The following is a 42993-nucleotide window of genomic DNA, read 5'->3' on the forward strand; positions in this document are numbered from 1 at the left end:
TAGCAAGCTACTTTCCCGCTGCCGCTCGACTTGCATGTGTTAGGCCTGCCGCCAGCGTTCAATCTGAGCCATGATCAAACTCTTCAATTTAAGTTTGGTTGCTTCGAAAAGCGGCTCAATGAATTGCTGAATTAACTGCTGCAACTAAAAGTTGCTTTGGTCACTTCATCAGACATTGAAAATCAAAAATTGTTTTTTGATGCTCGATGCTGTGAGTGCCCACACAGATTGCTTGATTCAAATTGTTAAAGAGCAGGGTCTGAAACTATAACCCTCACCAGCTTGCTTTGCAAGGTGGACCATACACGCACTGCGCCGTGCTGATGGAGGCGCATTATAGGGATATGATTCTCGCTGACAAGCGAAAACTACGTGTTTATTTGAAAAAGACGTTCAGGTGTTTAATCAACAACCAATCAGACTAAAAAGCCGTCAACGATTCATCTAAATGAGCCCGCACACCTTCTCTATCACTACCAATCGGTACCCGTTTTCGCCACATCAAGATCTACATGCCAGCCACGCCAGGCATACAAAAATGAAAAGGGCCCCTCGGGGCCCTTCATATCACGCTGCTATAGATCAGATGGAGAAACTTGAACCGCAACCGCAGGTCGTCGTGGCGTTGGGGTTGGTCACGGTGAAACGGGAACCTTCCAGGCCTTCGGTGTAATCCACGCTGCCGCCGACCAGGTATTGCAGGCTCATGGGATCGATCACCATGGTGACGCCGCTCTTCTCGACCACGGTATCGCCATCATTGATTTTCTCGTCAAACGTGAAACCGTACTGGAAACCGGAGCAGCCCCCCCCAGTGATGTAGACCCGCAACTTGAGTTCGGGATTCTCTTCTTCGGTGATCAAGGTCTTTACCTTGTTGGCTGCCGCATCCGTCATCTGGATGGGCAAGGGGGCTTCTGCTACTGCACTCATTGCTGACCTCACAACCGTTACATCCACAAACATGGAAACCGCGAAATTATCCAATACCCGACCATTTAGTTCAAGTATTCACCACTCTCTTACTGTGCTGCCGGCAAGGGGACTGGTTGAGCGACCAGAGGCTTGAGCACCTCGTTCCACTCGGCCACCAGCTCCTGGGCCGGTTGCCGACCCTCCTTCGGGATGAGGATTCTCACCCTGTCCGGGATGAAGCCTGAGGGAAGCTGCCAATTGCCCTCCAAGAGCTGGAAGTATCGCAACGCGTAGCGTCCCTCCCCCACCTTCATGCCAAGATCCCGGCCACTGAGGATCCTGGGCTTGTCAGCCAGACTGCCTTCGAGCCGGATCTGCACCTGTCCCCGAAACAGCTCCCGCTTCTTGGCGGGTTGAGTGAGCGCCAGACGATAGTGGTAGCGACCCGGCACACTCGTCTCCTGCAATGTCAGATTGTCGATGGATACCCCCACCTGTTCGCCGGTGGGACGCATGATGCGCTCGAAGAAGGCCAGCTGGCGTTTCTGCTCCTGTACCTGAGCTTCCTGATCCTTGAGCGTCTGCTGAAGTTGCTCGAAGGCGGCCTTCTGGGTCGCCAGCAGGGTCTCCCTGACGCCGAGATCCGTCTTCAGTTGTGCAATGGCCTTGCTCTGACGCTCCAACGTCTCTTGCTGCACCGTCATCAGGCTGCTCTGAGCCAGCTCCTGTCTGTTCCCGACGACATAACCGATACATGCCCCCACGGCCAGCACCACCAATAACTTCACGATTTGGGACATAAGGCCTCTTCTATATGCCGACATCAACACGGCCGGTTTCTTTTCACTATACGCGACCATGCCGGATTGATACGGATAAACAAAGAGTTAACCGGTCGCGATGCTGCTTTCACCCCGGTTTTGACGCGCAGCAAGCCGTAAAGTTCGCTCCAGGATCTGGGAATAGATAGGGCGCCCCCCCAACCACTGCGCCACCAGGGTTGCCCCTATGGTGGTGATCATCATGGGCAAGATCAGCTGATAGTTGTCTGTCATCTCTGTCACCAGCACGATGCCTGTAATGGGGGCACGCACGGTGGCGGCGAAGAGCGCCCCCATGCCGGCGATGGCAAAGGCACCCGGTTCGATGCCGAGATCGGGAAATGCAGAGTGGAACAGGTGACCAAAGATCACCCCGAACAGGGTGCCCAGCGCCAGGGTCGGCGCAAAGACACCACCAGGGGCCCCCGAGCAAAAGCAGATGAGGGTACCCATCAGTCGCACCGAGAAGATGATGAAGAGCGTCGCCATCGCATAGTCTCCCCCCGTCAGATGCGGGATGAGCTCGATTCCCCCTCCCGTGACCGAAGGGGCGAACAGCGACAGCATGCCAAAGGTTCCAGCCACCCCCATGCCGATGATGACGAAGCGGTGGCGCTTGTTCTGATGCAATGCCAGGTAACCATCCTGACAGGCGAGCACCAGCTTGTTGAAGACGAACCCCAGCACACCAAAGCAGCCCCCCATGAAGAGAAACAGCCAGAGCGCCTTCAAGGCCGGAGCGTCGTAATGAGGCAGCATGATGACGGGGGATTGCCCTTTCATGTTCTGCAGCATCAGGGTCGCCATGACGGCCGAAATCCCGACCGCCTTGATGGCGAGGAAGGAGTAGCGAAATTGCGGTCGCATCTCTTCCATGACAAACAGTATCCCTGCCAGCGGGGCATTGAAGGCCGCGGCGAGACCACCCGCCGCACCGGCAGCCAGCAGGGCATGGCCATGCTCCTTGGGCAACCGGAAGATATCCGCCACCATCTTGCCGAGGTTGCCCCCTATCTGCACCGAGGGCCCCTCCCGCCCCAGAACCATGCCGGAACTCAGGGTACAGACCCCGCCAAAAAACTTCACCGGCAACACCCGCCACCAGCGTACCGGGCGCAGGTCGTCCATGGCCCCTTCAATTTCCGGGATACCGGATCCCCCCGCCTCGGGGGCAAAGGCATGAGTGAGGAAATAGCCAACCAACCCCAGCAGGGCGCTGAAACCAAAGCCGAGCAGGCCAAGCTGCCACCAGGGGCGATCGGCCAGCAAGTCGACACGCTGCTGGGCCAGCCAGTGAACGCAAGACTCGAACAGTCCGCACACCAGGCCTGCCAGCAGGCCGACCAGGGCCGCCAGCAGGAGCACCAGCAGCGGCATCTTGTCCCGCCGTATCAGGCGCTGCAAGACTGGAGGACGACGCAGCGAGGCCGCGTCGGCGGAAGGAATGGCTTGTTGCTCCATGGATAATCACGCTCATCTAACGAGGACCAGACACACCTCGGCCTCGGCTGCCCAGCTCTGGGCCTTTCTGCTATAGTCGGCCCGTTTCATGTATCACGGGCGAGAGTCCGGGGCGAGAGCGCAAAGCATACTCCTCCCGCCATCCCCTGCCGAGCCGCAATCGGCAGCCTGCGCCCGGGTAACGACCAAAATCCCATTAAGGATGATCCATGTCAAAATCAGATCAGCTGTTTGAACAGGCCCGCCAGACCATTCCCGGTGGCGTCAACTCACCGGTCCGCGCCTTCAACGGGGTCGGCGGCACACCCCGCTTCATCGATCACGCCGATGGCGCCTACCTCTATGACGTGGACGGCCAGGCCTATGTGGATTACATCGGTTCCTGGGGCCCCATGCTGCTCGGCCACAACCACCCGGCCATCAAGGCCGCGGTCATCAAGGCGGTGGAGAAAGGACTGAGCTACGGTGCCCCGACCGAGATCGAAGTGCTGATGGCCGAGAAGGTGCGCCAGATCGTCCCCTCCATGGAGCAGGTGCGGATGGTCAACTCAGGCACCGAGGCGACCATGAGCGCCATCCGGCTGGCCCGCGGTTACACCGGCCGCGACAAGATCGTCAAGTTTGAAGGCTGCTACCACGGCCACGCCGACTCCCTGCTGGTCAAGGCCGGCTCCGGCGCCCTGACCCTGGGTCAGCCCAACAGCCCGGGCGTACCGGCCGATTTCGCCAAACACACGCTCACCTGTATCTTTAACGATCTGGACTCGGTGCGCGAAGCCTTCACCCAGTACGGCAGCGAGATCGCCTGCATCATCGTCGAGCCGGTAGCCGGCAACATGAACTGCATCCCGCCGGTGCCAGGCTTCCTGGAAGGGCTGCGCGCCATTTGTGACGAGTTCGGCGCCCTGCTGATCCTGGACGAGGTGATGACCGGCTTCCGCGTCTCCCTGCGTGGCGCCCAGGGCCACTACAACATCGACCCGGATCTCACCACCCTCGGCAAGATCATCGGTGCCGGCATGCCGGTCGGCGCCTTCGGCGGCAAGAAGAAGGTGATGCAGCACATCGCCCCGACCGGCCCCGTCTATCAGGCTGGTACCCTCTCCGGCAACCCGGTGGCCATGGCCGCCGGCCTCACCATGCTGGACCTGCTGCTGGAGCCGGGCCTCTATGAGCAGCTGAGCGCCAAGACCGCCCGTGTCGCCGAAGGGCTGAAAGCGGCCGCCGCCAGGCACGGCATCCCGCTTGCCATCAACTACGTCGGCGGCATGTTCGGCTTCTTCTTCACCGACGAGCCCGAGATCACCCGCTACGAGCAGGTGACCCGCTGCGACATGGAACGCTTCAAGCGCTTCTATCACCTGATGCTGGAGGAGGGTGTCTATCTGGCACCGAGCGCCTACGAGGCGGGCTTCCTGTCGCTGGCGCACGGCGACAAGGAGATCGAACACACTCTGGCGGCCGCCGAGCGCAGCTTCGCCAAGCTGGCTGGCTGACAAGCCGCAAGATGTGCAGAGGGCCCCGATGGGGCCCTTTTTTTGTTTGCTCGTCCCGACAAGGCACCATAGTGGTGCATCCTTAAGTCCCTCACCGGAACCTTGCCACCTGCTGGTGCGCCGCGCCGTACACGGGCTGTCATAAATCGGGCCCACAATTTGCAGGTCCCTGTTTCAGGAGCCCATTGGACCGAGGTGTATATGGCAGAGATGAGCCCCATCGATGTGCTGCGGCGCTATCAGGAGTACGAAACCGAGCTGGCCCCCCTGCTGTTGGGGCTGCTCACCCTCCCCGAGGCGTCTCTCAAGACCTATGCCTTCGTCGAGGAGGTGAAGAGCCTGGCCCCCCAGATCAGGCCAGCCATACTGGCGCCCGTTCCGGCGGCCCAGGGGCAGCTGCGCCTGCTGGTGCAGGGCCATGGCCGGGAGCTGGAGGTCAACCTGCACCAGCTGATCGCCTGGCTGATGGGGGACAGGGAGCGGCGGCGCGCCATTCCCTGGTTCAGGGCCGTCTACGTCGTCCTGAGTCTGGCCCTGTTTCTCATCGTCGGCACCCTCATCTGGCACGGGCTGGAACAGCTCTATCTGCTCCTGTGCGGCACCCAGCAGAACCGGCTCGGCGCCTTCAGCGCCATCATCTTCCTCACGCTCGCGCTGGCGGTGTTCGATCTCGGCAAGACCATCCTCGAAGAGGAGGTGCTGCTGCATAAGGACATCTTCCGCCACAGCGCCATCCGGCGCACCATTACCCGCTTTATCGCCGCCATCCTGATCGCGGTCTCCATCGAGGGGTTGCTGCTGCTGTTCAAGGGATCCCTCGGCCAGAGCGAACTGCTCTGGCCTGCGGTGGGGGTGATGGGGTGCGCCGTGGGGTTGCTGCTGGCGCTGGGGCTCTATGTGTTTCTCGGTGCCAGGGCGGAAGCCGCACTGGTCGCCTCCAGCCAGCAGACTGCCCACTCGGAGGGGGCTGCCAGAGGCATCAGAAGACGCGCCAGGACCGGGCGAGCGGGATGACATACCAACGCGGGGTGCCCGTGCAGGCGGGCCTCGCCGACGCCAGCTAGCTCGTCGCCTCTGCCAGCGCGGGCGCTGGCTGTCGCCGCGCCGCCCGCCAGGAGGCGTACATGGTCCAGGAGGTATAGATGACGATGAAGGCCACCAGCCATTTGAGCATCTCCATCTCCATGGATTTGACCAGCATGGCCGCCAGCACCACGCCGATGGGGCCGAAGATGGCCACCGCCAGCACGGCCCGCGCATCGAAAGCCCCCTTGCGAATGAAGGTCCCCGCCGAGAAGACGCTGAGCACGGCGGTGGATCCCATCATGATGGGGAAGGCCACCAGCGGGTTCATGCCGAGCAGATAGACCAGGGTCATGCAGGGGGCGAACAGGCCGATACCGACGTTCATCAGGGCTCCGAACAGGAAGTTGCCGGCAAGGGCGATCCCCAGCTTGTAACCGCTCAGCCCCATGGCCTCGCCACCGAGGGGGAAGAGCCCGAGCAGACCGGCAAAGATGAGACCGGCAACCACCAGCAGGGAGACCGCCATTACCAGCCGGATGGTCTGGCGATCAAAGGAGGCCACGTAACGGGCGCCCCAGGCCGCACCGGCCGCCGCAGCCGCCATCATGCTGATGAGGGTGACGGGATCCACGTTGACCACGCCGATGAAGATGAGAGCCTGGGTCACGGTCGGCAGCACGCACTGGCCGTTGAGGGTACCGGGCAGCAGCCGATCATCGATCAGCCTGAACTGCTTGTAGCAGGCGGTCTTCACCGCAAAACTCCCCACCCCCAGAGTATCGAGAAAATTGGCCACAAAACCGATGGCCGCCACCGGCCAGAAAGGGGTAGCTTCGAGCTGGCCATGACGCCGTTTGTGCCACCAGGCACGGACCAGCATAAAGAGAAAGACCAGGGCACAACCGATAAACAAGAGACGCAGAAAAGTGACAAGCATGGGGAGACCTCCAACAACGGGCGGCGATTCTAAGGCAGCGGAGGGAAAAAATCCTGGCCAGGATCATGAGACGACGGGTGCAAACGTTTGGCCGCGACTATTTTGGCTGGCAGAACCCGAATGGGGCTATCCATACTGGTTGGGAGGGCGACAGCCCGGGCTCATCGGGCGTAGTCCTGGTCATTTCGCGACGACCACAGCACCGGTGAGGCGTAAACGAAAGAAGGCGGGGTGACCCGCCTTCTTTTTTCATTCTCCGTCAGGCAATCCAGCGTGGCAGCCGGGGAGCCAGGCGGTCGATCAGGCGATCCGACACGGGAGTGAGCAACAGCAGCGGCAGGCAGATCAGGGAGAGGCAAAGAGCGCCCACATAGACGTCCGTCATCCAGTGCGCACCAGCCAGGATGCGGGGCGCCGAAAACAGGGGCACCATCACCACCGCAACTACCCCGGCCCAGCGCGGCAGATAGCGCAGGGCAAAACCGGCGAAGATCATCAGGAAGAGGGCGTGATCACCGGGGAAGCTGTCACCGGCGGAGTCCTTGGTGGGAATCGCACTGATCTCGGTCAGGCGCAGTGCCCCGTCCACCATCAAGGTGGGGCTGGGACGGCTGACCGGCAACAGATGCCCGAGCTGATTGATCACCAGAGCCCCCAACAGCATCACGACCCCCATGGCCACCAGACGACGGCGCTCCTGCCCGTCGGCACGGAAGAAGCAACTGGCGAGGATCCCGCCCATGCAGGCCAGCGCGGCCAGATCGAACAAGCGGTTGTTGGTGATGGCCACCAGATCGGCCCAACGGGGGGAGTGGCCAATCCAGCCATTGACCAGCTGGAAGAGGGCGAGATCCCACCCATCCCAGGGGCCGTGCTCAGGCAGGGCGCCCCAACTGAAGGCGATGAGGCCCCCGGCCAGATAGAAAGGAATGAACTTGCTCATGCCGACGTGTCCTTCGAAAAACGCTCATTCTAGGCCAGCCGCAAGATGACTTGCATCACAAAAGTGTAAGAATTCGTGTAACAAAGGTATTCCATCGGATCTTATTTTGGCACCGCCGACCAGGTGGGCAAGCGCGCCCCCTCCTTGGCTCACCCACCGGTTGCGGCTAGTATGGGCGCTCCCTTCGTTCAGGATGATGATGATGCGCAGCTACCTTCGCATGATGTTGTTTGCCCTCGGTTTGCTGGCAGGTATACAGATCCCCGGGCTGGTCGATCTCTACTTCCAGCGGCTGGATGCCCGGCTGCAGCAGGCAGGTCTGGCGCTGGCCCCCTTCCAGCGCACGGCGGACCAGCACTTCAATGGCGATCTGCAGGCGCTGGTCGCCCATTACGGTGCCAGCCAGGATCCCGTCTTCACCCAGGATGCCACCAGCCTCCAGCAACTGGTGAACCAGCAGCAGCACCTTCAGGGGGAGATCGCCGTGCGGGAGAGCCCCTGGTACCAGCAGCTCTCCCACCTGTTGCTGCGCGCCGATCCCGCCCTCTGGCAGGATACCCTGCACAACTACGGCTATGTGGTCCCCCTCAAACAGGCCGCCATTTTCTGCGGCGTGGCGGCGGGTCTGCTGGCCTCCCTGGCGGGGGATCTGCTGCTCGGCCTCCTGCTGCTGCCATTTCGCTCCCGCCAGCGCGTCCCCCGTCACGGCCTGCGCTGATCCCCTCTCACTGCCAACCGGGGGGCCCGCCCCGGTTGGCGGCTACTCGAAGGGTTCGAGATAGGCTTCTATGGCCTTCTTCAGCCAAGCCAGCACCTTTCCGTGATGGGCGTTCTCCGACAGATAGACTCCGTAATCGCGCCACTGCAGGCTGAACTTGTGCTTCAGGGTCAGCAGCTCTCCCAGGCGCAGCTGGCTCTGGATGAGGGGTGAAGGCAGCACCGCCCAACCCAAACCATCCAGCACCGCATCCCGCATCAGCTCGAAACTCGACAACCCGATATGCTGCCCTCCGATGGGCAGCAGGCTCTTGACCGAAAACGCGTCCACATAAGAGAGAGTGACCTGGGTGTGATCGGTCAGATCCTGCTGCAACACCCGCTTCAGCCCAGCCAGCGGGTGGCTTGGCGCGACCACCATCAGGGTGCGGATCGGGTTGAGCACGTCGATGCAAAGACCGCTGCGCTCCTGTTCCTCGGTGATGAGGCCGAAGGCGGCATCCACGAACCCCTCTTCCACCAGGGCCGGCAGCTCCGGCGGTGAGGCCAGCACCAGGGAGATGCTGGTGCCCGGAAACTGGCGACGCAGCGCCCCCAGCATCTCGCGCCATACCACCTCGGGAATGGCGTCGTCCCGGGCTACCCGCAGCGCCACCTCGGCACCGGAGGCATGGTGCTCGCACTTGAGCTTCAGGCTGTTGGCGGCCTGCAACAGCCGCCGACAGTCGTCCAGCACTTGCTCGCCGATTTCGGTCAGCCGGCTCTGATTCGCCCCTCGTTCGAAAAGTTCGACGCCAAGCTCCACCTCCAGGGTTGCTATCGCCGAGCTCACGGCGCTGCGACTCTTGCCAAGTCGTCTGGCGGAATTGGCTATCGAACCACTGTCTGCTGTTTCTACAAAGAGTTGTATCTGATTTAGCTTCATGACTTCAAACTGGCGGCAGATTATTCCATCACCACCTTATCCCCTGGTCCGCCCCCAAGGCAAACAGGCAGCGACAGCTTTCTCGACGCTCAGCGATAACCTTGCCCGTTTCGGGTGCCGTTATCCTCTCTTCGTCGCAGCAACAGAAGGAAACTGCATGTCATCCCGTCCCCTGCTTTTGGCCCGCCTCTTCCTGACGGGGGCCATCCTGACCGAGGTCGCCGGCACCTCCTCCATGGCCCTGATCCCAAAGAGCGAGAGCGGCTGGATCCACTATCTGCCGATGTGGCTCCTCATCACCCTCTCCTACCTGCTGCTCGCCAAGGCCGCCAGGACAATCTCCATTGGTATCGCGTTTGCGCTGTGGGAAGGGCTGGGGATCGCCCTCATCACCGCCGTCTCCGTCCTGTTCCTCGGCTACGAGCTGAGCATCCAGGAGTGGATCGGACTGGCGCTGGCCATAGTGGGGATTGTCATGGTGACCCTGGGCGAGACCCATGATGTACCAGCCCCCACCCGCCAGAGGAGGGAAGCCCCATGCACCCGTTGATCATCGTACTGGGCGCCGCCCTGCTGGATATCGGCGCCAACATGGCGATCAACCGCTCCATCGGTTTTCGCGACAAGGGGTGGGGCGTCCTCGGCATTCTGCTGGTGCTCTGTGCCTTCACGCTGCTCAGCGAGGCGGTCAGTACCGGCAAGATCGATCTGGCCGTGGCCTATGCCACCTGGGGCGCCATCGGCATCCTGGGCACCGCCCTCGGGGGCCTGCTGCTGTTCGGCGAGCGCCTCAGACCCGTCGGCTGGCTCGGCATGATGGTGATGGCGGTGGCGGTCGCCCTGCTGACCACAGCATGATCCCCTCTCCAACCCCATGAAAAAAGCCGCCCTGTTCCCAGGGCGGCCTTTTCATGGTCAAACCGATCACCCAGATTGCAGCAGGCAGCCTAACGCGCTGCCTCGTACAGCTCCAGCGGCAGGCCGTCGGGGTCGGCGAAGAAGGTAAAGCGCTTGCCGGTCAGCTCGTCCACCCGCACCGGCTCCACTTCCACCCCGTGCTGCTCCAGGTGGGCGATGACCCGGTCGAGATCCGCCACCCGAAACGCCAGGTGGCGCAACCCGCACGCCTCCGGCCGGGAGGGGCGCGGCGGCGGCGCCGGGAAGCTGAACAGCTCCAGCTGGCTGCCGTCCGGCAGCGCCAGATCCAGCTTCCACGACTGACGCTCGGCCCGCAGGGTCTCGGCAATGATGGGCAACCCCAGCACCTGGTGATAGAAGTGGCGCGAGCGCGGATAGTCGCTGGCGATGATGGCCACGTGATGGATGGCCTCAAACAGGGGATGGGTCATGGCAATCCTTGCAAAACGGGCAGCCTGCGCTGCCCGTCTTCGTCAGTTGAAGAAACCGTTGAACCAGTTGTCCAGGGCATTCGCCGGGTCCGAAACCGGGCTGGCACAGCTCATGGGCTCGGCCAGACCGGCCAGCTTGGCCGGCACCTGGAGACTGCCGGGACAATCGCTGGCCACCCGGGCACCGCTCGAGCGGGAGAAGTTGGCCCAGCTCACCCCTTCGGGCATCTTCAGCCCCAGGCTGTTGACCCCTCGCTGGCTCATGTAGCCGCTGAACAGCTGCAAGGCGCCACTGGCACCGGTCAACCCGGCCGGGGTGTTGTCGTCACGGCCGACCCAGACGCTCACCAGCTCGTTGTTGTCCATCCCGGCAAACCAGGAGTCACGCAGCTCGTTGGTGGTACCGGTCTTGGCGGCCATGGTGGCCCCGGGGAACTTGGCACCGAGCGCCCGGGCCGTCCCCTGGCTCACCGTCTTGGTCATGGCGAACAGGGTCAGCCAGCTTGCCTGGGGATCCGTCACTCGCTTGGCCGCTTCGTCATGCTGGTAGAGCTGGCGCCCCTCGCCATTCACCACGGCCCGGATGGCCGACAGGGGCTGGGTCAACCCCTGGTTGGCAATGGGCAGGTACATCTGGTTCACCTCCATGGGCGAGAGCGCCACCGCCCCCAGCACCAGGGACGGATAGGGCTGGATCTCCTGCTGCACCCCCAGCTTGTGCAGGGTATCCACCACCTTGTCCAGGCCTATCTGCATCCCGAGGTTGACGGTCGGCACGTTGAGGGAGCTGGCGAGCGCCTCCATCAGGGGCACGCTCTGGCGGAACTTGCGGTCGTAATTCTGCGGCGTCCAGATCTGGCCATCCTGGCCGCGAATCCGGATCGGCTGATCTTTAAGCGGCGTGCCCAGGGTCAGGCCGTTGGAGAGGCCGGTCAGGTAGACCGCCGGTTTGACCAGGGAGCCAATCTGACGGCGGGCATCCAGCGCCCGGTTGAAGCCGGCGTAGCGGGGATCCCGTCCCCCCACCATGGCGACCACCTCGCCCTTGTGCCAGTCGGAGACCACCATGGCCGCCTCCAGCTTCTTCTTGCCACGCTGCTTCTCGATGGTGGCCAGACCCGACTCCACCGCCTGCTCGGCGGCGTGCTGGGCGATGGGATCCAGACTGGTGAAGATCTTGAGGCCGGACTGCTTGAGCAGATCCGGGCCGAAGCGGTTCTGGATCTCCCGCTTGAGCAGCCCCATGAAGGCCGGGGTACGGCCATAGCTCATCTGGCCGCGGGCGATGATGCCAAGGGGCTGCTTGCTGGCCAGGTCATACTCGGCCTGGGTCAGGCTGCCGTGATCCGCCAGCAGTTTCAGCACCAGATCCCGGCGCGCCTTGGCCCGGTCGGGGAAGCGCCAGGGATCGTAATAGGAGGGGCCCTTCACCATGCCCACCAGCAGGGCCACCTGATCGATGTCCAGCTCGTTGACCGGAATACCGAAGTAGAAGTAGGAGGCGAGCCCGAAGCCGTAGACCCCCTGGGAGAAGTTCTGCCCCAGATAGACCTCGTTGAGGTAGGCCTCCAGGATCTCGTCCTTGCTGTAGCGGTAGTCGATGAGCACCGCCATGTAGGCTTCCTGCAGTTTGCGCCACAGGCTGCGCTCACGGGTCAGGAAGAAGTTCTTGGCGAGCTGCTGGGTGAGCGTACTGCCCCCCTGCACGGTGCGCCCCGCCAGCAGGTTGGCTGCCATGGCGCGCATGATGGCCACCGGCGAAACGCCGCCGTGCTGGTAGAAGTCCCTGTCTTCCGTGGTGAGCAGCGTCACCAGCAGGCTGTCCGGCACCTCGGAGAGGCGTACCAGCAGGCGGTCTTCCCGATCCTCGGTGTTGAGGCGATCGAGCAGCACCGGGTCCATCTGGGCATAGCCGAGCTGACGCTGGTTCTCCAGGGACTGGATCCCCTCGAGGCGCGCCCCGTTGAAGGTAAGACGCAGGCCACGGGCGCCGTCGGCACCGTCGTGGAACTCGAACGGCCGGCGCACCAGCTCGATGCGGTTGCCGCTCACCGCGTACTCACCCGGGGTATGGGGCTGACGCACCTGCTTGTAGCTCAGCATGTTGAGCTCGCGCAGCATCTGGGTCTGGGAGAGCCGCTGGCTGGGATAGAGCTCCAGCGGGCGGCTGTAGACCATCACCGGCAACTGCCACTTCTCCCCGTCGAAGCGCTCGCGCACCTTGGTGTCGAGATAGATGCCAAACACCACCATGAAGGCCGCCACCACCAGAGAGAGCTTGAAGCCCAGCCAGAACAGGGTGCGCCAGATAGTGCGTTTGGGCGCCGCCTTCTTGGGCGTGCGCTTGCGTCGTTGGGTTGCCATAAATCCTCTTGTCGTTCTCCTCGCCATCCCGCTGATGCGAGCGGCCTGCGATGCCTGTTGTGGAGGGGACTGTGCCACCGCCATCTTGTTCTGGTCGTACCGACCGATCACTGCCCCGTCGGCTACTCCTGCAATCCCATCTTCTTCTTGGTCACCCGGGTCGGCATCGCCTCCAGCGGGTTGTCCGGCCAGTAGTGACGGGGGTAGCGCCCCTTCATCTCTTTTTTCACCTGCTCATAGGATCCCGCCCAGAAGGCGGCGAGATCCGCGGTGATCTGCAAGGGGCGCTGGGCCGGGGAGAGCAGCTCCACCACCAGGGGCACACGGCCATCGGCCACGCATGGGGTGGCGCCCAGCCCGAACATCTCCTGGATGCGCACCGGGATCGCCGGCGCCTGACCCGGCTGGTAGCGGATCCGCACCCGACTGCCGGTCGGTGCGGTGAAGTGGCTCGGCAGCGCCTCGTCCAGCCGCCTTGGCAGGGGCCAGGGCAGAGACTGGCGCAGGATGTCGCTCATGTCGAGCCGCTTCAACTGCTCCAGCCGGGTCATGCCGCTCACCGCCGGCAGCAGCCACTGCTCGAGGTCGGCCAGCAGGCTCTCCTCATCCATGGCGGGCCAGGCTTCGTCGGGCAGCCAGTCGCGGGCGCAGCGCAAGCGGGCCAGCAGTCCCTCGCTACTCTCGTCCCAGGGCAGCACGTGCAGCCCCTTGCGCCGGATGCCTTGCAGCAGGCAGCGCCCCCTCTGTTCATCGGAGAGATCCGTCAGCGGCCGCTGGCCGAGCACCAGCTCGCCGAGCACCTGCTGGCGCTCCGCACGCACCCGTTCCTCCCGATCGTCCCAGTCGAACCACTGGCGCTCGCCGACCAGCTCGGGCAGCTGGCGCACCAGCTCATCCAGCGCCACCGGCTCGGCGATGAAGATGCGGCTGCCGCGCTCGTTCTGACCCATTTCGACGGCCACGATGGCCCCCTGCCCCTGGCAGGGATGTCCTTCTACCAGATCGCAGCTCACCCCGCCACTGAGCTGATAGCGGCTGCCACTGCGCAGCTTGCCGATGCGATCGGGCCAGGCGAGGGCGCACAGCAACCCCAGCCATTGACCCTGCGGGCTGCTTGCCCGCACACCGAGCCGCTCGAACCAGCGGGCCGCCCCCTGGCGCAGGGCGCCCTGACGGCGGTGGAACAGCACGGACAGGCGCTCCGATCCTCGCAGATCTTCTTCCAGCAGCGCCACCAGGAAAGCCGCATCGGCGACAATCCCTGTCAGACCCTCGGATTCCAGCTCCCGGGCCCGCAGCAACATGCGGGCGAGGCGGGGATGGGTGCCGAAGGCCGCCATGGCACGGCCTGCTGGGGTAAGTTGTTGCTCACCCTCCGGGGCCATGGCGCCCAGGGCCACCAGCAACCGCCGGGCGCTGGCCACGGCGGCAGGGGGCGGCATGTCCAGCAGGGGCAGCGCCTCCACCCGGGCCCCCCACTGGGCGGCGTCCATCAGCAGGCCGGTGAGCTCTTGCGTCAGGATGTCGGGGGGACTCTGCTCGGCGAGGCGCTCCTGCACCTCGCTGCTCCAGAGCCGGTAGCAGACGCCGGGGCCAAGCCGCCCTGCCCGCCCCGCCCGCTGGGTGGCGGAGGCTTTGGCGATGGGCCGAGTCTCCAGCCGGGTAACGCCGCTCTTGATATCGAAGGTGGCACGCCGCTCCAGCCCGCTGTCGATGACCACGGAGATCCCCTCGATGGTGAGGGAGGTCTCCGCCACGTTGGTGGTGAGCACCAGCTTGCGACGACCCGCAGGCGCAGGCTCGATGGCCGCTTGCTGGGCCGCGAGGTCAAGACGGCCATAAAGGGGAGCCAGGGTCACATCCCCTGGCAACCGCCCTTCCAGCCACTGTGCCAGCCGCTCTATCTCCCCCTGTCCCGGCAGAAACACCAGGGCACTGCCAGCCTGACTGGCGAGCGCCTCCAGCACCACGGCGCCGACCTGGGGCTCCAACCACTGCTGGCGATTGGCGGGGCGATAGTGGTACTCGATGGGAAAGCCGCGCCCCTCGGAGCGCACCACGGGGGCACCTGGCAGCAGGCGCTCCAGGGCCATGCCATCCAGGGTGGCGGACATCACCAAGAGCTTGAGATCATCGCGCAACCCCTGCTGGCTTTCGATGGCGAAGGCCAGCGCGGTATCGGCGTGCAGGCTGCGCTCGTGGAACTCGTCAAAGATGACGAGCGACACACCGGTGAGCTCAGGATCCTGCTGCAGCATCCGGGTCAGCACCCCTTCGGTCACGATCTCGAGCCGGGTCTGGCTGCTGGTGCGGCTCTCCCCGCGCACTCGCAGGCCGATGCGCTCGCCCACCTTCTCCCCCAGCTGATGCGCGAGGAAGCTCGCGATGTTGCGCGCCGCAAGGCGCCTGGGCTCCAGCATGATGATGCGCCCGGGCAGCCGGTGCTGGCGCACCAGCTCCAGGGGCAGCAGGGTCGATTTGCCCGCGCCGGGGGGCGCCTGCAGGATCACGCTGGCATGGTTGTCGAGGGCTGCAAAGAGTTCAGGCAACACCGGGACGATGGGGAGGGAAGACAAAGCGATGGGCACCTTCTGTGACACTTCTGAAAAGGGGTCCATTCTGCCACAGCCTCCCGGCCATCGTAAGCGCCCCTGCCGGGCAGGGGCAGGAAGCGTCAGGTGCAACACGGCAAGACATCCCGGGAGCGGCTGCCATAGAATGGCCCTTATCCGATGCCCATCACGAGGACCAACACGCCGCATGCCCAAACTCTTCTTTGCCCTGCCCCTGCCAGAGCTTGCCCCCGAGCTTGCGACCTGGCGAGACCAGCGCCCCTGGCCCGGCCAGCCGGTACCCGAGAGCAACCTGCACCTGACCCTGGCCTTTCTCGGGGAGACCGACGAAACGACCCAGGCTCGCCTGATCGCGGCCGCCGAGCGACAGCACTGCCCCCCTTTCACCGTCCATCTGGATCAGACCGGCTGGTTTCAGCGCGCCAAAGCCGCCTGGGTGGGGCCCGGTGAGTGGCCGAACGAGCTGACCGTGCTCGCGAAGGCGCTGCGCCGCCACGGTGAAAAACTCGGGCTGGGCAACGGCGAGCAGGGCTATCGCCCCCACGTCACCCTGTCGCGCAAGGCGGGCGAGGCCCCCGACGAGCTGCCTGCGCCGGATTTTCTGCTCAGGGCCGATCGCTTCTGCCTCTATCAATCCGTCAGCACGCCGGACGGCGTCCACTACGAACCGCTCGCCTGCTGGCCCCTGCGGGCCCGCGTCAAAAACCCGCACCGCGAGGAGCTCACCCCATGATCTTCGATCCCCCCCTGCAGTCCGGGCAGCTGATCTCCCGCTACAAGCGCTTCCTGACGGATGTCGCGCTCGACAACGGCGAGGTGATCACCATCCACTGCGCCAATACCGGTGCCATGACCGGCTGCGCCCTGCCGGGCACCCGGGTCTGGTACTCCACATCCGACAACCCCAAGCGCAAGCTGCCAAACAGTTGGGAAATCGCCGAGAGCCCGGCGGGTCACTTCATCTGCGTCAACACGGCCCGTGCCAACCAGATCGCCCGGGAGCTCATCGAACAGGGCGCTCTCGCCCCCCTGGCAGGCTATGCCAGGCTGCGCACCGAAGTGAAATACGGGGAAGAGAACAGCCGCATCGACCTGCTGCTGGAAGATGACCACAGGCCGGATTGTTACATCGAGGTGAAATCCGTCACCCTGCTCGACGAGCGGGAGCAACCCGGCATGGGGTACTTCCCCGATGCGGTCACCACCCGCGGCGCCAAGCACTTGCGTGAATTGATGGCCATGAAGGCGGCAGGGCACCGGGCCGTGCTGCTGTTCATGGTATTGCACTCCGGCATCACGAGAATGCGCCCTGCAGCCCATATCGATCCGCACTATAGTCAGCTTGTTGAACAGGCGATGGCGGCAGGGGTTGAAATTTTATGCTATCGCCCCCATGTTGGGGTGCAGGGCATGGTGGCTCAGGATTTTATCCCATTTGAATCTGACCATATGCTACCCGAGGGCAGAGAATAAATGCAGAAGTGGGTAACATTATTGATAAGGCTTGTTTGCCTCCCGTTGACCCTTCTGCTATAGATGTCGCCCTCAATTTATGGATGGCACGGGTAGCGTGCTGAATTAGGAGACAGGGCATGCCAACAGGCGAAAACAGGAAATCTCTGGGCCCCCTGGCCATTGCGGGTGTAGAGCCTTACCAGATGAAAGCCGGTGAGGAGTACATGAATGACCAACAGAAGGTACATTTTCGCAAGATCCTGGGAGCCTGGCGCAACCAACTGATGCAGGAAGTTGACCGCACCGTCGACCACATGAAGGATGAGGCTGCCAACTTCCCGGATCCCGTGGATCGCGCCGCGCAAGAAGAAGAGTTTGCTCTCGAACTGCGCACCCGCGACCGTGAACGCAAGCTGATCAAGAAGATCGAGAAAACCTTGCTGCTGCTCGAAGAAGATGACTTCGGTTACTGCGAGCATTGCGGCATCGAGATCGGCATCCGCCGTCTGGAAGCCCGTCCGACCGCAGACCTCTGCGTGGACTGCAAGACGCTGGCCGAGATCAAGGAAAAACAGATGGCTGGCTGATGCCGCCCATCCACAGGAACGAAAAGGGAGCCCAGGCTCCCTTTTTTATTGAGCTTTTGGTCGGGCCGTCCCAGAATGCAGCCTCAATGCATCGCCTACCCGAATTGCCATGGTCATGACATCCCCCCCCTCCCGACGCCCCTATGTGGGCCGCTTCGCCCCCTCACCGTCCGGTCCGCTCCACTTCGGCTCCCTGGTCGCCGCCCTTGGCAGCTTCTTGCAGGCCAGGGCGCAGCAGGGACGCTGGCTGGTGCGCATCGAAGACATCGACCCCCCGCGGGAGATGCCGGGAGCGGCTGACCTTATCCTCACCACCCTGGAGGCACACGGTCTTGGCTGGGATGGGGAGGTGATGTTCCAGAGCGCGCGCCATGGCCGCTATGACGAGATCATCGATCAGCTCTATCGGGCCGGGGATCTCTACTGGTGCCGCTGTACCCGACGCGAAATCATGGCCGCAGGGGGGTTCTACAACGGTCATTGCCGCACCCTGGGGCTGACCGCCGAGGGGTGTGCCGCCCGTTTGCGCCAGCACCACCCGGTCTATCGGTTCGAGGATGCGCTTCAGGGAGAGATCACCGTCCCCGCGGCGCTGGCGGAGGAGGACTTCATCGTGCGCCGCCGGGACGGGCTCTACGCCTACAACCTGGCGGTGGTGGTGGATGACATGGACAGCGGCATCACCGAGATCGTCCGCGGCGCCGATCTGCTGGAGCCCACTGTGCGCCAGATTGCCCTCTACCAGACCCTGGGGGCAGAGGTGCCCGCCTGGGTGCACTTGCCGCTGGCGGTGCAAGCGGATGGCAACAAGCTCTCCAAGCAGAACCATGCGCCGGCGCTGTCGCAGGACGAGGTACGACCGGCCCTGTGGCAGGCGCTGCACTTTCTCGGTCAGTGCCCGCCGCCCGAGCTGATGGCGAGTCGGATCGACGAGATCATCAGCTGGGGCATCGCCCACTGGCAGCTGGCCCGGGTACCCCGCCAGCAGAAGATCACGCAAGGGCAAAGCTAGCCCCGGCTGCATTTCTTGCCCCAAAAGGACCAATCAAGGGGAAGCAGGCCACACCGTTTCTCATTTGGTTGGGGCTGAGCTATGATAGGCCGCTATTTTTTTGGCCTCCCGTCAATTTGAAGTCATAACGAGGTGTACCATTTTTTCCCAGATCGCAAACTTTTGCCGCAAAGTGCTCGGCAAGGAAGACGGCGAGCAGTCGGTGGAGTCCCCCATTCCGGCCCGTGTCGCCGGACAGCGCCGTACCTTGAGCCGTGACCAGCACCCGATTTCGCGCAAAGAGATCAGCGAGAATGCCCTCAAGGTGCTCTATCGCCTGAACAAGGGGGGCTATGAGGCCTACCTGGTCGGCGGCGGCGTCCGTGACCTGCTGCTCGGGAAGACCCCCAAGGATTTCGACATCGCCACCGACGCGACGCCGGAGCAGATCAAGGCGCTGTTCAGCAACTGCCGCCTCATCGGCCGCCGTTTCCGCCTGGCCCACATCGTCTTTGGTCGTGACGTGATCGAAGTGGCCACCTTCCGGGGTCACCACCATCAGGTCAATACCAGCAAGCATGTGTCGGCCCAGTCCGATGAAGGCATGCTGCTGCGGGACAACGTCTACGGCACCATCGAAGAGGATGCCGAGCGTCGCGACTTTACCGTCAACGCCCTCTACTACAGCGCCAAGGATTTCACCCTGCACGATTTCGAGGGTGGGCTGGAAGACCTGGCCGCGCGCAGACTGGAGCTGATTGGCGACCCCGAGACCCGCTACCGGGAAGATCCGGTGCGCATGCTGCGCGCCGTGCGCTTCGCCGCCAAGCTCGACATGACCATCAGCCCGCGCACCGCCGCCCCCATCCGGGAGCTCGCCCCGCTGCTGCAGGACATCCCGGCCGCCCGCCTGTTCGAGGAGACCCTCAAGCTGTTCCTGGCGGGGGACGGGCTGGCCACCTACAAGCTGCTGCGGGAATACGGGCTGTTCCAGCCGCTGTTCCCCCAGGTAGCCGCCCTGTTAACGCCCCACGGCAACTCGCCCTACGAGCAGTTCATCGAGCAGGCGCTGATGGACACCGATACCCGGGTCCGTGAAGAGAAGCGCGTCACCCCCGCCTTCCTCTACGCCACCCTGCTGTGGGGCGCCGTCGAGGCCCGCGGCCGGGTGCTGGAAAACGAGAGCGGTCTGCCCTGGTACGATGCCTTCATGCTGGCCATCAACGAGGTGCTGGACAACCAGGTGCGGATCATCGCCGTGCCGCGCCGCTTCACCACGGACGTGCGCGACATCTGGGCCCTGCAGCAGCGCCTGACCCGCCGCCAGGGCAAGCACCCCGAGCGCGCCATGGAGCACCCGAAATTCCGTGCGGCCTTCGACTTCCTGTTGCTGCGCAACCGGGTCGAGCGCGGCCTCGGCGAGCTGGCGAGCTGGTGGGAGCGCTATGTGGCCTCCAACCCGGACGTGCGCCCGCAACTGCAACGGGAGGCGACCCGCCGCCCGGCGAGCGGCGAGCGCGCCGACTCCCGCAGCGGTGATGGCGAGAAGCGCAGCGGCAATGGCCGCAACCGCCGTCGCCCCCGTCGCCGCAAGCCGAAGTCGGCAGAGTAAGGATCCGCCGATGATCGAGGTCTTCGTCGCCATCGGCTCCAACCTGGCCGACCCCCTCGGCCAGGCTCGTCGCGCCATCGCCGCGCTGGCGATCCTGCCCGAGTCCGAGCTGCTGCAGACCTCCCGCCTTTACGGCAGCCGCCCCATGGGCCCTGCGGATCAGCCGGACTACGTCAATGCCGTGGCGCGCCTTGCCACCCGCCTCAGCCCCCTGGCGCTGCTGGACGAGCTGCAGCGCATCGAGCAGGCACAGGGGCGAGTGCGCAAGGATGAGCGCTGGGGCCCCCGGACCCTGGATCTCGATCTGCTGCTGTACGGCGACGAGGTCATCCGGCATGAGCGCCTGACGGTGCCTCACTATGGCATGAAGGAGCGGGAGTTCGTCCTGCTGCCCCTTGCCGAGATAGCCCCCTCCCTGGTGCTGCCCTGCGGCACCCCGCTCACCGAACTGGTTGCCCGCTGCCCGCGCAATGGACTCGCGATCCTGGCCGGTGCAGCAGGCGAGTAGAGAAGAGTAGGAACAACGTAATGAGCAAGATCACCACTACCCACCTGCAGAAGATGAAGCAGGACGGACAGAAAATCACCGCCATCACCGCCTATGACGCCACCTTCGCCAAGCTGTTCGACGACGAGGGCGCCCAGGTGCTGCTCATCGGCGACTCCCTCGGCATGGTATTGCAGGGCGGAGACGACACCCTGGCGGTCAGCATGGACGAGATGGTCTATCACACCCGCTGCGTGGTGCGCGGCACCACCAATGCCCTGGTGGTGACCGACATGCCGTTCATGAGCTACGCCACCCCGGAGCAGACCTACCAGAACGCGGCGCGCCTGATGGCGGCCGGTGCCCGCATGGTGAAGATGGAAGGGGGGGACTGGCTGTGTGACTCCATCCGCCACCTCACCCGTAACGGGGTGCCGGTGTGCGGCCATCTCGGCCTGACCCCGCAATCCGTCCACGTGTTTGGCGGCTTCAAGGTGCAGGGGCGCGACGAGTTCCACGCCCAGGAGATCTACCGCCAGGCGCTGGAGCTGCAAGCGGCTGGCATCCAGTTGCTGGTACTCGAGTGCGTGCCCGTCTCTCTGGCAGAGCGCATCACCAAGGCGCTGCGCATTCCGGTGATCGGCATCGGTGCCGGCCCTGCCACCGACGGCCAGATCCTGGTGATGCACGATGCCTTCGGCATCACCTCCGGTTATGTGCCCAAGTTCACCAAGAACTTCCTGGCCGAGACCGGTGACATGCGTGCCGCCATTCGTCTCTACGTGCAGCAGGTGAGCGAGGGGACCTTCCCCGGCCCCGAGCACTGCTTCAACTGACTTTCTGTCGTCATGAGCGCGGGGGCCTGTGCCCCCGTCTCTCACTCCCCCCTGACGACCCCCTCTTTTATTGATTCATCTGAAGGTGAACTGACGATGTTGGTTGTGAACAATCCCGCCGCGCTGCGCGAGCAGATCGGTCAATGGCATCGCGAAGGCCGCGCCATCGCATTCGTGCCCACCATGGGCAATCTGCATCAGGGTCATCTCACCCTGGTCGAGGAGGCCCGCCGCCATGGCGACAAGGTGGTGGTCAGCATCTTTGTGAACCCCTTGCAGTTCGACAAGGCCGAGGATCTCGCCAACTACCCCCGCACCCTGGAGCAGGATTGCGCCGCCCTGGAGGCCGCCGGTGTGGACCTGGTCTTCACCCCGACGCCGGAGATCATGTATCCCCAGGGGCTCGCCAGCCAGACCTTCGTCGAGGTGCCCGGCATCTCCAGCCTGCTGGAAGGGGCGCTGCGTCCGGGGCATTTTCGCGGGGTCAGTACCGTGGTCACCAAGCTGTTCAATCTGGTACAACCGAACGTGGCCTGCTTTGGCGAGAAGGATTACCAGCAGCTCGCGCTCATTCGCAAGATGGTGGCCGACATGGCCATGCCCATCGAGATCGTGGGCGTGCCGACCGTGCGGGCCGAAGACGGGCTGGCCCTCTCTTCGCGCAACGGCTATCTGACCGCTGCCGAACGGGCCATTGCCCCCGAGCTCGCGCGCACCATGCACTGGATTGCCGAGCAGATTGAAGCGGGGAACAGTCACCTCCCCTCCCTGGTTGCCCAGGCCAGCCAGCGCCTCGACCACGCCGGTTTCAAGACCGATGCCATCGACATCGTCGATGCGGATACCCTCGAATCGGCCACCGGGCAGAGCAAACGTCTGGTGATCCTGATGGCGGCCTATCTCGGCAAGGCTCGCCTGATCGATAACCGCGTCGTGGCATGTAGTCTGATTTAATATAAATAAGGCGCCCAAAGGCGCCTTATTTTTCATATTTAGAAATAGTATTCACCTACCATCCCCCCCAATCACCACAATGTGGGCATTTTATATTAAATGGTTCGATCGCTCTTGCTGAATGATATGTCCAATACAAACCGTTTTTTATTAAACGGGTATCTGTATTACGGCAGTGATTATAACTAATAAACTGTTCGCACTCCATACATTGCATCCACACGGAGCGGGAAGTTCGAAGTACCCGCTGACCTTGTTTATTAATATAGTATGAAGTCTTCACTACTGGTTTCACATTAGCAGAACCGCATCGTATACAAAATGGTTGGGAAATCGTCAAATCATTTTCCGATTCTGATAATTTTACATCGGCATCCTCTAGCTTATATTGGAGGAGCAGCCCTAATAGTCGCTGAAGCTCGTCATTATATAATTCCTTGTCAATTGGGTTTAATAATATTCCACCGTAGTCATGATTTGGCTTTTCCTCTTTACCTATATTTATCTCTCCCAAATAGCTATATTTACCCCAACTTTGCGCCGTGACGACCTCTGGTAAAGCCTTCTTACATGGATGAATTAAAAATACAGGATTAGAATGCTGTTCGCTATAATCTTTTACATCTCGAAGCAGGCTAATTACGTTCATTAGACCGCCAAAACGGTTAAAGGTCTCCTCGTCATAAAATTTCGCATCCATTATGAAACGCTTGGTATGGCACACTTGGTTTTGTTCATCATTTAGAGCATACCAGTTCAAATCAAGTACAAAGTCGGGACGTTTTCCATTGCTTAAAGTTTTTTCATAAGTCAATTTTATAAATCGCTTAGAGTCTGCATTTGAAAAATGAATTGCTATGTCATTTTTTTTCGTTTTTATTGCGTCAATTAATTGATACTTCCAATTATCTTCAGGTACAAATCTGAATGATTCTTTGAGTACTTTAATAATTTGTAGCAGACACCATCTTTCATACAGTAGCGGCATATTTACAAGCCCAATAGAGTCGATTTCCTCAAGGTTGACTAACAAGTTTTCATCAGCAAGGTTTGTCAGATCTTTTAAGCTCTTATAATAATGATGGACACCCTGATAATGAGGATTTTGCACAAATGTCATCGAGCTAGGGAAATGTGATGAGGGTGTAACACCTAACGCTTTAAATTCTTGAATTACTTTATAAATTTTCCGAAGTTTTGGTTCGATTTTTCTGTATACGTACTCAGACAAAGATTGATTGGTAGTATAAAAATCAATACGGTTTAATAGCGATTTCTTTTCTTTTTCTTGTTCATTCAATTCCCTTGCATTAAGTTTTCTTTTCCACCCATACTGTTTTAATTGTTTAGCCATGGCTATTTCATTGTCGTATTTTTCTCGTATGCTGTGGAGTGCGCCACTATCAATAAGCTCAATATCAACAAGTGAGTTAATGGTATACACCAATACCTTACCATATTTATTTACCGCGCCACTCCCTGTGATTTTATAAGTAGAATTTAGAGTTAAGCATGCCAATAACTCGGCATGGCTATTCCTAAAGGATAATATAGCGTATTCACTGTCGTATTTTCGCTGAACTAAATTGCTGTTTTCTAATTCAAAAACATCAATAAAAAAACCATCGTTAACATTGGTTTCTCTATCCTTAGAGAACCTCTTAGTACGGAAGAAAAGTGTGTTACTTATCGTATTGCCACTATCAAATAGAACACCTTCTGCCACCAATGACTTTGTTAATTGTTGTTGCCAATACTGTAAATGACACTTTTCACGCATTATCTCAAAATCTTTAACAAGTAGATTCCTGTCTACAGTTACCGTATCACTGAAAGAATCATGTTGATCTTTAAGCTTATTGACCTTATCTGCATATCGCTGTGATTTATTACCTGATAAAGTCACGACTTGTTTAATTATTCTATAACAACGTTCAAGCGCAAAAAGTATATATCTATTTTCAGCCACATTATAACTTGGGTTAGTTGCTCGACTAGTCAACACTTTATGGTTAGCCTTATTCGTAAGCTCCATGAAAGTACGGCTAACTGGTTTAACCATTTTACGCGGTTTTAATGCTTGTATTTCTCGAAGTTCAATCTTAGGAGTTTTGAGTATTTTCTCAGCATGAATGATCATATTACTTATGTTTTCAATTACATGTTCATTTATGCTAATTCCATCTTTCTGTATATTGGCATGAATTGAACTCAACTCATCCAATATTAGTTCCCATAAGTCATCTTTGAATGAACGAAGATAATCCTCTAATTGCCTCCTGGTAAAATCCATTGCGCCGATATGTATATGAACATCTATATCGTTGAGCACATATATTAATGTCCCTGCAGTATTAACACCGGTGTGCCGCCAATATTTGTCTTTTATATCCCATAACTCCTGTACAATCCACCAAACTTTACCAGTATCAATATCTTTTATTTTATTGAGATTTTTTACCCTTCCATCCGGCATTCTAATATATGGTGCAATTCCATTACGCTCATCAAAAAAATGAATTGCTAATTGGCCGCGCTGAATGCCTTTTACTTTAGGGTATATCGTGGTTTCACATTCGAACGTTTGAATCTCTGCGCTGTATTCTAATGATAAGCTTACTAAGGACTCCGTTATTTTTGTAATCGTATCTTTATCATACCATTGAATTTCGATGTATTTAATTTCAAAATCAGCCTTCATAATTAATTCCAGAAATTAACAATTCCATCATGAGTCTTGGCATTACTCACTACATTTTCAATTGCAGATACTGCAGAAAATATTTTCGGGATGTTTTCGTGCGTGGGAATGATTTGTTTTATTCTCTCAGAAAAAACTTTATCAATTAACTGTAGTTTGGTTTGTTGATCAACCATCTTATTGCCATCGAAAGTTAACTTTGGTAATACCTTATGAAGTAAAAAATTATTTATCGCTTGCATATCGTCATCATTAACATCTTCAAATAAGTATAAATAGTTAAGCCCCTGACGGATAGTTCGCATCCCAAATTCGACACCTAACTTATGGAGGAACTCTTTATTTAGATCAATGAATAATTTGCAGAATGCATTTTCACGATCGAATCTTGGATAGTCCTGCCTAATCCCCAACGCTTCGACTTCAAACAATAATGGCTTTGATACATCGGTAAAATTATAAGTTTCAACTTCGCGTAGAATTTCATCCCAATCTGATAACAATGGCGACTCGAAGCGCATTATATGAGCTCTATCCAAAATTTTTGGAGATAGATAATGTGTTGTTTCGTCAATATTAATAGCACCTATGATGTGCACGTTGGCTGGCATTGTGATGCTAGAAGGCATTGACATAACTGCCGATAACATTCTGCGGATTTCACTATGATATTTTATTAAAGAATCTTTATCACTGAAACCAAAGGCTTGCCTGAGATAGTTGTTAAGGTTCTCATCCTTTAGTAATTCAATAAAATTAATCACTCCATCTTGATTATATTTTTCTTTCCCTGCTTGAATAATATCTACGACTGCCTTTAACTCTGAAAGTACATGCGCTGATTCATCCGCCGCATAGAGCGGAATTTCTGGTGTTTCATCACGAGATTCTAGCAGGGATAGAAAGTCAGCAAAATAATACTCAACCCTAGCAAGATTCATTTCATCAAGGCAGATGAAATATGGCGTTTCTGGATTTTTATGCGCTTCGAGAAGAGCTTCTAAAAATGGCGTCGATAGATATTTTTTCTCCAGTGGATTGTAATAACCTAGTAAATCTTCAGAACTAGTCCAGTTAGGTTTGACGGGAACAACTATTGATTTACCCCCAACTGCTTTAGCGAATGACTTAATTAAATTAGTCTTGCCAGAACCCGAGTCACCCGCCAGAATAATTAAATCTTTTGTGCGAAGAAGAGTTATATAGTTTTCGATGATATGACGTGGATAAAGTATATCATTTTCAACTAAATGAGCCTGTATGTAAGACACTGCTTTTTCATAATCACCCGCTAGATCATTTATAAATGACACTCCATCTATTTTATCTGATTGAGATTTGGGCTCTAACAAAAAACCCTCTAAATCATCCTCATCCAAAAACTCAAACGTTTTTAAAAAGCTAGCTTTGTCTGAAATATAACTTCTCAATCGTGCTATTTTAGCATTCATCTCTACCTCGACCTTTCTAAAATTGTCTATTATAAGTTTTAATTGTTTTTTCTTTGAAGTGATATCAGAATCAAGCAATGAGTTTGACTCTTGCAACTTTTGTTGTTTATTGACTAGCGAGCCAATCAATTGAGCAGCCGAATCTATTTTACTTTCGATTTCCTGCGTTTCTTGAATTTTTAAACTAAGTATATGTTCATATTCATTACGCTTAGCCTCAAACTCTTTTTCAATTTTTATTGAGGTTTGTTTATGATAAAAATTATACAGTGACTTAGTAATGAACGATTCGTTGCTTTGGTTGGTAAAAATATCATTAGTTACTACTTCTGGCAATTTTGTAAGTTCACGACAGCTGCCGCGCACAACTTTCATTTCAAATGGAATCTTATGTTTTTTACGCTCAGCAATAGGGGCAAATTCTAATCTACACTTAATAAAAATTGACGTACCTTCGAATTTGCTTGCATCTTGTGGATGTATCCAAAACTCACAAGTGCCATTAGCACCACTCAATGGATATGATAGCAGTTGGTTATTTTTTATTGATCTAGGATTTTTAAGGTATCCCCATGTGCCATTTGCAGTACGGGAGAACTCCCCCCAAACCTTGAAGCCATCAGAGGCGATTCCCCAGCTTCTATCTAATCGCTCTAAAAGCTCAGAATCTGATAATCCCAACAGCTCGGAAGACTCATATAAAATATCAGTCATTACTCCCCTCGTAGTATCAAACTAATTCCTGATTACCCATGACCCTCAGCCAGCTTCAAGAGTCGATATGGCATCGGCGGGCTTGCCACGACGGCATGCCCCAATTCAACCAACATGCTCTTGAGGTCAAAACGATGATTAAACCGGAAGCAATACTCTGCAAGGTGCCTCGGTAAATGCTTCGCTCCGAGCGTATGGCAACTGCCCCGCAGCGAGTTCTTCACATTCCCTATCATCGTGTTTACCCAGTTGAATGCCGGATGATCCAGCAAGTCCAGGTTGCCCCCGGTGACAACACCCAGATGTTCACAATTGGCCTCCTTGACCGCTTTGAAACAGGCCAATCCATCTGATATCACCGCGCTACCACTGGCAACATGCCGTTTTGCCCAATCAGCAATGGACTTGGTTTTGAAACCATCGACCACCGTCATCCGCATCTTGATTGGATGCCCTTCCTTGTTCAGGGCCACTGCCGCCACAAACGGCGTCTTGCCTGTCGCGCCCCGACCTCGTTTGCCACCACGGCGCTCGCCACCCCAGTAAACATCATCGAGCTGAATGATGCCGCTGATGGGCTGCTTGTCATCGGACTCTTTCATGACTTGCAGCAGCTTGTGCTTGAGCATCCACGCGGTGTCATATTTGACGCCCAACTGGCGCTTTAGCTCCATCGCTGACAAACCGGTTTTGGTTTGTGACAACAGGTGCATTGCCAGAAACCACTTGGTCAGCGGGAGCTTGGTGTTTGCGAAAATCGTGTTTCCAGTCAAGGACATCTGATGACGGCAGTGATTGCATTGCCACACACGTGGCCGCTTTTTCAGGCGGCAACAGGTCTTGTTGGCACATTCAGGGCAGACAAAGCCGTGAGGAAAACGCCAAGTGAACAGCGCGTTTTCGCACTGAGCTTCAGTGCCATAGTCCTTGAGAAACTCAAACAGGCTGTAGCCTTTCTGGAATTGGACTTTGCTTTTGGCCATGATCTCGCACCTCGATAACTGTACGTAAGATCAGTATAGTTCGTGGTGACTGCTGATCATGGGTAATCAGGAACTAATTTATCTTGAATAAGGCGCCTTTCGGCGCCTTATTCATATATCTACCACTCAGTGCCGCAACCCTGTGCCGCGGGAGATGAGCCACCAGGCCATCCCGTAGAGTACCAGGATGAAGCCGATGATGATGAGATAGGCAGTGCCGAGGGGCACGTCTGAGATCCCGAGGAAGCCGTAGCGGAACGCGTTCACCATGTAGATGATGGGGTTCACCTGGGATACCCCCTGCCAGAACGGCGGCAGCAGGGTGATGGAGTAGAAGACGCCCCCCAGATAGGTCAGGGGAGTCAGGATGAAGGTCGGGATGATGCTGATGTCATCGAACGACTTCGCGAACACCGCGTTGATGAGCCCCCCCAGGGAGAAGAGGATGGAGGTGAGCAGCACGGTCACGCAGACGCTGAACAGGTGATGGATCTGCAGCGGCACGAAGAACAGCGACACCAGGGTGACGATGAGGCCGACACAGAGGCCGCGCGCCACGCCACCGCCCACATACCCCGCGATGATGATGTAGTTGGGCACCGGCGCCACCAGCAGCTCCTCCACGTTGCGCTGGAACTTGGCGCTGTAGAAGGAGGAGGCGACGTTGGAGTAGGAGTTGGTGATGACCGACATCATGATGAGGCCGGGCACGATGAACTCCATGTAGCTGAAGCCACCCATGTCACCGATGCGCGAGCCGATGAGGTTGCCGAAGATGACGAAGTAGAGGCTCATGGTGATGGCGGGCGGCACCAGGGTCTGGATCCAGATCCGGGTGAAGCGGCTCACTTCCTTGGCCAGAATGCTCTTGAAGGCGATGTAATAGGTCATGGGGTTCATGCTTTGCGACCCTCCTCTACCAGATTGACGAACAGCTCTTCCAGCCGGTTCGCCTTGTTGCGCATGCTGAGCACCTTCACACCCTGGGCGGAGAGCTGCTCGAACAGGCTGTTGAGGGACTGGCTCTTCTCCAGCTCCACTTCCAGGGTGTTCTCATCCTGCATCCGGCCGTTGAACTCGGGCAGGGCCGGAACGCTGGAGCCCGGCACCAGATCCAGCAGGAAGGTCTCGCGACCCAGCTTGCCGAGCAGGCTCTTCATGCTGGTGTTCTCGATGAGACGGCCCTTGTCGATGATGCCGATGTTGCGGCACAGCATCTCGGCCTCTTCCAGGTAGTGGGTGGTCAGGATGATGGTCACCCCCTGCTCGTTGAGATCCTTGAGGAAACTCCACATGGAACGGCGGATCTCGATGTCCACCCCGGCGGTCGGCTCATCCAGGATCAGCAGCTTGGGCTCATGCATCAGGGCGCGGGCAATCATCAACCGGCGCTTCATGCCACCGGAGAGAGTGCGGGCCGCCATGTCGCGCTTGTCCCACAGATCGAGCTGGCGCAGGTACTTCTCGGCGCGCACCTTGGCCTCGGCCCGCGGCACTCCATAGAAACCGGCCTGGTGAGTCACTATCTGGCTCACCTTCTCGAACTGGCTGAAGTTGAACTCCTGGGGCACCAGGCCGAGCTGGGACTTGGCCAGCTCCAGATCGGTATCGATGTCATGACCGAATACCTTCACCTTGCCGGCACTCTTGTTGACCAGTGAGCTGATCACGCCGATGGTGGTGGATTTGCCCGCCCCGTTGGGACCGAGCAGGGCGAAGAAATCCCCCTGTTTGACGGTGAGATCGATGCCCTTGAGGGCTTCGACGCCCCCCTGATAGGTCTTCTTCAGACCGCTGATTTCCAATGCGTTCATTGCAACCCCTGTGATGGATGAGCCCATCTCGAGACAGAAAAGGCGGCTGTGACGCCGCCTGAAGACAGTCGATGGCGGGCCGGCCAGCCTGCCTTGCTACTTCGGACCCGGCTTACTCTTGCGGTACCACCTTGCCGATGAAAGGCAGGTTACGGTACTTCTGGGCGTAGTCAATGCCACAGCCCACCACGAACTCGTCCGGGATGGAGAAGCCAAGCCAGTCCACCGGCACCTGAACCTCGCGGCGGGACGGTTTGTCCAGCAGGGTGCAGATGGCCAGGGATTTCGGCTCGCGCAGGGAGAGGATCTCGCGCACCTTGTTGAGGGTGTAACCGGTGTCGATGATGTCCTCCACGATCACCACGTCCTTGCCTTTGATATCGTCATCCAGATCCTTGAGGATGCGCACGTCACGGGTGCTGTGCATGCCGGAGCCGTAGCTGGAGGCAGTCATAAAGTCCAGGGTGATGGGCAACTGGCACTGACGGCAGAGATCCGCCAGGAAGACGCAGGAGCCGCGCAACAGGCCGATCATGACCACTTCCTCGGAGCCCTGGTAACGGGCGGTAATCTCTTCACCCAGCGTGGCGATCCGGGCTGCAACCTCGGCCTCGGGGATCATCACCTCGACAATGTGTTTCATCACATACTCCAATAATGACCAAAGGGTTATTGGCCGTTCATTAACGTCAAAACCGAGGATTCTACCACTCCAACCAGTGGGCGTCAGGCATACGTGATGCTTTTATCGGCTTATTTTAATTGATAGAGTTAGCAAGCCTTCGGGCATTATCGGTGACAATACTATAAACACCATAATCAATAACTATTAGATGAAAAAACTATGGAACCACGCGCAGAAATAAGACGTCGAACCCGGCTTTCGCCGGAGGCTCGCCGTGATCAATTGATGGAGTGTGCCGTCGAGGTATTTTCCCGTCGCGGCATCGGCCGTGCCGGGCATGCCGAAATAGCCGAACAGGCAAAGGTCTCGGTTGCGACCGTTTTTAACTATTTCAATACTCGTGAAGATCTGGTCGACGAAGTGCTGACAGAAATCGAAGCCTTCGTACAGCAGATCCTCGAACAGGCCTACAACGGTCAGGGCTCCGCCAGGGAGAGCATTCACCGCCACGTGAAGCTGTTCGTTGACGCCGCCTATGACAAGCCCGATCACGCCAGCATCTGGCTGGAGTGGAGCTCCTCGGTGCGGGAAGAAGTGTGGCCTCGCTACACCCGGCTGCTGGACAAGGCGCTGGAGCGCATTGCCCCCCACCTGCAACGGGCCATCGACAACGGCGAGATCCAGAGCGTGCTGTCGGCGCAGGATCTGGCCCGCTCCCTGACCGGTTTTGGCTATGTGATGATGCAGATGATCAATCAGCCGCAGCGTCCGAGCCGGGAAGAGGTGACGGATTTCCTGTTCAAGTACGTGACGGCCCCCATCCAGGCCAGCTGACTCGCGCAGATGTTGACAAAGCGGCGCCGGGCTTTACAGCCCGGCGCCGCTTTTTTGTCCGCTCCCCGCCGTATCAGTGGTTTGCATAACCCCAGCGACTGGTCAACTCATGCTCAACACCCAGGTGGTCGAGGATGCGGGCGACCATGAAGTCCACCAGATCCTCGATGCTTTTGGGTTCATGGTAGAACCCTGGCGCCGCCGGCATGATGGTCACACCAAGACGGGCAAGCTTGAGCATGTTCTCCAGATGGATCGCCGAGAAGGGGCTCTCCCGGGGAACCAGAATCAGCTGGCCCCGCTCCTTGATCACCACGTCCGCCGCCCGCTCCAGCAGGTTGTCCGAGGTGCCGTTGGCAATGGCCGAGACGGTGCCCATGGAGCAGGGGCAGACCACCATCTGTTTGGGGGCCGCCGAGCCGGAAGCCACCGGCGAGAACCACTCCTCCTTGCCGCAGGCGACGATCTGACCCTCTTTGGCACCATAATGGCGACAGAGGTACGCCGACAGCTCCCTGGGGGAGCCCGGCCAATCCTGCTGCTGCTCGGTCTTGAGCACAACCCTGGCCGCCGAGGAGGCGAGCAGGAAGACCCGATAGTCCGCCTGCACCAGGCATTCCAGCAGGCGCAGGGCATAGGGAGCGCCGGAGGCGCCGGTCAGCGCCAGAGTGATGGCCTTGTTCATGATGTGCTCTGCTGCTCCTTGAGGCGGGCGATCAGCTTGTCGTGAATGCCGCCGAACCCGCCGTTGCTCATGATCAGAATATGATCCCCTGGGCGGCTCTCGGCCACCAGGGCGCCAATCAGGGCATCAAGGGCCTCGAATACCCGGGCAGGCCGGGTCATGTGGGCCGTCACCTCCCCCAGATCCCAGCCGATGTTGGGGGGCTGGAAGAAGAACACCTCGTCGGCACCGTCGAAGCAACCGGCCAGCTCCTCCTTGTGAACCCCGAGCTTCATGGTGTTGGAGCGGGGCTCCAGCACCGCCAGGATGCGGGCCTTGCCCACCTTGGCGCGCAGTCCACCCAGGGTGGTCTCGATGGCGGTGGGGTGATGGGCGAAGTCGTCATAGACGCTGATCCCGGCCACTTCCCCTTTCAGCTCCATGCGCCGCTTGGGGGACTTGAACTGGCAGAGGGCGTTGATCCCGTGCTCCACCATGACACCGGCATGGCGGGCGGCGGCGATGGCCATCAGACCGTTGTTGACGTTGTGCTCTCCGATGCACTCCCAGTGCACCTCGCCCTGTTTCACGCCATCCAGCCACACCTCGAAGGCGGAGCCGTCATCGGCCAGCTTCACCGCCTTCCACTTGGCGTCGTCCTGGCCCACCAGCTCCACCTCGCTCCAGCGGCCCATCTCGCGCACGGCGGTAAGGTTGTCATCACCTTTGGGGAAGAGCACCCGGCCGTTGCTCGGCACGGTGCGCATCAGGTGGTGGAACTGGCGCTGGATGGCGGCGAGATCCGGGAAGATGTCAGCGTGGTCGAACTCCAGGTTGTTCATCACCAGGGTGCGCGGGTGGTAGTGGACAAACTTGGATCGCTTGTCGAAGAAGGCGCAGTCATATTCGTCCGCTTCAATCACAAAGAAGGGAGCCGAGCCGAGACGGGCGGAAACCGGGAAGTTGCCCGGCACGCCGCCGATGAGGAAACCGGGTTCCAGCTTGGCATACTCCAGCACCCAGGCCAGCATGCTGGCGGTGGTGGTCTTGCCATGGGTGCCCGCGACGGCCAGCACCCAGCGATCTTTCAGCACGTGCTCCAGCAGCCACTGGGGGCCGGAGATATAGGGCAGATTGCGGTCCAGCACATATTCCACACAGGGGTTGCCACGGCTCATGGCATTGCCGATCACCACCAGATCCGGCGCCGGATCGAGCTGGGAGGGGTCGTAGCCTTCGGTCAGTTCGATGCCCTGTTGCTCGAGCTGGGTGCTCATGGGGGGATAGACGTTGGCGTCGGAGCCGGTCACCCGATAGCCAAGCTGTTTTGCCAACACCGCCAGACCACCCATGAAGGTGCCGCAGATCCCGAGAATGTGAATGTGCATACCGCTGCCTTTTCCAGTAAAGGGAGTGCGCATTCTAGGGTCTGTTGACCCGGTGGCACAAGCCGCGCCCATGGGGAGCGAAGGCATCCGCGCCCGCAGACGACAGAAATCGGGCAAGCGCGGGGAAAAGCTACCCTCCGCCACGCCACCCGGCCCTTGAAATATGGTCATTTGACGGGACATCGCTATAATGTCGGCCTGCAAACTTGACTCCAACACTCAAAGGAAACGTCATGAGCCTGAACCTGGTACCGGCCGGCAAGAGCCTGCCTGACGACATCTACGTCATCATCGAAATCCCGCAGAACGCCGACCCGATCAAATACGAAGTCGACAAGGACAGCGGCGCCATCTTCGTTGACCGTTTCATGTCCACCCCGATGTTCTACCCGTGCAACTACGGTTACGTGAACGCCACCCTGTCCCTGGACGGGGATCCGGTCGACGTGCTGGTTCCGACTCCCTACCCGCTGCTGGCTGGCTCCGTCATCCGCTGCCGCCCGGTCGGCGTGCTGAAGATGACCGACGAATCAGGCGAAGACGCCAAGATCGTGGCCGTTCCCCACTCCAAGCTGACCAAGCAGTACGATCACATCCAGGATGTGAACGATCTGCCCGAGCTGCTGAAAGCCCAGATCCAGCACTTCTTCGAGCGCTACAAAGAGCTGGAAGCGGGCAAGTGGGTCAAGGTGGAAGGTTGGGGCGACAAGGCCGCTGCCGAAGCCGAAATCAAGACCTCTGCCGAGCGTTACGCTGCAAAATAAGCGTATTCCTCGCAAAAAAGGCGCCTTATGGCGCCTTTTTTATGGGGCGTTGCGGGGACGCTCCGGGGGGATCCCCCTGGATATAGAGGTCGCGCCCATTTTGCCGATAGGGGCGGTAATAGTCATCACCGCAGCGATATTCCTGACCGGCACCTCCCACCAGATCGCAGTTGACCGGCAGCACCTCCAGCCACTTGATGGCCTGCTGGAATCGCAGCCACTCCTGCCATTCATGCTCCCGGGCCAGCTGATCCCGCAGGGCGAAGGTATCCGCGCTGGACAATCCCTGATTGACGATGACCTGCCCCGCCAGCGCCGGCGTGGCCACCAATATCAGCAGAAACCGTGAAACAAGCTTCATGATGATTTCCCCCATGACTTATTTCCTGAATTAAATTTAAAGTCAGATCAGATAATTACCAATATATCTGTCACCAGACCAATCCAAATGCCGGTCACTCACCTAGTTGTTTATTATCAACCTAGGCGGAGGCGCACCATGAAACTGGCACAAGGCTTTCTGTGCAGTCTGCTCTTCGGCACCATGGCGCAGGCCAACGAGATCAACCTGAGCTGGCAGTGGCAATCTGCGGATGGTCAGCAAAAGCACCTGCAATTGACGGCAGATGAGCGCACCTTTTCAGCCAGCCGTCACGAGATGACACAGCTCGACACCGCCCTCAACTTCCCGCTGGAAACACTCTACTCCTACATCAGTCCACGCCTCTACAACAGCATCAACCAGATCAACCAGCACAGCCCGGAGACGGCCACCAAGTTCCGCAACCTGGAACAGGCCTTTACCCTGCACGACAGCAGCCTCGAATCCGCCCAGTTCTGGCAGGCCTACCGGCAATATCAGGAGGACGCCTTCTACGAGATGCGGGTCCAGCCCTGCGTGCACCCGGCCAACCAGAAGCTGCCCTGTGTGCGCCCCAACTACTCCCAGCTGTTCTATCAGTTCAAGGGAGACCTCAAACCCCTGGCACAGCAGTTTTCGGCCAAGGATCTCGCCACCAGCGTCACCCTGCTGCAGGAGTGGCTGAGCGGCATCCCCACCCCGCCCGAGCAAATGGACCACTTCGCTCCGCCCTTGCAGGCCCTGCAGGACAACAAGGCCGACAGCGACGAGAAGGCGCTGCTCATGGCCAGTTTGCTGGCGGAGCTGGCGCCCCAGTACAGCCTCAGCATCATCTATCCGAACATCAGCATCGGCAGCGTCTCGCCGGCCTGGCTCGCCATCACGGCCGACAGCGGCCTTGAGGGAGACACCCTGGTGATCGGCAATCAGCGCCACGTGCTGCTCACCGGTTCTCCCCTGCTGGCCCAGCAGATGACCATGGCCCAGATTCCCTTGATCAGCGAACCGCTCTACTAGCCTCTTCTGACCATCACTTGCTTTTGATGGATGACATGCCATCCTTGCCGCCGTCATTGGGGGGATGGCGACCATGTTGACAAGATCACCGTCGCACCCTGTATTATTTAACACCTTTTAAACAGATCCGATCAGTTTAGGATGTTCAGGGTCCCATTCCCTCGACCCAAAAATCGTTATAACATCACAAAGGAGTGTCATCCGGATGAAACATCTCGTGCTTACTCTGGCGCTGCTGCCAACCCTGGTCATGGCCCACAACATCAAGGAATCAACCCAGGTGCCGCTGGTCAACATCAGCGACAAGGGGGAGCTGGTGCTCAAGGAGAAGGAGATCAGCTATCAGCCCTGGCAGAGCAAGGTCCTGACTGGCAAGGTCTTCCTGATCCAGCACATTGCGGGTCGCTCCAGCGCCAAGGAGCTCAATGCCCCCATGATCGAGGCGATCAAGGCGGCCAAGCTGCCCCACGACAAGTACCAGACCGTCACCATCATCAACAGCAATGACGCCATCTGGGGCACGTCCGGTTTCGTGAAGAGCAGTGCCGAGGACAGCAAGAAGGAGTTCCCCTGGTCCGCCATGGTGCTGGATGCCAAGGGGATGGCCCGCAACGCCTGGGCGCTTACCCCGGAAAGTTCGGCCATCATACTGCTGGATAAAGAGGGCAAGGTGCTGTTTGCCAAAGATGGCCAGCTCGATGCCGCCGAGATAACCAAGGTGATGGGGCTCATCCAGTCCCATCTCTGAATCAGAGAGAAGGGCGCTGATGGCGCCCTTTCCACAAGGGTCTATGGGTCGTTCCACACTGACAATCTGGGTGTTGCTGCTGGGCTGGTTGTGGATGCAACCGGCGCTGGCACAGCACCCTCTTGAAGCAGCCCTGCCCGATCACGGTCATGCCTGCACCCTCTGCGTCCTGCATCTGGATGGCAAGCTGGCACTGACGCCGACCCCCGTTCTCCCTCCCCTCTCCTCTGGCATCGACCGGTATATCGGCACTCCCCAACCGAGGGCGGCCACCGGCACCACGGGACATCGCCGTATCCGCGCCCCGCCGCCCCTTCATTGTTTCTTTTTTTGAACCAATCTTTTCTCTATTTATTCAAAAGGATTAACGATGAAAGCAGTCACCCTGTTTCTGGCCGCTGCCGCCTTCGGCGCCCAGGCCAATCACGACGAACACGAAAGCCACAGCCACGGTGCCCATGAGCACGGTCACGGCCACCTCAACCTGGTACTCGACGGCAACCAGCTGATGATCGAGTTGCAGGCCCCTGCCGCCGATCTGGTGGGCTTCGAGCATGCCGCCAACACCGATGAGGAGAAAGCGCAGTATGCCAAGGCGGTGGCCCGCCTCCAGCAGCCCGACGCCCTCTTCCGTTTCGACCCGGCCGCCGGCTGCAAGCTGACCCAGCAAGAGCTGCAGGAAGCCAAGGAAGATCATGACCATGAGCACGAGCACGAGCACGAGCACGAGCACGAGCACGACAAGGCTGATGGCGCTCACGATGAACACCATCACGACGACGCGGGCCATGCGGACATGGGGGCCATGTACACCTACACCTGCGCTACCCCGGCCAAGCTCACCGGTCTCGAGGCCACCCTGTTCAGCCTCTACCCGAGCCTGGAGAAGCTGAGCGTGCAGGGCATACTGCCCACCGGCCAGACCGCCGCCGAACTGACTCCGTCCGCCAACAAACTGGGCTGGTAACACCATGAAACATGCCGTGGTTGAGATCCGTGATCTGGCCTTTGCCTGGCCGGGTCACGAAGCCGTCCTCGATCTGCCCGCCCTTCGCATCCACGAGGGTGAGCGCGTCTTCATCAAGGGCCCATCGGGTTGTGGCAAGTCCACCCTGCTCGGGTTGCTGGCCGGCATCCAGACCGCCAACCACGGCACCCTGGAGGTGCTGGGCCAGCCCCTGGCCCGGCTTTCCGGCCGCGCCCGTGACCAGTTCCGGGCGGCCAATCTGGGGTACATCTTCCAGCAGTTCAATCTGCTGCCGTTTCTCTCGGTGCAGGACAACGTCACCGCTGCCCTCACCTTTTCACCCGCCAAGCGGGCCCGCCTGGCAGGGAGCCCCGAGCAGGAGGCGCGCCGCCTGCTGGCAGAACTGCAACTGCCGGATGAGGCACTCCATCGCCCCGTCCACGCCCTCAGCATCGGCCAGCAGCAGCGGGTTGCCGCCGCCCGCGCCCTCATAGGCTCCCCTCCTCTGGTGATAGCCGACGAGCCCACCTCGGCCCTGGACACCGACAACCGGGCCGCCTTCATCCGGCTGCTGTTCGAGGAGTGCGACAAGCAGGGGTCTACCCTGGTCTTCGTCAGTCACGATCCCTATCTGGAGCCCCTCTTCCCCCGGGTGGAGAACCTGCAACAGCTCAACCGGAGGGCGGCATGACCACACGCCATCATCTCGCAGCCCATCCGGCCATCTCCCCTTCACTGCGGAGGCTTTCATGCTGAAACTCGCCCTGCAAAGTCTCTGGGCCCGTCGCCTCACCGCCGGGCTCACCCTGCTGGCCGTCGCCATCAGCGTCACCCTGCTGCTCGGGGTGGAGCGGGTGCGCAGTCAGGCACGGGACAGCTTCGCCAACACCGTCTCCGGCACCGATCTCATCGTCGGCGCCCGCTCCGGCCAGGTGAACCTGCTGCTCTATTCGGTGTTTCGCATCGGCAACCCCACCAACAACGTGGGCTGGGACTCCTACCAGGCCATCAAGGCCAGGCCCGGTATCGCCTGGACCATCCCCCTCTCCCTTGGCGACTCCCACAAGGGGTTTCGCGTGCTCGGCACCAACGGGGACTACTTCACCCACCTGAAGTACGGCCAGCAGCAGGCGCTCGTCCTGCGCGAAGGTCGCCCCTTCGAAACACCGTTTGAAGCGGTGCTGGGTGCCCAGGTGGCCGAAAAGCTCGGCTATCACCTGGATCAATCCATCGTCATCGCCCATGGCGCCGGCAACACCTCGTTCAGCCAGCACGACAACATGCCGTTCAAGGTGGTGGGGATCCTGGCCCCCACCGGCACCCCCATCGATCGCACCATTCATGTGCCGCTGGCGGGCATAGAGGCGATCCATCTGGGCTGGGACACCGGTCGTCACAGCAAGAACGTGACCCCGGAACAGGCGATGGCGCTGGATCTCACCCCCAAGACCATCACCGCCTTCATGGTGGGGCTGAGCAACCGGATCCTGGCGTTCCAGTTGCAGCGCAGCGTCAACACCTATCCCAGGGAGCCCCTGATGGCCATCCTGCCGGGAGCCGCCCTGCAGGAGCTCTGGGGGCTGATGAGCGTGGCGGAGACCGCCCTGTCGGTGATCGCGGGCTTCGTGGTGGTGGCGGGCCTCATCGGCATGCTGACCACCCTGCTCGTCGGCCTCAACGAACGGCGCCGCGAGCTCGCCATTCTGCGCTCCCTGGGGGCGGGCCCTGCCCACCTCTTCCTGCTGCTGGCGCTGGAGGCGATGGCGCTCACCACGGCGGGCATCGCCCTCGGGGTGGCCGCGCTCTATCTCGGTCAGGGGCTTGCTAGCCCCTGGCTGCTCAGCCACTATGGCCTGCAAATGAGCCTGGGTCTGCCGAGCGCCTATGAGTGGCAACTGCTGGGCCTGGTCTGGCTGGCGGGCATGGTGATCGGGCTGCTGCCTGCCGCCCGCGCTTACCGCTACAGCCTGAGCGACGGCATGAGCATTCGCGTCTGACCCGACGCATCCGACCAAGAGAGAAGAACAGATGATGAAGTGGAAAATAGTGGCGCTGCTGGCCAGCATGCTGGTGCTGCCTGCCATGGCTGCAGATTACAAGACCATCGACTGGGATATCCTCATCCCGGAGGGGGAAAAACTGCTGCCACCGCCCCAGGTCAGCCATGATGGCGACTTCTCCTCGGTGCCGCAGCCGGTGGGGGGCGTCAACAAGAAGCTGGACAATCAGGAGGTGCGGATCCCCGGGTTCGTGGTGCCCCTGGAAGGGGATGCCAAGACCATCACCGCCTTCCTGCTGGTCCCCTACTTCGGCGCCTGCATTCACGTACCGCCCCCGCCCACCAACCAGGTGATCTACGTGAGCTACCCCAAGGGAGCGCCGGTGGATGACCTCTGGGACGCCATCTGGGTCAAGGGCAAGATGCACACCGTCAGCTCCAGCCACGAGATGGCCACCGCCTCCTACTCCATGGACGCGGTCGAGGTCAGCGTCTACGAAGAGTGAGCCCCTGATGGCCTCCCCCAGGAGGCCATTTTTTTATCCCGTGACGACCCCGGCAAAGGGATTGTTCATGGATCTGGTTGGAGTAACATTCACTACCAGACCTTGCCATCACGGAGCCAGCATGGCTGACCTGCCCCCCAAGAAAGAGAGTTCCATCCTGAGCAGCCAGGAGCAGACCCTGCGCCTGGCCCGCAGCCGCGGCATCGATGGCATGCTCACCCGCAACAGCGACAGCACCTTCGAGCAGCGCGCCACCTTCCGCCAGCTGGCGGAGCAGGCCACCCGCCAGCGCAATCTGGAATCCATCATGGTGATGGCCGCGCGCCACTGCGAAGAGACCGCCGCCGGCGGCGAGATAGACAGCGACTGGCTCACCCGCTTCCTGCAACTGGCCGAAGACATCAGCATGACCCCCATGCAGCAGTTGTGGGGCCGCATCTTCGCCCTGGAAGTGGCGACCCCGGGCCGCTTCTCCATCCGGGCCCTCAACACCCTCAAGGAGATGACCCAGCGCGAAGCCCAGCTGTTCCAGCGCATCTGCGCCCTCTCCTGCCACTACGAGGGCAGCGACGAGCAGCGTCTGCTGCTGGGCATGCACAAGGGGGCCAGCCTGCTCAGTCGCGCCAAGGTCACCCGAATGGGGCTCGGCAAATACCGGGTGCCCTACAGCGCCCTGCTGCTGCTGTGCGATCTCGGGCTGCTGCACCGTGGCGAGCTCGAATCCGGTCCCCTGCCCGCCGACGGGGTCGAGCTGGCCTTTGGCAACCAGCGCTGGCGTCTGCGCCAACGCCAGAGCAACCTCACCCTGCTCTATTACCGGCTCACCCCCGTAGGCAACGAGCTTGCCCTGCTGCTGGACGAGCCCCCCCTGGAGGAGTACCTGCAGGATCTGAAGACCCTGCTCTCCACCCACCTGCAGATAGAGACCCAGATGTCGGCCCCGGTCAGCGAGCCGGATCTGCCCGCCTGAGGCTGGCGGAGGCCCAGGCCCCGCCTTGCCAAATTGCGAAACCCGCCACGCCATTGCCAAAACGGCTCCCAAAAAGCGAATCCTGACGGCAGGGGCAGACGCGAGCCCGGGCCATGTTCCCCCCTCTGCGGGTTTTGAGCACAAAAGAGACATATAGAACGCAATTTAAGCGTTTTTGGGCACTCTGGTGTACGAATTGCAACCAGACGCTCTTTCCTCTGTCAGGCAGGAAGTACCATGAGAGTCAATCAACCCGTTACCCAGCGTGAGCGCCTCTACCCGTCGCACCAGAACCTGATCTCCACCACGGATCTGGAGAGCCGCATCACCTATGCCAACGACGAGTTCTGCCAGATAGCCGGCTTCACCCTGGAGGAGCTGCAAGGGGCCCCTCACAACCTGGTCCGCCACCCCGACATGCCGCCCCAGGCGTTTGCCGACATGTGGCGCCATCTGCGGGAAGGCAAAAGCTGGATGGGCCCGGTCAAGAACCGCTGCAAGAACGGGGATCACTACTGGGTCAACGCTTTCGTCACCCCCATTCAGGACGCAAGCGGCAAGGTGGTGGAGTACCAGTCGGTGCGCACGGCGCCGGACGACACGATCAAGCAGCGTGCGGAGCGGGTCTATGACGAGATGCGCCGCGGCAAGACCCCCCGGGCCCTGCGCCTGCCCCCCTGCTGCCACACCCTGGGGATCCACCTCTGCCTGATGGCACTACTGGCCAGCCTGGTCACCCTCGGCTATCAGCACGGCCCGGGCTGGCCTCTGCTCATCGGTGCCCTGCCCCTGGTGGTTGCGCTCGTCATCTGCCAGACCCTCTCCCGGCGCCTCGCCCGGCTGGAGACCCTGGCCCGCCACCGTTTCGACAACCCCTTGATGCAACTGCTGTATACCGGCCGGGTCGATCGTCTGGCTGCCGTCGAGCTCGCCATGAAGATGAATCAGGCCGAGTTCAATGCGGTGCTGGCCCGCACCCAGCAGACCTGCCAGCAGATCGTGCAGGCGGCGCAGACGGATCTGAACAATGCCGAGTCCATCACCGGCAACCTGCAACAACAGCAGGCCCAGACCAACCAGGTCGCGACCGCCATCACCGAGATGACGGCGTCCATTCGCGAAGTCTCCCACAGCTCGAGCGCCTCCTCGGACAGCCTGGACAACACCGCCGTGCTGTTTCGGGAGGGCAATCGCAGCGTGCTCGATACCGTGGCGGCGGTGGAAGGGGTTCACGGCGAGCTGCTCACCTCCCGCGCCGTGATAGAGGCGCTGGCCAGCCAGTGCCGCGCCATCGACGGCATCCTGGACGTCATCAACAACATCGCCAACCAGACCAACCTGCTGGCCCTCAATGCGGCCATCGAGGCGGCCCGGGCGGGCGAGTCCGGTCGCGGCTTCTCGGTGGTGGCGGACGAAATCCGCACCCTGGCCATCAAGACCCAATCCTCCACCGGCGAGATCCAGCAGATGATAAGCCTCTTGCAGGCCAGCGCCGACGATGCCCAGCAGGCCATGGCGCAGGGGGAGCAGCTCTCCGCCAGTTGCCGCCTCAAGGCCTCCGCCACCGGCGACGTGCTGCAGCAAATAAGCGATCGCCTGCTGCAGGTGACCGCCGGCAGCAACCAGATAGCCCAGGCGGTGCAGGAGCAATCCCTGGTCACCCAGGACATCCACCACAGCGTGCTGAACATCAAGCGCCTCGCCGATGACTCCAGTCAGGGCAGTCAGCATGCAGTGCAGGGGGTTGTGGCGCTGGTGCGGCAACTCGGGGAACTGGAGCGGCTGGTGCGCCAGTTTCAGCAACGCCCCTCCCCCCATGCCGCCAGTGCGCCCTTGCCTGGCGACCAACCCCTGCTCGCCCGCTAAGCCTTCAAGGAGGAAACCAGACCTAAGGAAGGTGCGAACAAGTTCCTGATATGAGATCATCATGTTCATCCGGAGCGCATCCCAGAGGGACATCATGAGCCATCAACTCACCTTCGCCGATAGTGAATTCAGCACTAAGCGCCGTCAGACCCGAAAAGAGATTTTCCTCTCC

The 42993-nt window shown here is 59.6% G+C and carries 42 protein-coding genes and 1 rRNA gene; 24 read left to right on the forward strand and 19 right to left on the reverse strand.

Going from position 1 to position 42993, the window contains the following annotated elements:
* The 4 genes from J9892_RS05615 to clcA all read right to left on the reverse strand — a co-directional run.
* Positions 1 to 90 (reverse strand): 16S ribosomal RNA (locus tag J9892_RS05615); the annotation flags it as partial.
* A 492-nt stretch (positions 91 to 582) separates the two neighbouring features.
* The gene (gene erpA / locus J9892_RS05620) at positions 583 to 933 is read right to left on the reverse strand and encodes an iron-sulfur cluster insertion protein ErpA (protein WP_010675554.1); all 351 of its coding nucleotides are present in this window, start codon (positions 931 to 933) and stop codon (positions 583 to 585) included.
* 89 nt (positions 934 to 1022) lie between these two features.
* On the reverse strand, positions 1023 to 1715 hold the full coding sequence (locus tag J9892_RS05625) for a DUF6776 family protein (protein ID WP_041211107.1): 693 nt from the start codon (positions 1713 to 1715) through the stop codon (positions 1023 to 1025).
* A gap of 87 nt (positions 1716 to 1802) precedes the next feature.
* Positions 1803 to 3197 (reverse strand): H(+)/Cl(-) exchange transporter ClcA, encoded by a 1395-nt coding sequence (gene clcA, locus J9892_RS05630; RefSeq protein WP_161470249.1) that lies wholly within the window; start codon positions 3195 to 3197, stop codon positions 1803 to 1805.
* Between the two features lie 209 nt (positions 3198 to 3406).
* On the opposite strand from clcA, the gene hemL reads away from it, so the two are divergent.
* Together hemL and J9892_RS05640 are read left to right on the forward strand one after the other, a co-directional pair.
* Positions 3407 to 4693, forward strand: a complete 1287-nt coding sequence (gene hemL / locus J9892_RS05635; RefSeq protein ID WP_161470250.1) for a glutamate-1-semialdehyde 2,1-aminomutase — start codon at positions 3407 to 3409, stop codon at positions 4691 to 4693.
* A gap of 201 nt (positions 4694 to 4894) precedes the next feature.
* Positions 4895 to 5707, forward strand: coding sequence for a hypothetical protein (locus J9892_RS05640; protein ID WP_161470251.1), 813 nt, complete (start codon positions 4895 to 4897; stop codon positions 5705 to 5707).
* A 46-nt stretch (positions 5708 to 5753) separates the two neighbouring features.
* Here J9892_RS05640 and J9892_RS05645 read toward each other — a convergent pair whose 3' ends face one another.
* Together J9892_RS05645 and J9892_RS05650 are read right to left on the reverse strand one after the other, a co-directional pair.
* Positions 5754 to 6656: a sulfite exporter TauE/SafE family protein gene (locus tag J9892_RS05645; protein ID WP_052815229.1), complete on the reverse strand. Its 903-nt coding sequence runs from the start codon at positions 6654 to 6656 to the stop codon at positions 5754 to 5756.
* A 259-nt stretch (positions 6657 to 6915) separates the two neighbouring features.
* Positions 6916 to 7599: a phosphatase PAP2 family protein gene (locus J9892_RS05650; protein ID WP_010675560.1), complete on the reverse strand. Its 684-nt coding sequence runs from the start codon at positions 7597 to 7599 to the stop codon at positions 6916 to 6918.
* Positions 7600 to 7801: 202 nt separating this feature from the next.
* Between J9892_RS05650 and J9892_RS05655 the strand changes: the two genes are divergently transcribed.
* Positions 7802 to 8317, forward strand: a complete 516-nt coding sequence (locus tag J9892_RS05655) for a DUF2937 family protein (RefSeq protein ID WP_182956925.1) — start codon at positions 7802 to 7804, stop codon at positions 8315 to 8317.
* 42 nt (positions 8318 to 8359) lie between these two features.
* Here the strand turns inward: J9892_RS05655 and J9892_RS05660 are convergent, their stop codons facing one another.
* Positions 8360 to 9241, reverse strand: coding sequence for a LysR family transcriptional regulator (locus J9892_RS05660; protein ID WP_182956920.1), 882 nt, complete (start codon positions 9239 to 9241; stop codon positions 8360 to 8362).
* A gap of 157 nt (positions 9242 to 9398) precedes the next feature.
* Between J9892_RS05660 and J9892_RS05665 the strand changes: the two genes are divergently transcribed.
* Both J9892_RS05665 and J9892_RS05670 read left to right on the forward strand, forming a co-directional pair.
* Positions 9399 to 9791: an SMR family transporter gene (locus tag J9892_RS05665; RefSeq protein ID WP_042016295.1), complete on the forward strand. Its 393-nt coding sequence runs from the start codon at positions 9399 to 9401 to the stop codon at positions 9789 to 9791.
* On the forward strand, positions 9779 to 10099 hold the full coding sequence (locus tag J9892_RS05670) for an SMR family transporter (RefSeq protein ID WP_042016297.1): 321 nt from the start codon (positions 9779 to 9781) through the stop codon (positions 10097 to 10099). Before J9892_RS05665 ends, J9892_RS05670 begins: the two co-directional genes overlap by 13 nt.
* A gap of 89 nt (positions 10100 to 10188) precedes the next feature.
* On the opposite strand, the gene J9892_RS05675 is transcribed toward J9892_RS05670, so the two are convergent.
* The 3 genes from J9892_RS05675 to hrpB form a co-directional block, all read right to left on the reverse strand.
* Entirely contained in the window at positions 10189 to 10590 is a 402-nt protein-coding gene (locus J9892_RS05675; RefSeq protein ID WP_010675565.1) for a VOC family protein, read from the reverse strand.
* A 42-nt stretch (positions 10591 to 10632) separates the two neighbouring features.
* Positions 10633 to 12954, reverse strand: a complete 2322-nt coding sequence (gene mrcB, locus J9892_RS05680) for a penicillin-binding protein 1B (protein WP_010675566.1) — start codon at positions 12952 to 12954, stop codon at positions 10633 to 10635.
* A 122-nt stretch (positions 12955 to 13076) separates the two neighbouring features.
* Entirely contained in the window at positions 13077 to 15530 is a 2454-nt protein-coding gene (gene hrpB / locus J9892_RS05685; protein WP_210538054.1) for an ATP-dependent helicase HrpB, read from the reverse strand.
* Positions 15531 to 15714: 184 nt separating this feature from the next.
* Between hrpB and thpR the strand changes: the two genes are divergently transcribed.
* From thpR to panC, 8 genes are all read left to right on the forward strand, one after another.
* Positions 15715 to 16260 carry an RNA 2',3'-cyclic phosphodiesterase gene (gene thpR / locus J9892_RS05690; protein WP_103259579.1) on the forward strand — a complete coding sequence of 182 codons (546 nt, stop codon included), beginning with the start codon at positions 15715 to 15717 and terminating at the stop codon, positions 16258 to 16260.
* Positions 16257 to 17000 carry a DNA/RNA nuclease SfsA gene (gene sfsA / locus J9892_RS05695; RefSeq protein WP_210538044.1) on the forward strand — a complete coding sequence of 248 codons (744 nt, stop codon included), beginning with the start codon at positions 16257 to 16259 and terminating at the stop codon, positions 16998 to 17000. Before thpR ends, sfsA begins: the two co-directional genes overlap by 4 nt.
* A gap of 119 nt (positions 17001 to 17119) precedes the next feature.
* Complete coding sequence (dksA, locus tag J9892_RS05700; RefSeq protein WP_029314801.1) at positions 17120 to 17569, forward strand: RNA polymerase-binding protein DksA; 450 nt, start codon at positions 17120 to 17122, stop codon at positions 17567 to 17569.
* 109 nt (positions 17570 to 17678) lie between these two features.
* Complete coding sequence (gene gluQRS / locus J9892_RS05705; protein WP_210538045.1) at positions 17679 to 18581, forward strand: tRNA glutamyl-Q(34) synthetase GluQRS; 903 nt, start codon at positions 17679 to 17681, stop codon at positions 18579 to 18581.
* Between the two features lie 100 nt (positions 18582 to 18681).
* Positions 18682 to 20172 carry a polynucleotide adenylyltransferase PcnB gene (pcnB, locus tag J9892_RS05710; RefSeq protein WP_210538046.1) on the forward strand — a complete coding sequence of 497 codons (1491 nt, stop codon included), beginning with the start codon at positions 18682 to 18684 and terminating at the stop codon, positions 20170 to 20172.
* A gap of 10 nt (positions 20173 to 20182) precedes the next feature.
* A complete protein-coding gene (gene folK / locus J9892_RS05715; RefSeq protein WP_210538047.1) occupies positions 20183 to 20680 on the forward strand; it encodes a 2-amino-4-hydroxy-6-hydroxymethyldihydropteridine diphosphokinase in 498 nt (165 codons plus the stop codon).
* Between the two features lie 20 nt (positions 20681 to 20700).
* Positions 20701 to 21495 (forward strand): 3-methyl-2-oxobutanoate hydroxymethyltransferase, encoded by a 795-nt coding sequence (gene panB / locus J9892_RS05720; protein ID WP_039040847.1) that lies wholly within the window; start codon positions 20701 to 20703, stop codon positions 21493 to 21495.
* A 96-nt stretch (positions 21496 to 21591) separates the two neighbouring features.
* The gene (gene panC / locus J9892_RS05725) at positions 21592 to 22449 is read left to right on the forward strand and encodes a pantoate--beta-alanine ligase (protein ID WP_210538048.1); all 858 of its coding nucleotides are present in this window, start codon (positions 21592 to 21594) and stop codon (positions 22447 to 22449) included.
* Between the two features lie 55 nt (positions 22450 to 22504).
* On the opposite strand, the gene J9892_RS05730 is transcribed toward panC, so the two are convergent.
* The 6 genes from J9892_RS05730 to hpt form a co-directional block, all read right to left on the reverse strand.
* Positions 22505 to 25150, reverse strand: a complete 2646-nt coding sequence (locus J9892_RS05730) for a hypothetical protein (RefSeq protein WP_210538049.1) — start codon at positions 25148 to 25150, stop codon at positions 22505 to 22507.
* Positions 25151 to 25152: 2 nt separating this feature from the next.
* Positions 25153 to 27315: an AAA family ATPase gene (locus J9892_RS05735; protein ID WP_210538050.1), complete on the reverse strand. Its 2163-nt coding sequence runs from the start codon at positions 27313 to 27315 to the stop codon at positions 25153 to 25155.
* A 32-nt stretch (positions 27316 to 27347) separates the two neighbouring features.
* Complete coding sequence (locus J9892_RS05740; RefSeq protein ID WP_210538051.1) at positions 27348 to 28298, reverse strand: IS1595 family transposase; 951 nt, start codon at positions 28296 to 28298, stop codon at positions 27348 to 27350.
* A 126-nt stretch (positions 28299 to 28424) separates the two neighbouring features.
* On the reverse strand, positions 28425 to 29198 hold the full coding sequence (locus J9892_RS05745) for an ABC transporter permease (RefSeq protein WP_010675577.1): 774 nt from the start codon (positions 29196 to 29198) through the stop codon (positions 28425 to 28427).
* Positions 29195 to 30112 (reverse strand): ABC transporter ATP-binding protein, encoded by a 918-nt coding sequence (locus J9892_RS05750; protein ID WP_045521939.1) that lies wholly within the window; start codon positions 30110 to 30112, stop codon positions 29195 to 29197. Before J9892_RS05750 ends, J9892_RS05745 begins: the two co-directional genes overlap by 4 nt.
* A 112-nt stretch (positions 30113 to 30224) precedes the next feature.
* Positions 30225 to 30755, reverse strand: coding sequence for a hypoxanthine phosphoribosyltransferase (hpt, locus tag J9892_RS05755; protein WP_010675579.1), 531 nt, complete (start codon positions 30753 to 30755; stop codon positions 30225 to 30227).
* Positions 30756 to 30956: 201 nt separating this feature from the next.
* Between hpt and J9892_RS05760 the strand changes: the two genes are divergently transcribed.
* A complete protein-coding gene (locus J9892_RS05760; RefSeq protein WP_029314803.1) occupies positions 30957 to 31571 on the forward strand; it encodes a TetR/AcrR family transcriptional regulator in 615 nt (204 codons plus the stop codon).
* A 73-nt stretch (positions 31572 to 31644) separates the two neighbouring features.
* Here the strand turns inward: J9892_RS05760 and J9892_RS05765 are convergent, their stop codons facing one another.
* Positions 31645 to 32256 carry a flavin prenyltransferase UbiX gene (locus tag J9892_RS05765; RefSeq protein ID WP_042864976.1) on the reverse strand — a complete coding sequence of 204 codons (612 nt, stop codon included), beginning with the start codon at positions 32254 to 32256 and terminating at the stop codon, positions 31645 to 31647.
* On the reverse strand, positions 32253 to 33623 hold the full coding sequence (gene mpl, locus J9892_RS05770; protein ID WP_171865641.1) for a UDP-N-acetylmuramate:L-alanyl-gamma-D-glutamyl-meso-diaminopimelate ligase: 1371 nt from the start codon (positions 33621 to 33623) through the stop codon (positions 32253 to 32255). Before mpl ends, J9892_RS05765 begins: the two co-directional genes overlap by 4 nt.
* Before the next feature lie 233 nt (positions 33624 to 33856).
* Here mpl and ppa point away from each other — a divergent pair, with 233 nt between their 5' ends.
* Positions 33857 to 34387 (forward strand): inorganic diphosphatase, encoded by a 531-nt coding sequence (gene ppa, locus J9892_RS05775; RefSeq protein WP_005335667.1) that lies wholly within the window; start codon positions 33857 to 33859, stop codon positions 34385 to 34387.
* Between the two features lie 25 nt (positions 34388 to 34412).
* Here the strand turns inward: ppa and J9892_RS05780 are convergent, their stop codons facing one another.
* Positions 34413 to 34763: a hypothetical protein gene (locus tag J9892_RS05780; protein ID WP_010675583.1), complete on the reverse strand. Its 351-nt coding sequence runs from the start codon at positions 34761 to 34763 to the stop codon at positions 34413 to 34415.
* Positions 34764 to 34886: 123 nt separating this feature from the next.
* Between J9892_RS05780 and J9892_RS05785 the strand changes: the two genes are divergently transcribed.
* From J9892_RS05785 to J9892_RS05825, 9 genes are all read left to right on the forward strand, one after another.
* The gene (locus J9892_RS05785; RefSeq protein ID WP_010675584.1) at positions 34887 to 35765 is read left to right on the forward strand and encodes a hypothetical protein; all 879 of its coding nucleotides are present in this window, start codon (positions 34887 to 34889) and stop codon (positions 35763 to 35765) included.
* Positions 35766 to 35970: 205 nt separating this feature from the next.
* Positions 35971 to 36513: a YtfJ family protein gene (locus J9892_RS05790; protein WP_010675585.1), complete on the forward strand. Its 543-nt coding sequence runs from the start codon at positions 35971 to 35973 to the stop codon at positions 36511 to 36513.
* Between the two features lie 43 nt (positions 36514 to 36556).
* Positions 36557 to 36847, forward strand: a complete 291-nt coding sequence (locus J9892_RS05795) for a hypothetical protein (protein ID WP_080768013.1) — start codon at positions 36557 to 36559, stop codon at positions 36845 to 36847.
* A 36-nt stretch (positions 36848 to 36883) separates the two neighbouring features.
* Entirely contained in the window at positions 36884 to 37480 is a 597-nt protein-coding gene (locus tag J9892_RS05800) for a DUF2796 domain-containing protein (protein ID WP_210538052.1), read from the forward strand.
* A gap of 4 nt (positions 37481 to 37484) precedes the next feature.
* The gene (locus tag J9892_RS05805) at positions 37485 to 38171 is read left to right on the forward strand and encodes an ABC transporter ATP-binding protein (protein ID WP_139737276.1); all 687 of its coding nucleotides are present in this window, start codon (positions 37485 to 37487) and stop codon (positions 38169 to 38171) included.
* 58 nt (positions 38172 to 38229) lie between these two features.
* Positions 38230 to 39477, forward strand: coding sequence for an ABC transporter permease (locus J9892_RS05810; protein WP_200163752.1), 1248 nt, complete (start codon positions 38230 to 38232; stop codon positions 39475 to 39477).
* Positions 39478 to 39508: 31 nt separating this feature from the next.
* On the forward strand, positions 39509 to 39985 hold the full coding sequence (locus J9892_RS05815) for a DUF3299 domain-containing protein (RefSeq protein WP_200163753.1): 477 nt from the start codon (positions 39509 to 39511) through the stop codon (positions 39983 to 39985).
* 121 nt (positions 39986 to 40106) lie between these two features.
* Positions 40107 to 40955: a TIGR03899 family protein gene (locus J9892_RS05820; protein ID WP_128343787.1), complete on the forward strand. Its 849-nt coding sequence runs from the start codon at positions 40107 to 40109 to the stop codon at positions 40953 to 40955.
* 237 nt (positions 40956 to 41192) lie between these two features.
* The gene (locus J9892_RS05825; protein ID WP_210538053.1) at positions 41193 to 42821 is read left to right on the forward strand and encodes a PAS domain-containing methyl-accepting chemotaxis protein; all 1629 of its coding nucleotides are present in this window, start codon (positions 41193 to 41195) and stop codon (positions 42819 to 42821) included.
* The last annotated feature ends 172 nt before the right edge of the window (positions 42822 to 42993 follow it).

Origin of the sequence: Aeromonas sp. Prich7-2 (assembly GCF_017939255.1) — a bacterium.
GTDB lineage: Bacteria > Pseudomonadota > Gammaproteobacteria > Enterobacterales > Aeromonadaceae > Aeromonas > Aeromonas caviae.

Coding starts and splice junctions, on each gene's coding strand:
- panC (WP_210538048.1), top strand. CDS start 21,592: ATGTTGGTTGTGAACAATCCCGCCGCGCTGCGCGAGCAGATCGGTCAA.
- J9892_RS05785 (WP_010675584.1), top strand. CDS start 34,887: ATGAAACTGGCACAAGGCTTTCTGTGCAGTCTGCTCTTCGGCACCATG.
- sfsA (WP_210538044.1), top strand. CDS start 16,257: ATGATCTTCGATCCCCCCCTGCAGTCCGGGCAGCTGATCTCCCGCTAC.
- J9892_RS05675 (WP_010675565.1), bottom strand. CDS start 10,590: ATGACCCATCCCCTGTTTGAGGCCATCCATCACGTGGCCATCATCGCC.
- ppa (WP_005335667.1), top strand. CDS start 33,857: ATGAGCCTGAACCTGGTACCGGCCGGCAAGAGCCTGCCTGACGACATC.
- erpA (WP_010675554.1), bottom strand. CDS start 933: ATGAGTGCAGTAGCAGAAGCCCCCTTGCCCATCCAGATGACGGATGCG.
- J9892_RS05745 (WP_010675577.1), bottom strand. CDS start 29,198: ATGAACCCCATGACCTATTACATCGCCTTCAAGAGCATTCTGGCCAAG.
- hpt (WP_010675579.1), bottom strand. CDS start 30,755: ATGAAACACATTGTCGAGGTGATGATCCCCGAGGCCGAGGTTGCAGCC.
- J9892_RS05815 (WP_200163753.1), top strand. CDS start 39,509: ATGATGAAGTGGAAAATAGTGGCGCTGCTGGCCAGCATGCTGGTGCTG.
- J9892_RS05735 (WP_210538050.1), bottom strand. CDS start 27,315: ATGACTGATATTTTATATGAGTCTTCCGAGCTGTTGGGATTATCAGAT.
- J9892_RS05625 (WP_041211107.1), bottom strand. CDS start 1,715: ATGTCCCAAATCGTGAAGTTATTGGTGGTGCTGGCCGTGGGGGCATGT.
- J9892_RS05660 (WP_182956920.1), bottom strand. CDS start 9,241: ATGAAGCTAAATCAGATACAACTCTTTGTAGAAACAGCAGACAGTGGT.
- J9892_RS05730 (WP_210538049.1), bottom strand. CDS start 25,150: ATGAAGGCTGATTTTGAAATTAAATACATCGAAATTCAATGGTATGAT.
- J9892_RS05640 (WP_161470251.1), top strand. CDS start 4,895: ATGGCAGAGATGAGCCCCATCGATGTGCTGCGGCGCTATCAGGAGTAC.
- J9892_RS05780 (WP_010675583.1), bottom strand. CDS start 34,763: ATGGGGGAAATCATCATGAAGCTTGTTTCACGGTTTCTGCTGATATTG.
- J9892_RS05645 (WP_052815229.1), bottom strand. CDS start 6,656: ATGCTTGTCACTTTTCTGCGTCTCTTGTTTATCGGTTGTGCCCTGGTC.
- gluQRS (WP_210538045.1), top strand. CDS start 17,679: ATGGTCATGACATCCCCCCCCTCCCGACGCCCCTATGTGGGCCGCTTC.
- J9892_RS05665 (WP_042016295.1), top strand. CDS start 9,399: ATGTCATCCCGTCCCCTGCTTTTGGCCCGCCTCTTCCTGACGGGGGCC.
- J9892_RS05790 (WP_010675585.1), top strand. CDS start 35,971: ATGAAACATCTCGTGCTTACTCTGGCGCTGCTGCCAACCCTGGTCATG.
- J9892_RS05750 (WP_045521939.1), bottom strand. CDS start 30,112: ATGAACGCATTGGAAATCAGCGGTCTGAAGAAGACCTATCAGGGGGGC.
- J9892_RS05820 (WP_128343787.1), top strand. CDS start 40,107: ATGGCTGACCTGCCCCCCAAGAAAGAGAGTTCCATCCTGAGCAGCCAG.
- panB (WP_039040847.1), top strand. CDS start 20,701: ATGAGCAAGATCACCACTACCCACCTGCAGAAGATGAAGCAGGACGGA.
- dksA (WP_029314801.1), top strand. CDS start 17,120: ATGCCAACAGGCGAAAACAGGAAATCTCTGGGCCCCCTGGCCATTGCG.
- J9892_RS05825 (WP_210538053.1), top strand. CDS start 41,193: ATGAGAGTCAATCAACCCGTTACCCAGCGTGAGCGCCTCTACCCGTCG.
- J9892_RS05740 (WP_210538051.1), bottom strand. CDS start 28,298: ATGGCCAAAAGCAAAGTCCAATTCCAGAAAGGCTACAGCCTGTTTGAG.
- J9892_RS05795 (WP_080768013.1), top strand. CDS start 36,557: ATGGGTCGTTCCACACTGACAATCTGGGTGTTGCTGCTGGGCTGGTTG.
- J9892_RS05805 (WP_139737276.1), top strand. CDS start 37,485: ATGAAACATGCCGTGGTTGAGATCCGTGATCTGGCCTTTGCCTGGCCG.
- J9892_RS05800 (WP_210538052.1), top strand. CDS start 36,884: ATGAAAGCAGTCACCCTGTTTCTGGCCGCTGCCGCCTTCGGCGCCCAG.
- J9892_RS05765 (WP_042864976.1), bottom strand. CDS start 32,256: ATGAACAAGGCCATCACTCTGGCGCTGACCGGCGCCTCCGGCGCTCCC.
- folK (WP_210538047.1), top strand. CDS start 20,183: ATGATCGAGGTCTTCGTCGCCATCGGCTCCAACCTGGCCGACCCCCTC.
- hemL (WP_161470250.1), top strand. CDS start 3,407: ATGTCAAAATCAGATCAGCTGTTTGAACAGGCCCGCCAGACCATTCCC.
- clcA (WP_161470249.1), bottom strand. CDS start 3,197: ATGGAGCAACAAGCCATTCCTTCCGCCGACGCGGCCTCGCTGCGTCGT.
- thpR (WP_103259579.1), top strand. CDS start 15,715: ATGCCCAAACTCTTCTTTGCCCTGCCCCTGCCAGAGCTTGCCCCCGAG.
- J9892_RS05670 (WP_042016297.1), top strand. CDS start 9,779: ATGCACCCGTTGATCATCGTACTGGGCGCCGCCCTGCTGGATATCGGC.
- J9892_RS05650 (WP_010675560.1), bottom strand. CDS start 7,599: ATGAGCAAGTTCATTCCTTTCTATCTGGCCGGGGGCCTCATCGCCTTC.
- J9892_RS05810 (WP_200163752.1), top strand. CDS start 38,230: ATGCTGAAACTCGCCCTGCAAAGTCTCTGGGCCCGTCGCCTCACCGCC.
- J9892_RS05655 (WP_182956925.1), top strand. CDS start 7,802: ATGCGCAGCTACCTTCGCATGATGTTGTTTGCCCTCGGTTTGCTGGCA.
- J9892_RS05760 (WP_029314803.1), top strand. CDS start 30,957: ATGGAACCACGCGCAGAAATAAGACGTCGAACCCGGCTTTCGCCGGAG.
- mpl (WP_171865641.1), bottom strand. CDS start 33,623: ATGCACATTCACATTCTCGGGATCTGCGGCACCTTCATGGGTGGTCTG.
- mrcB (WP_010675566.1), bottom strand. CDS start 12,954: ATGGCAACCCAACGACGCAAGCGCACGCCCAAGAAGGCGGCGCCCAAA.